The 50,158-nt window shown below is 62.7% G+C and carries 42 protein-coding genes and 1 tRNA gene (1 of these 43 only partly in view); 20 read left to right on the top strand and 23 right to left on the bottom strand.

Features of this window, described 5'->3' with window-relative positions; translation table 11 throughout:
- Positions 1 to 433 precede the first annotated feature (433 nt).
- Positions 434 to 509, top strand: a tRNA-Asn gene (locus B3P22_RS14135).
- Between the two features lie 648 nt (positions 510 to 1,157).
- Here the strand turns inward: B3P22_RS14135 and B3P22_RS14130 are convergent.
- The 10 genes from B3P22_RS14130 to mtnA all read right to left on the bottom strand — a co-directional run bounded on the left by B3P22_RS14130 (position 1,158) and on the right by mtnA (position 16,581).
- Positions 1,158 to 3,140 (bottom strand): nucleoside-diphosphate sugar epimerase/dehydratase, encoded by a 1,983-nt coding sequence (locus tag B3P22_RS14130; protein WP_296271403.1) that lies wholly within the window; start codon positions 3,138 to 3,140, stop codon positions 1,158 to 1,160.
- Between the two features lie 523 nt (positions 3,141 to 3,663).
- Positions 3,664 to 3,948 carry an integration host factor subunit beta gene (gene ihfB / locus B3P22_RS14125; protein WP_003243558.1) on the bottom strand — a complete coding sequence of 95 codons (285 nt, stop codon included), beginning with the start codon at positions 3,946 to 3,948 and terminating at the stop codon, positions 3,664 to 3,666.
- A gap of 287 nt (positions 3,949 to 4,235) precedes the next feature.
- Positions 4,236 to 5,918 (bottom strand): 30S ribosomal protein S1, encoded by a 1,683-nt coding sequence (gene rpsA, locus B3P22_RS14120; RefSeq protein WP_021445094.1) that lies wholly within the window; start codon positions 5,916 to 5,918, stop codon positions 4,236 to 4,238.
- Positions 5,919 to 6,067: 149 nt separating this feature from the next.
- The gene (gene cmk / locus B3P22_RS14115; RefSeq protein ID WP_296271401.1) at positions 6,068 to 6,733 is read right to left on the bottom strand and encodes a (d)CMP kinase; all 666 of its coding nucleotides are present in this window, start codon (positions 6,731 to 6,733) and stop codon (positions 6,068 to 6,070) included.
- On the bottom strand, positions 6,730 to 8,970 hold the full coding sequence (locus B3P22_RS14110) for a bifunctional prephenate dehydrogenase/3-phosphoshikimate 1-carboxyvinyltransferase (RefSeq protein WP_296271400.1): 2,241 nt from the start codon (positions 8,968 to 8,970) through the stop codon (positions 6,730 to 6,732). The genes cmk and B3P22_RS14110 overlap by 4 nt, the downstream gene beginning before the upstream one ends.
- Positions 8,967 to 10,076, bottom strand: coding sequence for a histidinol-phosphate transaminase (hisC, locus tag B3P22_RS14105; RefSeq protein ID WP_296271399.1), 1,110 nt, complete (start codon positions 10,074 to 10,076; stop codon positions 8,967 to 8,969). The genes B3P22_RS14110 and hisC overlap by 4 nt, the downstream gene beginning before the upstream one ends.
- A 97-nt stretch (positions 10,077 to 10,173) precedes the next feature.
- Complete coding sequence (gene pheA, locus B3P22_RS14100) at positions 10,174 to 11,268, bottom strand: prephenate dehydratase (RefSeq protein WP_161866250.1); 1,095 nt, start codon at positions 11,266 to 11,268, stop codon at positions 10,174 to 10,176.
- Position 11,269: 1 nt separating this feature from the next.
- The gene (gene serC / locus B3P22_RS14095) at positions 11,270 to 12,355 is read right to left on the bottom strand and encodes a 3-phosphoserine/phosphohydroxythreonine transaminase (protein ID WP_197859337.1); all 1,086 of its coding nucleotides are present in this window, start codon (positions 12,353 to 12,355) and stop codon (positions 11,270 to 11,272) included.
- Between the two features lie 156 nt (positions 12,356 to 12,511).
- The gene (gyrA, locus tag B3P22_RS14090) at positions 12,512 to 15,280 is read right to left on the bottom strand and encodes a DNA gyrase subunit A (protein ID WP_296271398.1); all 2,769 of its coding nucleotides are present in this window, start codon (positions 15,278 to 15,280) and stop codon (positions 12,512 to 12,514) included.
- A gap of 224 nt (positions 15,281 to 15,504) precedes the next feature.
- Positions 15,505 to 16,581, bottom strand: a complete 1,077-nt coding sequence (gene mtnA / locus B3P22_RS14085) for an S-methyl-5-thioribose-1-phosphate isomerase (RefSeq protein ID WP_296271397.1) — start codon at positions 16,579 to 16,581, stop codon at positions 15,505 to 15,507.
- Between the two features lie 160 nt (positions 16,582 to 16,741).
- Between mtnA and B3P22_RS14080 the strand changes: the two genes are divergently transcribed.
- The 6 genes from B3P22_RS14080 (at position 16,742) to B3P22_RS14055 (ending at position 21,601) form a co-directional block, all read left to right on the top strand.
- The gene (locus B3P22_RS14080; protein WP_296271396.1) at positions 16,742 to 18,061 is read left to right on the top strand and encodes a TRZ/ATZ family hydrolase; all 1,320 of its coding nucleotides are present in this window, start codon (positions 16,742 to 16,744) and stop codon (positions 18,059 to 18,061) included.
- Between the two features lie 168 nt (positions 18,062 to 18,229).
- Positions 18,230 to 18,928 carry a bifunctional 2-polyprenyl-6-hydroxyphenol methylase/3-demethylubiquinol 3-O-methyltransferase UbiG gene (gene ubiG / locus B3P22_RS14075; protein ID WP_296271395.1) on the top strand — a complete coding sequence of 233 codons (699 nt, stop codon included), beginning with the start codon at positions 18,230 to 18,232 and terminating at the stop codon, positions 18,926 to 18,928.
- Entirely contained in the window at positions 18,925 to 19,605 is a 681-nt protein-coding gene (gene mupP, locus B3P22_RS14070; RefSeq protein ID WP_296271394.1) for an N-acetylmuramic acid 6-phosphate phosphatase MupP, read from the top strand. The genes ubiG and mupP overlap by 4 nt, the downstream gene beginning before the upstream one ends.
- Before the next feature lie 86 nt (positions 19,606 to 19,691).
- On the top strand, positions 19,692 to 20,432 hold the full coding sequence (locus tag B3P22_RS14065) for a YciK family oxidoreductase (RefSeq protein WP_197859331.1): 741 nt from the start codon (positions 19,692 to 19,694) through the stop codon (positions 20,430 to 20,432).
- Complete coding sequence (locus B3P22_RS14060; RefSeq protein WP_296271393.1) at positions 20,407 to 20,637, top strand: hypothetical protein; 231 nt, start codon at positions 20,407 to 20,409, stop codon at positions 20,635 to 20,637. Before B3P22_RS14065 ends, B3P22_RS14060 begins: the two co-directional genes overlap by 26 nt.
- Before the next feature lie 37 nt (positions 20,638 to 20,674).
- A complete protein-coding gene (locus tag B3P22_RS14055) occupies positions 20,675 to 21,601 on the top strand; it encodes a GGDEF domain-containing protein (RefSeq protein ID WP_296271392.1) in 927 nt (308 codons plus the stop codon).
- A 72-nt stretch (positions 21,602 to 21,673) separates the two neighbouring features.
- On the opposite strand, the gene rluB is transcribed toward B3P22_RS14055, so the two are convergent.
- Complete coding sequence (gene rluB, locus B3P22_RS14050) at positions 21,674 to 22,828, bottom strand: 23S rRNA pseudouridine(2605) synthase RluB (RefSeq protein WP_296271391.1); 1,155 nt, start codon at positions 22,826 to 22,828, stop codon at positions 21,674 to 21,676.
- 198 nt (positions 22,829 to 23,026) lie between these two features.
- Here rluB and B3P22_RS14045 point away from each other — a divergent pair, with 198 nt between their 5' ends.
- Both B3P22_RS14045 and B3P22_RS14040 read left to right on the top strand, forming a co-directional pair.
- Positions 23,027 to 23,905, top strand: coding sequence for a DNA-3-methyladenine glycosylase family protein (locus B3P22_RS14045; protein WP_296271390.1), 879 nt, complete (start codon positions 23,027 to 23,029; stop codon positions 23,903 to 23,905).
- Positions 23,906 to 23,908: 3 nt separating this feature from the next.
- Positions 23,909 to 24,406 carry a methylated-DNA--[protein]-cysteine S-methyltransferase gene (locus tag B3P22_RS14040; RefSeq protein WP_296271389.1) on the top strand — a complete coding sequence of 166 codons (498 nt, stop codon included), beginning with the start codon at positions 23,909 to 23,911 and terminating at the stop codon, positions 24,404 to 24,406.
- 6 nt (positions 24,407 to 24,412) lie between these two features.
- Here the strand turns inward: B3P22_RS14040 and B3P22_RS14035 are convergent, their stop codons facing one another.
- The 5 genes from B3P22_RS14035 to aroC form a co-directional block, all read right to left on the bottom strand.
- Positions 24,413 to 24,970 (bottom strand): histidine phosphatase family protein, encoded by a 558-nt coding sequence (locus B3P22_RS14035; RefSeq protein ID WP_296271388.1) that lies wholly within the window; start codon positions 24,968 to 24,970, stop codon positions 24,413 to 24,415.
- On the bottom strand, positions 24,967 to 25,158 hold the full coding sequence (locus B3P22_RS14030) for a PLDc N-terminal domain-containing protein (RefSeq protein WP_197859325.1): 192 nt from the start codon (positions 25,156 to 25,158) through the stop codon (positions 24,967 to 24,969). Before B3P22_RS14030 ends, B3P22_RS14035 begins: the two co-directional genes overlap by 4 nt.
- Positions 25,159 to 25,260: 102 nt before the next feature.
- Complete coding sequence (locus B3P22_RS14025; protein WP_296271387.1) at positions 25,261 to 25,800, bottom strand: acireductone dioxygenase; 540 nt, start codon at positions 25,798 to 25,800, stop codon at positions 25,261 to 25,263.
- 16 nt (positions 25,801 to 25,816) lie between these two features.
- Positions 25,817 to 26,968: an MFS transporter gene (locus B3P22_RS14020; RefSeq protein ID WP_296271386.1), complete on the bottom strand. Its 1,152-nt coding sequence runs from the start codon at positions 26,966 to 26,968 to the stop codon at positions 25,817 to 25,819.
- Positions 26,969 to 26,981: 13 nt separating this feature from the next.
- Positions 26,982 to 28,073 carry a chorismate synthase gene (gene aroC, locus B3P22_RS14015; RefSeq protein WP_296271385.1) on the bottom strand — a complete coding sequence of 364 codons (1,092 nt, stop codon included), beginning with the start codon at positions 28,071 to 28,073 and terminating at the stop codon, positions 26,982 to 26,984.
- 124 nt (positions 28,074 to 28,197) lie between these two features.
- On the opposite strand from aroC, the gene B3P22_RS14010 reads away from it, so the two are divergent.
- Positions 28,198 to 29,190: an alpha/beta hydrolase gene (locus B3P22_RS14010; RefSeq protein WP_296271384.1), complete on the top strand. Its 993-nt coding sequence runs from the start codon at positions 28,198 to 28,200 to the stop codon at positions 29,188 to 29,190.
- Positions 29,191 to 29,226: 36 nt separating this feature from the next.
- On the top strand, positions 29,227 to 30,027 hold the full coding sequence (locus tag B3P22_RS14005; protein ID WP_296271383.1) for a hypothetical protein: 801 nt from the start codon (positions 29,227 to 29,229) through the stop codon (positions 30,025 to 30,027).
- 261 nt (positions 30,028 to 30,288) lie between these two features.
- Here B3P22_RS14005 and prmB read toward each other — a convergent pair whose 3' ends face one another.
- Both prmB and B3P22_RS13995 read right to left on the bottom strand, forming a co-directional pair.
- Positions 30,289 to 31,209, bottom strand: coding sequence for a 50S ribosomal protein L3 N(5)-glutamine methyltransferase (gene prmB / locus B3P22_RS14000; protein WP_296271382.1), 921 nt, complete (start codon positions 31,207 to 31,209; stop codon positions 30,289 to 30,291).
- A gap of 77 nt (positions 31,210 to 31,286) precedes the next feature.
- A complete protein-coding gene (locus tag B3P22_RS13995; RefSeq protein WP_296271381.1) occupies positions 31,287 to 31,514 on the bottom strand; it encodes a hypothetical protein in 228 nt (75 codons plus the stop codon).
- A gap of 56 nt (positions 31,515 to 31,570) precedes the next feature.
- On the opposite strand from B3P22_RS13995, the gene B3P22_RS13990 reads away from it, so the two are divergent.
- From B3P22_RS13990 to B3P22_RS13970, 5 genes are all read left to right on the top strand, one after another.
- Positions 31,571 to 32,167 carry a cysteine hydrolase family protein gene (locus B3P22_RS13990; RefSeq protein WP_296271380.1) on the top strand — a complete coding sequence of 199 codons (597 nt, stop codon included), beginning with the start codon at positions 31,571 to 31,573 and terminating at the stop codon, positions 32,165 to 32,167.
- A gap of 82 nt (positions 32,168 to 32,249) precedes the next feature.
- On the top strand, positions 32,250 to 32,570 hold the full coding sequence (locus tag B3P22_RS13985) for a hypothetical protein (protein ID WP_197858262.1): 321 nt from the start codon (positions 32,250 to 32,252) through the stop codon (positions 32,568 to 32,570).
- A 110-nt stretch (positions 32,571 to 32,680) separates the two neighbouring features.
- A complete protein-coding gene (locus tag B3P22_RS13980) occupies positions 32,681 to 33,238 on the top strand; it encodes a Smr/MutS family protein (RefSeq protein WP_024307779.1) in 558 nt (185 codons plus the stop codon).
- 86 nt (positions 33,239 to 33,324) lie between these two features.
- On the top strand, positions 33,325 to 33,870 hold the full coding sequence (folE, locus tag B3P22_RS13975) for a GTP cyclohydrolase I FolE (protein WP_197858260.1): 546 nt from the start codon (positions 33,325 to 33,327) through the stop codon (positions 33,868 to 33,870).
- Positions 33,871 to 34,051: 181 nt separating this feature from the next.
- Positions 34,052 to 34,420, top strand: a complete 369-nt coding sequence (locus B3P22_RS13970; RefSeq protein ID WP_296271379.1) for a glutathione S-transferase N-terminal domain-containing protein — start codon at positions 34,052 to 34,054, stop codon at positions 34,418 to 34,420.
- 454 nt (positions 34,421 to 34,874) lie between these two features.
- Here the strand turns inward: B3P22_RS13970 and ligA are convergent, their stop codons facing one another.
- The 4 genes from ligA to B3P22_RS13950 form a co-directional block, all read right to left on the bottom strand.
- Positions 34,875 to 37,235 (bottom strand): NAD-dependent DNA ligase LigA, encoded by a 2,361-nt coding sequence (gene ligA / locus B3P22_RS13965; protein WP_162205236.1) that lies wholly within the window; start codon positions 37,233 to 37,235, stop codon positions 34,875 to 34,877.
- A gap of 99 nt (positions 37,236 to 37,334) precedes the next feature.
- On the bottom strand, positions 37,335 to 38,159 hold the full coding sequence (zipA, locus tag B3P22_RS13960) for a cell division protein ZipA (protein ID WP_296271378.1): 825 nt from the start codon (positions 38,157 to 38,159) through the stop codon (positions 37,335 to 37,337).
- A 213-nt stretch (positions 38,160 to 38,372) separates the two neighbouring features.
- Positions 38,373 to 41,861, bottom strand: a complete 3,489-nt coding sequence (smc, locus tag B3P22_RS13955) for a chromosome segregation protein SMC (RefSeq protein WP_296271377.1) — start codon at positions 41,859 to 41,861, stop codon at positions 38,373 to 38,375.
- Between the two features lie 6 nt (positions 41,862 to 41,867).
- Positions 41,868 to 42,527, bottom strand: coding sequence for a GntR family transcriptional regulator (locus B3P22_RS13950; protein WP_296271376.1), 660 nt, complete (start codon positions 42,525 to 42,527; stop codon positions 41,868 to 41,870).
- A 414-nt stretch (positions 42,528 to 42,941) separates the two neighbouring features.
- Here B3P22_RS13950 and xdhA point away from each other — a divergent pair, with 414 nt between their 5' ends.
- The 4 genes from xdhA to guaD all read left to right on the top strand — a co-directional run bounded on the left by xdhA (position 42,942) and on the right by guaD (position 49,273).
- Entirely contained in the window at positions 42,942 to 44,381 is a 1,440-nt protein-coding gene (gene xdhA / locus B3P22_RS13945) for a xanthine dehydrogenase small subunit (RefSeq protein WP_296271375.1), read from the top strand.
- A gap of 62 nt (positions 44,382 to 44,443) precedes the next feature.
- Positions 44,444 to 46,840 (top strand): xanthine dehydrogenase molybdopterin binding subunit, encoded by a 2,397-nt coding sequence (xdhB, locus tag B3P22_RS13940; RefSeq protein ID WP_296271374.1) that lies wholly within the window; start codon positions 44,444 to 44,446, stop codon positions 46,838 to 46,840.
- A 209-nt stretch (positions 46,841 to 47,049) separates the two neighbouring features.
- Positions 47,050 to 47,895 (top strand): xanthine dehydrogenase accessory protein XdhC, encoded by an 846-nt coding sequence (gene xdhC / locus B3P22_RS13935; protein ID WP_197858252.1) that lies wholly within the window; start codon positions 47,050 to 47,052, stop codon positions 47,893 to 47,895.
- Positions 47,896 to 47,968: 73 nt separating this feature from the next.
- Positions 47,969 to 49,273, top strand: coding sequence for a guanine deaminase (gene guaD / locus B3P22_RS13930; protein WP_296271373.1), 1,305 nt, complete (start codon positions 47,969 to 47,971; stop codon positions 49,271 to 49,273).
- A 352-nt stretch (positions 49,274 to 49,625) separates the two neighbouring features.
- On the opposite strand, the gene B3P22_RS13925 is transcribed toward guaD, so the two are convergent.
- A protein-coding gene (locus B3P22_RS13925) for a GntR family transcriptional regulator (protein ID WP_275544738.1) crosses the window boundary here: on the bottom strand, positions 49,626 to 50,158 show its 3' portion. Its footprint extends 235 nt past the window's final position; the window shows 533 of its 768 coding nt (coding positions 236-768); its start codon lies beyond the right edge, outside the window; the stop codon is at positions 49,626 to 49,628.

Raw genomic sequence — 50,158 nt, 5'->3', positions numbered from 1 at the left:
GGTAGCCTACTCGGGCCTACACGTGGAGCAGGTAGGGCGCCTGAAAGAGGAGTTTGTCATCTACTCGTTCGGCACCGGCCGCAGCTGCGGCGCCGCGTTGAACCACGGCAACCTGGACAGCGTCACCGGCGCGATTCACGAGGTGCTGTAATCGTTGTAGGAGCGAATTTATTCGAGAATAAATTCGCTCCTACAGGTTTGCGCCGCCAGGCGGCCATCAGGATTTTTGCACTCCTGACTCAAAGGCCTCAGCCTGTGGCCAGCGTCTTTGCATGCTGCACCCTGTAGGAGCGGCTTCAGCCGCGATCCGCCACCGCCGTCGCGGCTAAAGCCCCTCCCACGCACCAACACCAAACCTGCCGATTCCTCGCCACCTGAAGTCTTCACAAAGTGTTGACTTCCCCTTTTTAATCAGTAACATACGCACTGTTGTTCCGCGATAGCTCAGTCGGTAGAGCAAATGACTGTTAATCATTGGGTCCCTGGTTCGAGTCCAGGTCGCGGAGCCAAATTCAAGAACCCAGCCTAACCGCTGGGTTTTTTATTGCCTGCAGGACTCTCACCAGGGACTGCGTCCCAGGTTATTCGCTTCGCTCACCCCTCCGGGGCCGCGCTAAAGCGCGTTCAGCTACGCTGTCGAGTCCAGGTCGCGGAGCCAAACTCAAGAACCCAGCCTAACCGCTGGGTTTTTTATTGCCTGCGGACTCTCACCAGGGACTACGTCCCAGGTTATTCGCTTCGCTCACCCCTCCGGGGCCGCGCTAAAGCGCGTTCAGCTACGCTGTCGAGTCTAGGTCGCGTAGCCAAATTCAAGAACCCAGCCTAACCGCTGGGTTTTTATTGCCTGCGGACCCTCAGCAGGACCGACTAGGTCACTCACTGTACATCCAGGAGCCGCCAGGTCACGCTGGAGTATTGCAACATCAGAAGCATCCAGGCTGACCGTAGCCACCCGCGCATCGGCCGACCCGGCATTTTCAGTTTTGGGTTTCAGCCGCGGTTACAGCCAGAGAGAAGGAAGCAAGGACAGCAGACAGCAGACAGCAGAGTAAAAGACGTGCGCTCAACATAAGGCACACCCCTTGTTTATAAAAAAAGCGAAAAAACATAGCCTCGCTCTTCAACTAGACGCTATATCCCAGCTGTCGGCCTCCAGCTCAATACTCACGATTTCTAAGATGAATCCAGTCCACGATCTCACCCTCAGGCACATAACCATGCACCGTTTCGCGCAACAGCACGCGCACACGCGTATAGTCATCCTCATCGACTGCTGCCAATAATTCCTGCAAACGTGCCTTGAGATCCTCCCAAGGCAACATATCCTCTTCCGCCCGCATGATCATCGGATGCTCGGTCGGTTTCACATCGTCGCCGATCAACAACTCTTCATAGAGTTTTTCACCCGGACGCAGTCCAGTAAAATCAATCGGAATATCGCCATGAGGATTCCGCTCATCTCGCACGCTCAGACCTGACAGGCGAATCATTTTTTCTGCCAAATCAGCAATCTTCACTGGCTCCCCCATATCCAGCACGAACACATCGCCGCCCTGCCCTAATGAACCCGCCTGAATGACGAGCTGCGCCGCTTCAGGAATGGTCATGAAGTAGCGGGTAATGTTCGGGTGCGTCACCGTGACCGGCCCACCCTGCTTGATCTGCTCTCTAAACAGCGGAATAACCGACCCAGAAGAACCCAGCACATTACCGAAACGCACCATGGTAAAGCGCGTCTTGTTGACTTGGTGAACACCATGCTCCTGACCAAAGAGCAAGGGTGCAGACTCACGGCTCAACGCCTGAAGCACCATTTCAGCCAACCGCTTTGTGCTACCCATGACATTTGTAGGCCGCACAGCCTTGTCGGTGGAGATAAGTACGAAGTTCGCTACGCCAGCTTTAATAGAAGCCTGCGCGGCATTGACGGTTCCCACTAGGTTATTCAGCACCCCTTCAGCTACGTTATGCTCGACCATGGGCACATGCTTGTAAGCCGCAGCGTGATACACAGTATTTACACGCCAAGTCTGCAGAATGTCGAACAGACGCTCGAAGTTCCGGATAGACCCAAGAATAGGCACCAGCCTGATAGGCAGCGACTCTCGCTCGATTCGCTGCTGCAATTCGCCATGAATACTGTAGAGATTGAACTCGCTGTGCTCGAAAAGCAGCAACGCATGAGCACCGCTCGCGAGAATCTGCCGACACAGTTCGGAACCGATGGAGCCGCCAGCTCCAGTCACCAAAACCACTTGGTTCTTGATGCAGCGCTGGAAGAGATCCTGGCGAGGCGGAACAGCATCACGACCTAGAAGATCAGCAATATCTACTTCTTGGATGTCCTCGACTTTTACCCGCCCACTTGCCAGATCGGTGAATCCCGGCACGCTTCGCACATGCAAAGCATAAGGCTCCAGCTTGTCGAGAATATCTCGCCTGCGCGCACGCGAGATAGAAGGCATAGCGAGCAAAATCTCATCAGCGCCCGTCTCGTCGATCATTTGTGGAATATGCTTTGGGGTATAAACGCGCAGTCCGGCGATCACACGATTGGCAACCCCGGCATCATCATCCACAAACGCCACGGGACGCATCGTGACACTCAAGCGCAAGGCGGCGAGCAGCTGATTACCCGCAGTACCGGCACCGTATATGGCTACTCGTGCTATTCCTTTACCAGAATCGACCTGCTGGCTCAGCGGATCCAGCCAATTGCCAATGAAGAACTGGCGCATCGCCAAACGCAAGCCGCCCAACAACAGAAGGCTAAGCCACCAATAATTGAAAACCATAGAGCGAGGCACTACCGCCGTCGGGCCGGTGTACCAGTAGACAGCAAGGGCCAATACCAGAGCCGATAAGGTAACCGCTTTGGCAATAGTCAGCAGCGCGTCGCTACCAACATAACGCATAACCGCCCGATACATCCCCATGCGAATGAAGATCGGCAACGCGATGAGTGGAGCAGTGATAAACAACCAACCATGGCCACCAAAGGGGCTAGCTGCAAAAAAGTCGCCCAACCTAACCGCGAACGACAGCCAAAGCGCAACCCAGATCAACAGCGTGTCAGCTGCCAATTGCAAAAAGCGCTTCTGCCGCCTGGGCAAAGCAATCAAAAACTCACGCACTAGCATCATCCTAAGGGATAACTGAAAAATAGAGCCAAATCGGTCAATAACGATACTGAAAGATACAGCTAATCAAGCTCCAATCCGATCAATCGATTACCTTGCCATTCTCCAGCTATGCAAACAGTCTGTGAAGGCGTTTTCCCTCATTAAATACTGAGCTCCACCCAAGGCTCCGGCGCAAGCCTTAACGCAATAAAAGGGCAATTAGAGCAGAACATGCTCATCAAGAAATGTGCTCACTCGCCTGGACAGACGCCGCTCATATATACCAGTTGCTGGTAACTCGCGGCGGGGCTCTTGAGACCAACGGTTATACAACGAACAGGGCTTTTTAAGTAACGACGAGAAGCGGCAATGTCACACCTGAGCGGCAGGTAAAGCGCCAGATGAGTGTAAGTAACCGGCGTGCGTGACTGACGCTATTTACTCACCGCCCTGTCGATTCGCACTTACTCACCAATCTCGCACTGAAGCTTATCTGGCACACCGAAACCATAACGCCTCCGGGCCGGCTTACCATCTGAGATCACTCATCCTCATTAACCCTGTCGCGCAGCTCCTTGCCCGGCTTGAAATGCGGCACGAACTTACCGTCCAGACGGACCGACTGACCGGTTTTCGGGTTACGCCCTACGCGCGGAGCACGGTAGTGCAGTGAAAAGCTGCCAAACCCACGAATCTCGATGCGATCCCCTGTCGCCAGGGCCTGGGACATTTGCTCCAGCATGGTCTTGATGGCCAGCTCGACATCCTTGGAGGACAGCTGACCTTGGTGAGTGACAATTCTTTCGATCAACTCCGACTTGGTCATGGTTTTCCCTTCTTTTTCAAGCGGCTAGAAGACTCGACGGTTTGGTTTTAGCACGCTGGTCAGCTTTTGAACAGTCTAAAAAACAAGGCGTTAGCGAGTTTCGGGGCTAGTTGTGCGAAGGGGCGCCTTATGCCTCCAAGCGAAGCCTCTCGAGCCAACTCATCGGCATCATTGGGCAACCGCCATTCTCCAAGGTGCGCGCCCTTAGAGGATGGTGGCTTGAAGGGATACAGAAACGAAAAAGGGCGGCCCGAGGGCCGCCCTTTTCTTCGATGAATTACCCGAACTTAGTTCTGGTTTTCCATCTGAGCACGGATCAGATCACCAATGGTGGTCGGGCCGGTGCTTTCAACGTCCTGCTTGTTACGCAGTTCCTTCATCGCGTCCTTCTCGTCCTCGACGTCTTTCGACTTGATGGACAGGCTGATAACGCGGGACTTGCGGTCGACGCTGATGATCTTGGCTTCTACTTCGTCGCCTTCCTTCAGGACGTTGCGCGCGTCTTCAACGCGGTCACGGCTGATTTCGGAGGCTTTCAGGGTAGCTTCGATTTCGTTGCCCAGGTCAATGATGGCACCTTTGGCGTCTACTTCTTTCACAACGCCACGGACGATGGTGCCCTTGTCGTTGATGGAGACGTAGTTGCTGAACGGATCGTCTTCCAGCTGCTTGATGCCCAGGGAGATGCGCTCGCGCTCCGGGTCGACCGACAGGATGACGGTTTCCAGCTCGTCGCCCTTCTTGAAGCGACGCACGGCTTCTTCGCCGGCTTCGTTCCAGGAGATGTCGGACAGGTGAACCAGGCCGTCGATGCCGCCGTCCAGACCAATGAAGATACCGAAATCGGTGATCGACTTGATGGTGCCGGAGATCTTGTCACCCTTGTTGAACTGACCGGAGAAGTCTTCCCAAGGGTTGGTCTTGCACTGCTTGATACCCAGGGAGATACGACGACGCTCTTCGTCGATGTCCAGAACCATGACTTCCACTTCGTCGCCGACGTTGACGACTTTCGACGGGTGGATGTTCTTGTTGGTCCAGTCCATTTCGGAAACGTGTACCAGACCTTCAACGCCTTCTTCCAGCTCAGCGAAGCAGCCGTAGTCGGTCAGGTTGGTGACGCGCGCCATGACGCGGGTGTTTTCCGGGTAACGAGCCTTGATGGCAACCCATGGGTCTTCGCCCAGCTGCTTCAGGCCCAGGGATACGCGGTTGCGCTCGCGGTCGTACTTCAGAACCTTGACGTCGATCTCGTCGCCAACGTTGACGATCTCGGACGGGTGCTTGATGCGCTTCCAAGCCATGTCGGTGATGTGCAGCAGGCCGTCTACGCCGCCCAGGTCAACGAACGCACCGTAGTCGGTGAGGTTCTTGACGATACCTTTGACTTGCTGGCCTTCCTGCAGGGATTCCAGCAGAGCTTCGCGCTCGGCGCTGTTCTCGGCTTCCAGAACGCTGCGACGGGAAACGACAACGTTGTTGCGCTTCTGGTCCAGTTTGATGACCTTGAATTCCAGCTCTTTGCCTTCCAGGTGAGTGGTATCACGCACCGGACGGACATCAACCAGGGAACCCGGCAGGAACGCGCGGATGCCGTTGACGTCAACGGTGAAGCCGCCTTTGACCTTACCGTTGATAACGCCCTTGACCACTTCTTCAGCGTTGAACGCAGCTTCCAGAACCAGCCAGGATTCAGCGCGCTTGGCTTTCTCGCGGGACAGCTTGGTTTCACCGAAGCCATCTTCAACCGCGTCCAGCGCAACGTGGACTTCGTCACCGACCTTGATGGTCAGCTCGCCTTGTTCGTTGAAGAACTGGTCGAGCGGGATGACGCCCTCGGACTTCAGACCGGCGTGGACGGTAACCCAGTCACCGTCGATGTCGACCACGATGCCGGTGATGATGGCGCCCGGCTGCATGTCGAGGGATTTCAGGCTTTCTTCAAATAGTTCTGCAAAGCTTTCGCTCATGTTGATTCCTGTTGATCAAGGGCGGGGATTCGCCCAAACCACATTCCAGACCATGTGGGTTCGTTCAAGTAAAAAGAAGCCTGCGGGACAGGGACTGGTCTCCCGCATGCCTCCTTGCGGACTCTTCGATTTAAAGCAACCGAAAGTCCTTACCCGGCGAGATCGCGATCGGCGACCTCACGCAGAATTCGTTCAAGCACTTGCTCGATGGAAAGTTCGGTGGAATCCAGCACGATCGCCTCGGCTGCCGGCTTCAACGGAGCCACCGCACGCTGGGTGTCGCGCTCGTCGCGCGCCCGTATCTCCTCGAGAAGACTCGCGAGGTTAACATCATCGCCCTTGGCCTTCAACTGCAGGTAGCGGCGACGGGCACGCTCCTCGGCGCTCGCCGTCAGGAAAACCTTCAACGGCGCGTCGACGAAAACCACCGTGCCCATGTCTCGGCCGTCAGCCACCAGGCCTGGCATTTCCTGAAACGCGCGTTGACGCTCCAGCAATGCCTCGCGTACCGCTGGCAGCGAAGCCACCATCGAAGCGCCCGCCCCCACCTGTTCATTGCGAATGGCATCGGTGACCTCTTCGCCCTCGAGAATGATGCGCTTGTCGATGAACTGCACATCCAGATGAGCGGCCAGCTGTTTGAGCGCTTCCTCGTTGGTCAGGTCGATGCCATGGTTGCCGGCCGCAAAGGCCAGCAGACGATAGAGCGCGCCGGAGTCGAGCAGATTCCAGCCCAGCTGCTTGGCAAGCAGCGCGCAAAGCGTGCCCTTACCTGACCCGCTCGGGCCGTCGACGGTGATTACCGGGGCGCTCATACCATGCCCTCTTCGGCGACATTGATGCCCACCTCAGCCGCCAGGGCGAGGAAGTTGGGGAATGACGTCGCGACGTTGGCGCAATCGTGGATGCGGATCGGCGCACTGGCGCGCAGCGAAGCGACGCTGAAGGACATGGCGATGCGGTGGTCGCCATGCGCCCAGACTTCTCCGCCCCCCATGGCACCGCCTTCGATGATGATGCCGTCCGGGGTCGGCTCGGCCTTGACGCCCAGCGCAATCAGGCCGTCGGCCATGACCTGGATGCGGTCAGACTCCTTGACCCGCAGCTCTTCGGCGCCGCGCAGCACGGTGCGACCCTCGGCGCAGGCTGCTGCCACGAACAGCACCGGGAATTCGTCGATGGCCAGCGGCACCAGGTCTTCTGGAATATCGATACCCTTGAGCTTGGCCGCACGCACGCGAATGTCGGCCACCGGCTCACCGCCCACTTCGCGCTGGTTTTCCAGCGTGATGTCGCCGCCCATCAGTTTGAGGATATCGATCACGCCGGTACGGGTCGGGTTGATGCCGACGTGCTCCAGCACCAGCTCGGAACCTTCGGCGATGCTCGCCGCGACCAGGAAGAAGGCCGCCGAGGAGATATCAGCCGGCACCTCGATGCGCGTGGCGCTGAGCTTGTGCCCGGATTCAACGCTCGCGGTGCTGCCTTCCACGCTCACCGGGTAGCCGAAACCGCGCAGCATGCGCTCGGTGTGATCGCGGGTCGGCGCCGGCTCGGTGACCGAGGTACGGCCCGCAGCGTACAGGCCGGCCAGCAGCAGGCAGGATTTGACCTGGGCACTGGCCATCGGCATTTCGTAATCCATGCCGGTTAGGCGTTGACCGCCCTTGATGGTCAGCGGCGGGCGACCTTCCGGGCCGGTCTCGATCACCGCTCCCATTTCCCGCAACGGCCTGGCCACACGGTTCATCGGACGCTTGGACAGCGAGGCATCGCCGGTCAGCGTGGTGTCGAACGGCTGCGCCGCCAGCAAACCGGAAAGCAGACGCATGGAGGTACCGGAGTTGCCCATGTACAGCGGGCCGGCCGGCGCCTTGAGACCATTGAGGCCAACGCCATGAATGGTCACCCGACCGTGATGCGGGCCCTCGATCACCACACCCATGTCGCGGAACGCCTGCAGCGTAGCCAGGGCATCTTCGCCTTCGAGAAAACCTTCCACCTCGGTGGTGCCTTCAGCCAGCGAACCCAGCATGATCGAACGGTGAGAGATGGATTTGTCACCAGGTACGCGGATACGTCCGGACAGGCTGCTACCAGGTTTTGCCAGGAAAATCAGATCGGTCGAGTGCATAGCGTCCACATAGGCCCTGCGGGCCAGAATTTTGCTGAAATGTTCGCGGGCAACGCGGGCACGCGTGAACACGCCCAGCAGTTGATGCCCATCCCCGGCGACGACCGCGTCGCGCAAGGCGTCGAGGTCGTCGCGAAACGTGTCCAGTGTGCGCAGCACCGCCTCGCGGTTGGCGAGGAAGATATCGTGCCACATCACCGGATCACTGCCGGCGATCCGCGTGAAGTCGCGGAAACCACCAGCGGCATAGCGGAAAATTTCCAGGTTCTCGCTGCGCTTGGCCAGCGAGTCGACCAGGGTAAAGGCCAGCAGGTGCGGCAGATGGCTGGTGGCGGCGAGCACCTGGTCGTGATGCTCCACGTCCATCGACTCGACGTCCGCGCCCAACTCACGCCACAAGCCTTCGACCAGTGCCAGCGCCGCTTCGTCGCTTTGCTCACAGGGCGTCAGGATCACCTTGTGACGGCGGAACAGCTCGGCATTGGCGGCTTCCACGCCGCTCTGCTCGGACCCGGCAATGGGATGCCCAGGCACCAGACGCACGGCCTTGCCGGGAAACGCTAGGCGCGCAGCGCGCACGACATTGCCCTTGGCGCTGCCCACGTCGGTCAGCACGGCATTGCCCAGATCGAGCCTGGCCAGTTCAGCGAGCACCTTTTCCATGGCCAGGATAGGCACAGCCAGCTGAATGACCTCCGCCCCCTGACAGGCGGTGGCCAGGTCGCTCTCGCAGCGATCGACGACCCCCAACTGCACGGCCAGGCGACGCGACTCGGCGTCCAGATCGACACCCACCACCTCACGACACAGGCCACGCTCACGCAGCCCCTTGGCGAAGGAACCACCGATCAGGCCAAGGCCGACCACCACCAGGCGGCCGATCTTAGGGGCGTTCGATTGCACTGCAGTGACAGTCACGCCGCCAGCACCTTGGCCAAGGCCTCGAGAAAGCGCGCGTTCTCTTTCGGCAGGCCGATGGAGACGCGCAGGAAGTTGGGCATGCGGTAACCGGCCATCGGCCGTACGATCACACCTTCACGCAACAACGCCTGGTTGATCGCAGCGGTATCGCGGCCGAAGTCGACAGCGATGAAGTTACCCTTCGATGCAATCCAGCTCAGCCCCAGCGCGCGCAAGCCTTCTTCCAGCTGCTGCATGCCGGCATCGTTGAGGCGACGGCTCTCGGCAAGATAGTCGGCATCGGCCAACGCCGCGCAGGCTGCGGCCAGAGCGAGACTGTTGACGTTGAAGGGCTGACGAACGCGGTTGAGCACATCGGCGATCGCCGGCGAGCTGATGGCGTAACCCACACGCAACGAAGCCAGGCCATAGGCCTTGGAGAAAGTGCGCGAAACCAGCAGGTTGGGATAGCGCGCCAGATAATCCAGGCCGTCCGGCAGGTCATCACCTTCGGCGTATTCGATATAAGCCTCGTCCAGCACCACCAGCACGGACTCCGGCACCTTGGCCAGGAAAGTTTCCAGCGCCTGCGGGCCGAACCAGGTACCGGTCGGATTATTGGGGTTGGCGATGAAAACCACGCGCGTGTTGTCATCGATGGCCGCGAGCATCGCCTGCAGGTCGTGACCGTAGTCCCTGGCCGGCACGATCTTGCCCTGAGCACCGACTGCCTGGGTGGCAATGGGGTACACCGCGAAGGCGTAATCGCTGAACACGGCATTGAGGCCGGGCGCCAGATAGGCGCGGGCGACCAGCTCGAGGATGTCGTTGGAACCGTTACCCAGGGTGACCTGCGCGGCGTCGACACCATAGCGCGCCGCCAGCGCGGTCTTTAGGGTGAAACCGTTGCCGTCCGGATAGCGGGTCAGCTCGTCCAGCTCGGCACGGATCGCCGCCAGCACCTTGTCGCTGGGGCCGAGCGGGTTCTCGTTGCTGGCCAGTTTGACGATGCCTGCCGGATCGAGTCCCAGCTCGCGGGCCAGTTCATCGACTGGCTTGCCGGGTACGTAGGGAGACAGCTTTTGCACGCCTGGCTGGGCCAGGGTCAGGAAATCGCAACTCATTACAAAACCTCATTGTCTCGACCGAGCGCCACAGGCTTCATAGGAGCGAACTCAGTCACGAACATCGCGACTAAAGCCGCTCCTAAGGGACGCGGAGTTACAGCACCGCCTTCGGATATGACCCCAGCACCTTGAGCGCCACGGCTTCCTGGGCGAGCTTCTCCAGCACGTCCTTGATCAACGGATCACGGTGATGGCCGATGAAGTCGATGAAGAACACGTATGTCCACTTGCCGCTGCGCGACGGGCGGGTTTCGATGCGAGTCAGGTCGATGCCGTTGTTATGAAACGGCACCAACAGCTCATGCAGCGCGCCCGGCTTGTTGCGCATGGAGACGATGATCGAGGTCTTGTCGTCGCCGGTCGGCGGCACTTCCTGACTGCCGATAATAAGGAATCGCGTGGAGTTGTCCGGGCGATCTTCGATCTTCTCGGCCAGCTTGGTCAGGCCGTACAGATTGGCGGCCATATCGCCGGCGATGGCCGCGCTGTTCCATTCGCTCTTGACCCGCTTGGCGGCGTCGGCGTTGCTGGAGACCGCCACGCGCTCGACGTTCGGGTAGTGCGCGTCCAGCCACTTGCGGCACTGCGCTAGCGACTGGGCATGAGAATAGATCCGAGTGATCTTGTCGGTCTTGGTGGTCTCGCCTACCAGCAGGTGATGGTGGATGCGCAGCTCCACCTCACCGCAGATCACCATGTCATGCTCGAGGAAGCTATCCAATGTGTGGTTGATCGCGCCTTCGGTGGAGTTCTCCACCGGCACCACGCCGAAGTTCACCGCACCGGCGGCCACTTCACGGAACACCTCGTCGATGGCCGCCATCGGCACGCTGATCACGGCATGGCCGAAGTGTTTCATCGCCGCGGCCTGACTGAAGGTGCCCTCGGGGCCGAGGTAGGCGACCTTCAGCGGGTTCTCCAGGGCCAGGCAGGAGGACATGATTTCGCGGAACAGCCGCGCCATCTCCTCGTTACCCAGCGGGCCCTGGTTGCGCTCCATGATGCGCTTGAGCACCTGAGCCTCGCGCTCAGGGCGGTAGAAGACCGGCGACTCGCCTTCCTTCAGTTCCTTCATTTTCACCCGCGCCACTTCTTCGGCGCAGCGCGCGCGGTCGCTGATCAGCTCGAGAATGCGCTCATCGAGATTATCGATGCGCACACGCAGCGCCTGCAGTTCCTGCTCCGACATGTCAGCCATGCTCCTTCTCGAACTCGGCCATGTAGGCCACCAGCGCCTCGACCGCATCCAGACCGACGGCGTTGTAGATCGAGGCACGCATGCCGCCTACCGAGCGATGGCCCTTGAGGTTGAGCAGACCGCGCTCATCGGCGCCGGCGAGGAAGGCCTTGTCCAGCTTCTCGTCAGCCAGGCGGAACGGTACGTTCATCCAGGAACGCGCGTTATGGGCGATGGGGTTGCTGTAGAAATCGCTGCCATCAATGGTCTTGTACAACAGATCCTTCTTGGCGCGGTTGATGCGCTCCATGGCCTCTACGCCGCCCTGCTCCTTCAGCCACTGGAAGACCAGGCCGGACAGGTACCAGGAATAGGTCGCCGGGGTGTTGTACATCGAGCCGTTGTCGGCGGAGATCTTGTAGTCGAGCATGGTCGGGCAGCTGGAACGGGCGCGACCGAGCAGGTCTTCACGCACGATGACCACCACCAGGCCGCTCGGGCCGATGTTCTTCTGCGCGCCAGCGTAGATCAGACCGAACTGCGACACATCGAGCGAGCGCGAGAGAATGTCCGAGGACATGTCCACCACCAGCGGGGTATCGCCGACCTGAGGCACCCAGTCGAACTGCAGACCGCCGATGGTCTCGTTGCTGCAGTAGTGCACGTAAGCGGCGTCTTTCGACAGCTGCCAGTCGTTCTGCCCGGGAATGGCGAAATAGTCGTGCGCCTTGGCGCTGGCGGCGACGTTGATCGCGCCGTAGCGACGGGCTTCCTCGATGGCCTTCTTCGACCAGATGCCGGTCTCGACGTAATCCGCCACGCCGTCTTCCGGCAGCAGGTTCAGCGGTATTTCGGCGAACTGCTGGCTGGCACCGCCCTGCAGGAACAGCACCTTGTAGTCGTTGGGCACAGCGAGCAAATCGCGCAGGTCCTGCTCGGCCTGGCTGGCAATGGCCACGTACTCGTCGCTGCGATGGCTCATCTCCATCACCGACAGGCCCTTGCCTTGCCAGTCGAGCATCTCGGCCTGGGCGCGTTGCAGTACAGCGGTCGGCAGCGCGGCCGGGCCGGCGCAGAAGTTAAAAGCTCGCTTGCTCACGTCTGTCTCTCTCAGATTCACAGAACGCCACCACCAGGCGATGGCATGTCACACTGCTTGCCGATGGGTATCGCTGCGCTCAACCCATCCCAGTTTCCGTGGGAGGCGCTTTAGCGGCGACAGTCGCGGCTAAAGCCCCTCCCACGGAGCCCAACTTTATTCCTCGCTGCCTTCCTCGGCATCGGCGACCGGTGCGTCGGCGCTTTCGGCGACTTCAGCACCCTCTTCACCTTCGACCAGTTCGTCCTCGTCCACCGGCGTCGGCTCCTGCACGCGCTCCAGACCGACCAGGGTCTCGTCCTTGGCCAGCTTGATCAGGGTCACGCCCTGGGTGTTACGGCCGGAACTGGAGACCTCGTCGACGCGGGTACGCACCAGGGTACCCTGGTCGGAAATCAGCATGATTTCCTCGCCGTTCTGCACCTGGATGGCGCCGACCAGCTTGCCGTTACGCTCGCTGGTGACCATGGCGATTACGCCCTGGCCGCCACGACCGCGCCGCGGGAACTTGCCCAGGCCGGTGCGTTTGCCGAAGCCGCGCTCGGAAGCCGTGAGAATCTGTGCGCCAGACTCAGGGATCAGCATCGAGATCAGTTCCTGATCCTTGCCCAGGCGCATGCCGCGCACACCGCGGGCAGTACGACCCATGGTGCGCACCTTGCTCTCGGCGAAGCGCAGCACCTTGCCGGCATCGGAGAACAGCATGACTTCCTTGGCGCCATCGGTAATAGCGGCGGCGATCAGGGTGTCGCCCTCTTCCAGCTTCAGCGCGATCAGGCCGGCGCTGCGCGGACGGCTGAACTGCACCAGCGGGGTCTTCTTCACCGTACCGAAGGCGGTAGCCATGAAGATGAACGCGCCGGTCGGCTCGGCGACCAGTTCAGGGGTTTCGCCCTCGACTTCTTCGACTTCCTCGGCCTCGACCACCTCGGTGGCTTCGCCTTCGATCACCACGCCTTCGTCGTCCAGGTCCTCGTCGGCGCCAGCGCTCTGCTGCAGGGCCTCGAGGTCGATCTGCAGCATCGCGGTGATGCGCTCACCCTCGTCCAGCGGCAGCAGGTTGACCAGCGGACGACCGCGCGCAGTACGCGAGGCCTCAGGAATCTCGAAGGTACGCAGCCAGTACACCTTGCCCTTGCTGGAGAACAGCAGCAGGGTCGCGTGACTGTTGGCGACCAGCAGGTGCTCGACGTAGTCCTCGTCCTTCACACCGGTGGCGGACTTGCCCTTGCCGCCGCGACGCTGCGCCTCGTAGGCGGCCAGCGGCTGGCTCTTGGCATAGCCACCGTGGGAGATGGTGACGACACGCTCCTCCTCGGTGATCAGGTCGGCAATGGTCAGATCCAGACGCGAAGCGATGATCTCGGTGCGACGCTTGTCGCCGAACTCGGCCTTGACCTTCTCCAGCTCTTCGCGGATGACTTCCATCAGGCGCTCGGAGCTGGTCAGGATACGGATCAGTTCGCCGATCAGGGCGAGGATTTCCTGGTACTCGGACAGCAGCTTCTCGTGCTCAAGGCCAGTCAGGCGGTGCAGGCGCAGCTCGAGGATGGCCTGGGCCTGCTCAGGCGACAGGTAATACTTGCCATCACGCAGGCCGTATTGCTCATCCAGCCCTTCCGGACGGCAGGAATCGGCGCCAGCGCGCTCGACCATGGCCTCTACGGCGCTGGACTCCCACGCCGCAGCGAGCAAGCGCTCCTTGGCCTCGGCCGGGGTCGGCGAGCTCTTGATCATTTCGATGACCGGGTCGATGTTCGACAGGGCAACGGCCTGACCTTCGAGGATGTGGCCGCGCTCGCGCGCCTTGCGCAGCTCGTAGACGGTACGCCGGGTCACCACCTCGCGGCGGTGACGGATGAACACCTCGAGCATGTCCTTGAGGTTCATGGTCTTCGGCTGACCGTCGACCAGCGCCACGACGTTGATGCCGAACACGCTCTGCATCTGGGTCTGGGCGTACAGGTTGTTCAGCACCACGTCCGGCACTTCGCCACGACGCAGCTCGATCACCACGCGCATGCCGTCCTTGTCGGACTCGTCACGCAGCTCGGTGATGCCTTCGATCTTCTTCTCTTTGACCAGCTCGGCGATTTTCTCGATCAGACGCGCCTTGTTCAGCTGGTACGGCAGCTCGGTGACCACCAGCTGCTGGCGACCACCGACCTTGTCGATGTCCTCGACCTCGACGCGGGCGCGGATGTAGATGCGCCCGCGGCCGGTGCGGTAGGCCTCGATGATGCCGGCGCGGCCATTGATAATCCCCGCAGTGGGGAAATCGGGGCCGGGGATGTATTGCATCAGCTCATCGACGGTCAGCTCGGCGTTATCCATCAGCGCCAGGCAACCATCGATCACCTCTGTGAGGTTGTGCGGCGGGATGTTGGTGGCCATGCCCACGGCGATACCGCTGGAGCCGTTGACCAGCAGGTTCGGCACCTTGGTCGGCATGACGGCCGGAATCTGCTCGGTGCCATCGTAGTTGGGCACCCAGTCGACGGTTTCCTTCTCCAGGTCGGCCAGCAGCTCGTGGGCCAGCTTGGTCATGCGCACTTCGGTGTATCGCATGGCCGCGGCGTTGTCGCCGTCCACCGAGCCAAAGTTGCCCTGACCGTCGACCAGCAGGTAGCGCAGGGAGAAGTCCTGCGCCATGCGCACGATGGTGTCGTAGACCGCGGTGTCGCCGTGCGGGTGGTATTTACCGATCACGTCACCGACCACACGGGCGGATTTCTTGTAGGGCTTGTTCCAGTCGTTGCCCAGCTCGCTCATGGCGTAGAGCACACGACGGTGGACCGGCTTCAAGCCATCGCGCGCATCCGGCAGCGCACGCCCGACGATCACGCTCATTGCGTAGTCGAGGTAGGACTGTTTCAGCTCGTCTTCGATATTGACCGGGAGGATTTCTTTGGCCAGTTCGCCCATGAGAAGCCTGGTTCCTTTTTCTGGTGAAACTCCGCGTCATTCTTCCGGAACGCCATGGAGCACGTCGCGATAGCGTCAGGCCATCAGCGACTCACGACAAATCAACGAGTTATGTCACGATTCGATGCAGTGAAGGTGGCTGCGGTCAGCCCCCTTGAAAACTGCCGGAGATTACCACAAAGCGTGCCACACACCTACCCCGCGAAGGCGTACGCGCGGCGGCGTCAATGCAGGCGCTTGCGGCACATCAACTGCGCCATCTTGGTATTGTCGGGGCGCTCGACCACACCCTTCTCGGTCACGATATAGTCGACCAGATCAGCCGGCGTCACGTCGAACACCGGGTTCGCCGCATGCACCTCGGCCGCCACACGCTGGCCTGCCACCTCCAGCAGTTCGCAACCGTCACGCTCTTCGAGCAGAACGTCTTCGCCGCTTTCCTTACTCATGTCGATGGTCGAACTCGGCGCCACCACCATCAGGCGCACGCCGTGGTGCATGGCATTGACCGCCAGTTGGTAGGTGCCGATCTTGCTGACGACATCACCGTTGGCAGTGATTCGCTCGGCCCCGACGACGACCCAGGTGATGCCCTTGGTCTTCATCAAGTGAGCGGCGGCCGCATCGACATTGAGACTGACCGGCACGCCATCGCCAGCAAGCTCCCAGGCGGTCAGCCGTGAGCCCAGCAGCCAGGGGCGGGTCTCATCGACATGGACATGCTCGATCAACCCTTCCAGATGCGCTGCACGAATCACCCCCAGCGCAGTACCAAAGCCACCCGTGGCCAGCGCACCGGCATTGCCGTGGGTCAGCAACACCTGCGAGTTACCCTGGTGCCGGCGGATCAGCTCCATACCCAGCTGCGCCATGGTCAGATTCGCCTCACGATCGCTGACATGAATACCGACCGCCTCGGCTTCCAGCAGCGCGAGGGCATCGTCGCCTTCCTTGAGTCGCGCCAGACGCTCACGCATGCGTTGCAACGCCCAGGACAGATTCGCCGCCGCCGGACGCGAGCGCTCCAGACAGGCAAAATCTTCCTCCAGTGCCTTACGCCAGTCTCCACCAGCCTGCAGCCGAACGCGGGCGCCCAGCACCAGGCCATAGGCTCCGGCGATACCGATGGCCGGCGCACCGCGCACCACCATGTCGCCAATCGCGTCGACCACCTGAGCAGCTGTATCGCAGCGCAGCCAGACCTGCCGATGCGGCAACAGGCGCTGATCGAGCAGATACAGCGCGCCATCACGCCACTCGATCGCCTGAACCTTCTCCACCGCCAGCAATTGCTCGCGCATCGCGCACTCCACCTGATAACCGTCAAAAAAGCCGCGGATTATACTCAGACAGGCAGATACCAGCCGAACAATCCGGCACATCCCCACGACTTCAAGCTACGCGCGTTCATCTATACACTGGCGACCTTCCCAGACCCACCCAGTCACACGGACCCAGCCTATGCCCCAAGCCCCACTCGACCTGTTGCTGCTGCCCACCTGGCTGGTGCCCGTGGAGCCGGCCGGGGTCGTGCTGCGCGACCATGGCCTGGGCATCCGCGATGGGCAGATCGCGCTGATTGCGCCACGCGACGAGGCGCTGCGCCATCCGTCAACGGAGGTGCGGGAACTCCCCCAATACCTGCTCGCCCCGGGGCTGATCAACACCCACGGCCATGCGGCGATGACACTATTACGCGGCATTGCCGACGACCTGCCGCTGATGACCTGGCTGCACGAACACATCTGGCCCGCCGAAGGTCGGTGGGTCGACGAGGACTTCGTCCGCGACGGCACCGATCTGGCCATCGCCGAGCAGATCAAGGGCGGCATCAGCTGCTTCTCCGACATGTACTTCTACCCGCAGGTGGCCGCCGAGTGCGTGCACAACGCCGGCGTGCGGGCACAGATCACCGTTCCCGTGCTGGATTTCCCGGTGCCCGGCGCCCTCAACGCCGCCGAGGCGCTGCGCAAGGGCCTGCAACTGTTCGATGACCTCAAGCAGCACCCGCGCATCCGCATCGCCTTCGGCCCGCACGCGCCGTATACGGTGAGTGACGACAAGCTCGAGCAGATTCGCGTGCTGGCTGACGAGCTGGATGCCGGCATTCATATGCACGTGCACGAAACCGCCCAGGAAGTGGCCGAAGCCGTCGCCAAGCACGGCGAACGCCCATTGGCGCGCCTCGCTCGCCTCGGCCTGCTCGGCCCGCGCTTCCAGGCGGTGCACATGACGCAGATCGATGACGAGGATCTGGCGTTGCTGGTGGAGCACAACTGCAGCATCGTGCATTGCCCCGAGTCCAACCTGAAACTGGCCAGCGGCTTCTGCCCGGTCGAGCGCCTGTGGCAGGCCGGCGTCAACGTCGCCATCGGCACTGACGGCGCGGCCAGCAACAACGACCTCGACCTGCCCGGTGAAACCCGCACCGCCGCCCTACTGGCCAAGGCCGTCGCTGGCTCTGCCACCGCCCTCAATGCCCACAGCGCCCTGCGCATGGCGACCCTCAATGGTGCCCGTGCACTGGGCCTGGACACCCAGACCGGCTCGCTGGAGCTGGGCAAACTGGCAGACATCGTCGCCTTCGACCTTTCCGGCCTGGCCCAGCAACCGATCTACGACCCGGTCTCGCAGCTCATCTACGCCAGCGGCCGCGACTGCGTGAAGCATCTTTGGGTCGGCGGCAAACAACTGCTGGAGGATGGCCGCCTGACGCGCATGGACGAAGGCGAACTGATCGCCAAGGCCAGGGAATGGGGAGCCAGGATTGCCAAAAGGTAGCCCGGATGAAATCCGGGAAGAATGCAGCCGCCCCGGATTGCATCCGGCTACGCTCACGGAACGACTGCGACAAACTGACATACATTGAACGAATCCACGCCGCCCAATGCCCGTTCCCAAACTGGCAACATAGCGGCAATACGCTTTCCAGCTTTGAAAGAGATGCTTATGAGCAACGTCGACCGCGCCGAAATCGCCAAATTCGAGGCCCTGGCACACCGCTGGTGGGACCGCGAAAGCGAGTTCAAACCTCTGCACGACATCAACCCGCTGCGGGTCAACTGGATCGACGAGCGCATCAGCCTGGCCGGCAAGCGTGTGCTGGACGTCGGCTGCGGCGGCGGCATCCTCAGCGAGGCCATGGCCCAGCGCGGCGCCACCGTCAGCGGTATCGACATGGGTGAGGCACCGCTTTCGGTCGCCAGGCTGCATCAGCTGGAGTCGGGCGTCGAAGTCGACTACCGGCAGATCACCGCCGAAGCCCTGGCCGAGGAAATGCCGGGCCAGTTCGACGTGGTCACCTGCCTGGAGATGCTCGAGCACGTGCCCGATCCGTCTTCGGTCATCCGCGCCTGCCACAAGCTGGTCAAGCCAGGCGGCCAGGTGTTCTTCTCCACCATCAACCGCAACCCCAAGGCCTACCTGTTCGCGGTGATCGGTGCCGAGTACATCCTGCGCCTGCTGCCGCGCGGCACCCATGACTTCAAGAAATTCATTCGCCCGTCCGAACTGGGCGCCTGGAGCCGCGCAGCCGGCCTCGAGGTCAAGGACATCATCGGCCTGACCTACAACCCGCTGACCAAGCACTACAAATTGGAAGCCGACGTCGACGTCAACTACATGATCCAGACGCTGCGCAAGGAGTGAACCGCATGCGTTTGAAAGCAGTTCTTTTCGACATGGACGGCACCCTGCTCGACTCGGCGCCGGACTTCATCGCCATCACCCAGGCCATGCGCGCCGCTCGCGGCCTGCCACCGCTGGCCGAAAAAGCCATTCGTGACCAGGTATCCGGCGGCGCGCGCGCCATGGTCGCCCGCGCCTTCGACGAGGCCCCGGACTCGGCCGCCTTCGAAGCCCTGCGCCAGGAGTTTCTCGAGCGCTATCAGGAACATTGCGCGGTGCTCACCCGCCCGTTCGACGGCATCGAGGCCCTGCTCGGCGATATCGAGCAGGCGCGCCTGCTGTGGGGCGTGGCCACCAACAAGCCGGTACGCTACGCCGAGCCGATCATGCAGCGCCTGAATCTGGCCGAGCGCTCGGCGGTACTGGTCTGCCCGGATCATGTCGAACAAAGCAAACCCGCGCCGGACATGCTGCTGCTCGCCTGCCAGCAGTTGGGCGTCAAACCCGAGGAAGTGCTGTTCATCGGCGACGACGAACGCGACATCGAATCGGGACGCGCCGCTGGCTGCCGCACCGTAGCGGTCACCTATGGCTATATTCACCCTGAAGACAACCCGCGCAATTGGGGCGCCGACGTCGTCGTCGATCACCCATCGGAGCTGCGTGCGGTGCTCGACCGCGCGCTCTGCGGCTGCTGATCACGTAGGGCGGGTGAAACCCGCCATTCTCCCATTTGGCGGGTTGCACCCGCCCTACTCTCAATAGCTCTGCGAAGGATCCCCACATGTTCGACTACACCGCCCGCCCCGACCTGCTCAAGGATCGCGTCATCCTGATCACCGGTGCCGGCCGCGGTATCGGCGCAGCCGCCGCCAAGAGCTTTGCCGCTCATGGCGCTACCGTGTTGCTGCTGGGCAAGACCGAAGCCAATCTGAGCCAGGTATACGACGAGATCGAGGCCGCCGGTCACCCGCAGCCGGTGGTGATTCCCTTCAACCTGGAAACCGCACTGCCGCACCAGTACGACGAACTGGCAGTGATGATCGAGAACGAGTTCGGCCGTCTCGACGGCCTGCTGCACAATGCCTCGATCCTCGGCCCGCGTACGCCACTGGAGCAGCTCTCCGGCGACAACTTCATGCGCGTGATGCACGTCAACGTCAATGCCATGTTCATGCTCAGCAGCACCCTGTTGCCGCTGCTCAAACTGTCGCAGGATGCTTCCGTCGCCTTCACCTCCAGCAGCGTCGGTCGCAAGGGCCGCGCCTACTGGGGCGCCTATGCGGTTTCCAAGTTCGCCACGGAGGGCCTGATGCAGGTAATGGCCGACGAGCTGGACGGCATCGCCACCGTGCGCGCCAACAGCATCAACCCGGGCGCGACCCGCACCGCCATGCGCGCACAGGCATATCCTGGGGAGAACCCGGCAACCCGTCCGCAGCCCGAAGAGATCATGCCGCTTTACCTCTATCTGATGGGCCCGGACAGCAAGGGCGTTAATGGCCAGGCGTTCGACGCTCAATAACCACCGGGCCGTGGCCCGCGTCAGAACAGCAGGCCACGGCACGACAGAAATCCGCCGCAACCCTTGCCAAGCGGCAGCACATTGCCAGCACTGCCGCCAGACAACCGGCAAGAGATTGCCGATCAGCTTGCTGAAAAACACCCAACTCATTGAATTAAAAGGGATTAAATCAATTAAGAAACAGTTGGCATGGAATTCGCTCTAACCCTCTTGTCGCACCATCGCGCCAGAGGTTCAGCTCCATGGTTCCCCCCAGCCACTCCAACACCATCGATTTCGACGCGGCCAAGCTGCAGCGTCTCGGCTTTACTGCCAGCCGCAACCTGCCGCTCAAGCCCGCCAGCCTGGTGGAGCTGCGCCATCATCTGAGCCTGCAGCTGCAGACCAGCCTGGATGTGGAGCGCATCCTCAACCTGTTCTCTCGCGAAGTGCAGCGCCTGGTGCCGCTCGACGCACTGGCTTTCCAGCATCCCTCCCACGACCTGCGCCTGGAGCTGGGTGAGCGTGCGCCGCATTCGGCGGGCTATCGTCTGAGCCATGAGGGGCAATACCTGGGCGAACTGATCTTTCGCCGCAAGCAGCGCTTCGCCGAGGACGAGCTGATTCAACTGGAGTCGCTGCTGGCCAGCCTGCTGTTCCCGCTGCGCAACGCCCTGCTCTACCGCACCGCGCTGCAAAGCGCATTGCGCGACCCGCTGACCGACACCGGCAACCGCATCGCCATGGACCAGGTGCTGCAGCGCGAGGTGGACCTGGCCCGGCGCAATCTGCAGCCGCTGTCTCTGCTGATGCTCGACATCGACCACTTCAAGAGCATCAACGACAGCCACGGCCATGCGCTCGGTGACGAAGTGCTGAAGGCGGTCGCCCAGACCCTGAAGAACCAGCTGCGCAATATCGATATGGTTTTTCGCTTCGGCGGTGAAGAGTTTCTGGTGATCCTCTCCGGCACCAGCCGTGAGGGAGCGGCGCTGGTGGGCGAGCGCCTGCGCTTTGCGGTGCTGGAACTGCAATGCCTGGATGCCGGCCGCCCGATCGACGTCTCCATCAGCCTCGGTTGCGCCAGCCTGTTGCCGGGCGAGTCCGCCGAAAGCCTGCTGCGCCGAGCTGATAACGCCCTTTATGTGGCCAAGCGCGAAGGTCGTAATCGCCTGTCCATGGCCGGCTGAAAGCAGCGAGGCCAGGGATGAACTCCGCGCTTGAATGAAAAAAGGGACTCTGCGGAGTCCCTTCTTCGTTTATCAGCGTTTGCGACCAAAGCCTGGGCGCTGGCCATCACTCGATGGCGGGCGCTTGCCCGGCGCCGCAGGACGCGGCTTGCGCGCCGGACGCTCGGACAGCTCCACGGCCGGACGTGGCTGACGCTTCTTCACATCACTCGGACGCTCGGCAACCGGCGTACCACGGCCACCCTCACGACGCTCAGCGCTTTCCTTGCGGCCGCGCGGCGCGCGCTGCTCGGCATCTTCACGGCGCGGCGCACGGCTCGGGCGGGCGCCCTCGGCACCCGCTTCGTCCTTCGCCGGACGCAGCACGCGCTTGCCACGCACTTCGACCGGCTTGGCTGACTTGCGCTGCAGACGGTCGAGCTTGTCGCGGGTCTTTTCCTTCATCGCCGGCAACGCCTGCGGTGTCAGGCCGACCTCGGCGCTGAGGATGTCCACTTCGCGCTGGTCCATCTCGCGCCAGCGGCCCATGGTCAGTTCGGAGGTGAGGAATACCGGGCCGAAACGCACGCGCTTCAGGCGGCTGACCACCAGCCCCTGGGACTCCCACAAACGACGCACCTCACGGTTACGCCCTTCCATCACCACGCAGTGATACCAGTGGTTGAAGCCTTCGCCACCGGGCGCTTCCTTGATATCGGTGAACTTCGCCGGACCGTCTTCGAGCATGACGCCAGTCTTGAGGCTTTCCAGCATGCCCTCGGTGACCTCGCCACGCACACGCACCGCGTATTCGCGGTCCATCTGATAGGACGGGTGCATCAGGCGGTTGGCCAGTTCACCATCGGTGGTGAACAGCAGCAGGCCGGTGGTATTGATATCGAGACGACCGATGTTGATCCAGCGACCTTCTTTCGGACGCGGCAGTCGGTCGAACACAGTGGGACGGCCCTCCGGGTCGTCACGAGTGCAGATCTCGCCGTCAGGCTTGTTGTAGATCAGCACGCGGCGAACCGAACCGGTGATCTCTTCACGCTTGAGCAGGCGGCCATCAAGGGCGATGGCGTCGTTGGCGTCGACGCGCTGACCCAAGGTCGCAGCGGCGCCATTGACCTTGACCCGACCTTCGGCGATCCAGGTCTCTATCTCGCGACGCGAGGCCAGCCCGAGGCGGGCCAGAACTTTCTGCAGTTTCTCGCCTGCAGGACGCGGTTGTTCGTGCTCAGTCATCTTGGGCACCTCCCGGTGTAGTAGTTGATGATCGAAGGGGCGCGCATCATACGCGCTGCAAAGCTCTTAGGGTAGGTGATGTTGTCCTGCTGTCCACTCTGAACGCCATCGCCAGACGGTCGGCGAGGCGATCGCTACTCCGGTTTGAAAGTCATCTTCACGCTGACAAGTCGCCAAGGCCGAGCTAGGGTGCCAGCCATGAACATCATCACGCTGCTTCTACCCTATCTACCACCGTGGGACTGGCAACAGTTCCATGGCCACTTCGCCCTGCGCGCGATCCCAGGCCTTGAGTCGCTGAGCACAGGCAGCTACAGCCGCGGTTTCAGCATCGACGGCACCTCAGGCTGGCTTCAGGTGGCGCCGCTGCCGGGGCAGAACGCGCTGGAGCTGCGCTGCCGCATCGCATCGCCCGCGCATCTCGACCAGCTGGAGCAGCGCGTGCGGCGCATGTTCGATCTCGATAGCGAGCCGGAAGCGATTGCCCGCCACCTGAGCACTGACGAGCTGCTCGCACCGCTGCTGCTGCGCAACCCTGGCCTGCGATTGCCAGTGGCGTTCGATCCTTTCGAGCAGGCGGTGCGCGCCATCGTCGGCCAGCAGGTTACGGTCAAGGCGGCAGTCACCATAGTCGGGCGCCTTGTGCAGCGTGTCGGCACGCCAATCGAGACGCCACAGGCGCTGGGCATCAGCCGCCTGTTTCCGACGCCGCAGGCGCTGGCCGAAGCGGATCTGACCGGCATCGGCATGCCCGGAAAGCGCGTGCAGTGTCTGCAGCATTTCGCTGCACGCATTGCCGACGGCAGTCTGCAACTGAGCCTGCGCGACGGCAGCGCGGCTTTGATCGAGCAACTATGCGCCCTGCCCGGTATCGGCCCGTGGACGGCTGAGTACATCGCCCTGCGCGCCTTCGGTGAGGCCGATGCCTTTCCCGCCAGCGATCTTGGCCTGCTCAAGGCGCCAGTGTGGGGAACCGGGGGCATCGACGCCCGTCGCCTGAAAATCCGCGCCGAAGCCTGGCGCCCGTGGCGGGCCTACGCCGCTGCGCATCTCTGGCATTGCTATTCGGGAGGCTGAGCCATGCATTACCGTCATCACGACAGCCCCATCGGGCCATTGTTTATCGCAGGCGACGAAAATGGCCTGCAGTTGCTATTGATGGAACTGGACAGCCGACCCTGGCGCATCGAGGAAAGTTGGCAACCCGCCGGCCGCGAACTGGACGCCGTATGCCGCCAGCTCGATGAATACTTCGCCGGCAAGCGCCGCCAGTTCGACCTGCGTCTGGCGCCCAGGGGCACCGCGTTTCAACAGGCTGTGTGGCAGGCGTTGCAGGCCATTCCCTATGGCCGCACCTGCAGCTACTCCGACCTCGCCGGCGTGATCGGCCGACCACAAGCCGTGCGTGCGGTGGGAACGGCCAACGGCGCCAATCCGATCTCCATCATCGTGCCCTGCCACCGTGTGATTGGCCGCAATGGCAGCCTCACCGGTTATGCCGGCGGCCTGCCGCGCAAGCAGCAGTTGCTGGAGCTAGAGGGCGTGTTGCAGCCTGTGCAGGCGCAACTGGCTTGGTAGCCGTTTCTATGGCGCGGGGATACGCGCCAGCGGTTCAGCGCGCAAGCGCAGTGGCAAAGCAAGGATCAGCCCTTCACCCGAAGCAGGGAAGATGCCGGTCAAGGCGGTGATGTTTACCTGGTGGGAAATCAACACCAAGGGGGCACCAGCTGGCAATTCGTTGATCAGGCGAATCAGCTCGGCAGTCTGCTCGGCGCCATCCTCGGGTTGCCCGAAGAACGAATCCAGCGCAGCGAAGGGTTGCACCGGGCCGCGCTGCATGCCGCTGGCGGTATCCAACGCACGGCACCAGCGGCTGCTGAGCAACCGTGGTCGCTCGATGCCCTGACGCGCGAGCAGCTCGCCCCAGCGCCGTGCCTCGGCGCGCCCTTGCGCATTGAGGTTGCGCTGGGTTGCGCATTGCCCGAGACGAAAATTGGCCGGATCGCCGGTACCCGGCGCCGTGGCATGGCGCATGAGTATCAGCGCGCGGCCCTCACGCAGAGCCTGCCAGGCATCGGCAGTTTCTGCCGCTGCGCCCCAGAGCGGCAGCAGCACCAGAGCCAGCAGCCAGAGGCGACTCACAGTCTGACGTTGCCGCGCGGTCCCATCAGCGCCCAGATGATCAGGCCGAGCACCGGCAACAGCACGATCAGCAGAATCCACAGAATCTTGATGCCCGTTTCGGCATTGCTCTTGATCACGTTGATGATGGCCCAGATATCCAGGGCCAGGATGACCAGGCCAATCAGCCCATTGAACATAGAACCCATGACGACACTCCTGTCTGAAAGGTTGCCTTCATAGGATAGTCGGCGCCCAGCCGGGGTTCCCGCAGGGTTTGCCCCATATCAGGCGCGGCATGGGGCTAAGCGTCAGTCCCCCAGGCGTGGAAAGCGCCTGGCGATATCGTCCCCGGTGCGCTCCGGCGTCTCGTCATTCTCGCCCAGGCGCACCACCAGCGCATGCGGCTCCTCGCCGATGTCAAACCAGTGGCGAGTGCCGGCCGGCAGGGTCAGTAGGTCGCCACGCTCGCCCTGCAGCACGTAGACGTAGCCTTCCAGGTGCACGCTGAGCTGGGCGAAACCGCCGAGAAACAACCAGGCGCAGGCCGAGGCCTGTACCTGCTCATCCAGATGGCGTGCACGCAGCTCCAGCTTCTGCGGATGGTTGCGCTGCACGTTGAACAGCTCCTGCTGCACATGACCTTCCTCGCCCATCAACGCCTGCAGCCAGAGGCCGTAAGCCGTATCGAACTCCGCCTGCTCGCAGCCGGGGCGCAACGCGGCCGGCAGCTCCACCTGGCGATAGTCGATGCCTGCCGCCGCCATGGTGCTGGCGATGTCATCGGCGTGGTTCAGAACCTTGTTCGGCAGTTCCGGTGAGGTATGCAGGTGGACGGCGAGGCTGCTCATGAAGGGTTCACTCGATTCAGGGCCGCTCGGGCGGCAGACGGGTGGCAATGACGTAGGCTGCGAGCAAGGCTACCAGACTGGCGATGGCGAAAGTCCAGGCCGGGCCCAGGCTCTTCCAGCTGTAACCGGCATACAGCGCGCCAAGCGCACCGCCGATGCCGGCCAGGCTGACGTAGAGTGCCTGGGCCTGTCCCTGCTGGCGGTCGGCGAAACTGCGTTGTACGAAGTGGATACACCCGGCATGGAAGGCGCCGAAGGTGGCAGCGTGCATGCACTGCGCCAGCAGCAACACCGGCAGGTACTGGGGCAGACTGCCCAGCAGCAGCCAACGTACGGCGGTGATCAGAAAGCTGGCCAGCAACACCGCGCGCAGCGAGTATCGCTGCAGCAGCCGCGCCATAACCAGGAACAGCAGGATCTCCGCCACCACCCCCAGCGCCCAGAACAGGCCGATGGCGCCGCGGCTGTAGCCAACGCCCTCCAGGTGCAGGGTCAGAAAGGTGTAGTACGGACCGTTGCTCAACTGCATCAGCCCAACGCAGATGTAGAACGCGAGAATGCCGGGGCGCCGCAACTGGCGCAGAAAACCCTCAGGCTCCAGTGTGCTCGGGCGCAGCACAGGCTCTGCGTTGGGCACCCAGACACTGCTGATGACGATACCGGCCATGATTACCAGCAGCGCCGCCGGATAGGCATCCAGGCTCAGCCACTCGAACAGCAGGCCGAGGCCGACCACAGCGACGATAAAACCGATGCTGCCCCACAGGCGAATCTGGCTGTAGCGCGCCGCCTGCTCGCGCAGATGGGCCAGGGTGATGACCTCGAACTGCGGCAACACCGCATGCCAGAAAAAGGCATGGGTGGCCATGATTAGCGCCAGCCAGGCATAGCTCTGCCCGAGAAAGATGCCAGCGAAGCAGACCAGGGTGCACAACGCGCCGAGGCGCACGATCAGCAGGCGCTGGCCGGTGTGGTCACCCAACCAGCCCCACAGATTCGGCGCCAGGCAGCGCATCAGCATGGGAATGGCGATCAGTTCGCCGATCCGCGCCGGGGAAAAGCCCAGGTGATCGAAGTACAGCGCCAGAAACGGCGCCGTACCCCCAAGCAGGGCGAAATAGAAGAAATAGAAACCGGAAAGCCGCCAGTACGGCAGGGCCGTGCTCATGCCACAGTCCGGATCACAGCTGCGGCAGCACCGGCGTGGTGACGTTCACGTCGGCGTTCTGCGCGCGGTGACGCAGCAGGTGATCCATCAGCACGATGGCCATCATCGCTTCGGCGATCGGCGTGGCGCGGATGCCGACACACGGGTCGTGACGGCCCTTGGTGATCACGTCCACCGGGTTGCCGTCGACGTCGATGGAACGCCCCGGCGTGGTGATGCTGGAGGTCGGCTTGAGCGCCAGGTGGGCGATGATCGGCTGGCCGCTGGAGATGCCACCGAGGATGCCACCGGCGTTGTTGGAAACGAAACCCTCCGGGGTCAGTTCATCACGGTGCTCGGTGCCACGCTGGGCGACGCAGGCGAAGCCGGCGCCGATCTCCACGCCCTTGACCGCGTTGATGCTCATCAGCGCATGGGCCAGCTCGGCGTCGAGGCGGTCAAAAATCGGCTCGCCAAGGCCCGGCATCACCCCTTCGGCGACTACGGTGATCTTCGCGCCGACCGAATCCTGGTCACGACGCAATTGATCCATATAGGCCTCCAGCTCCGGCACCTTGTCCGGATCGGGGCTGAAGAAGGCGTTCTCCTCCACCGAATCCCAGGTCTTGAACGGAATCTCGATGGGGCCGAGCTGGCTCATATAGCCACGGATGACGATGCCCTGGCTGGCCAGGAATTTCTTGGCGATGGCCCCGGCCGCCACGCGCATGGCGGTTTCGCGCGCTGAGCTGCGGCCACCGCCACGGTAGTCGCGGATCCCGTATTTGTGGTGGTAGGTGTAGTCGGCGTGGGCCGGGCGGAACAGATCCTTGATCGCCGAGTAGTCCTTGGACTTCTGGTCGGTATTGCGGATCAGCAGGCCGATGGAGCAGCCGGTGGTCTTGCCCTCGAACACGCCGGAGAGGATTTCCACCTCGTCGGCTTCCTGGCGCTGCGTGGTGTGGCGGCTGGTGCCCGGTTTGCGGCGGTCGAGGTCGCGCTGCAGGTCTTCCAGGGAGATCTCGACACCGGGCGGGCAGCCGTCGACGATGGCGACCAGCGCCGGGCCATGGCTTTCGCCAGCGGTGGTGACGGTGAACAGCTTGCCGTAGGTATTGCCGGACATGGGAAGACGCTCCGCGAGATTCAGCACAGGCCTGCCACTGCGCAGGCCCGATTCACAAGGTGGGCGAGTATACCTGCCACCTACTTGCAGTTCACCCCGAACCTTGCTCGTTCGGATGCGTCCAATGCCAGTCTGCCACTACCCTACCCTCATCATGCTGCGAGCTCTGCTCTTGTCCCTCACCCTGATCATTGGCCTGGCCCAGGCCAGCACCACCCGCCAACAGCCCATCAGCCTCGACACCGACCAGGGCACCCTCTACGGCAGCCTGCTCGTGCCGCAAAGCGACAAGCCGGTGCCGGTGGCGCTTCTGATCGCCGGCTCCGGCCCCACGGATCGCAATGGCAACAATCCCGAGGGCGGTCATAACGATGCACTGAAGAAGCTGGCCCAGGTCTTGGCGCGCAATGGCATCGCCAGCCTGCGCTACGACAAGCGCGGCGTGGCCGCCAGCCGTGCCGCCACGCCAAATGAAAAGGACCTCAGCGTCGAGCGCTACGTGGCCGATGCCGAAGGCTGGGCCAGGCTGCTCAGGGACGATCCACGTTTCGAGCGGCTGATTCTCATCGGTCACAGCGAGGGCGCGCTGGTCGCCAGCCTGGCCGCGCCTGCCGGCCAGGCCGACGCACTGGTTTCGATTGCCGGCCCCGCCTACCCCATCGGCCAGGTGCTGGACATGCAACTGGCCATGCGCCTGCCACAGCCGTTACTGGACGAGAGCCGGCACATTCTCGCCAACCTGATCCGCGGCAAGCTGCAGCCCGAGGTGCCGGAGGAGTTGCAGGTGGTCTACCGCCCCAGCGTGCAGCCTTACCTGATCAGCCTGCTGCGCCAGGACCCGGCGGAGAACTTCGCCGCACTGCAGATTCCCGCGCTGATCGTGCAGGGCACCCACGATGCCCAGGTCAGCCCGGACAACGCCGAGGTGCTCAAGCAGGCCAAGCCCGACGCCGAGCTGGCGCTGATTCCCGGCATGAACCATGTCATGCGCATCACAGCCGCGGCCTGGAACGAACAGGTAGCGTCCTATGACGATCCACAGCTACCCTTGGCCCGTGCGCTGGGCGAGCGGATCGTCGCCTTTATTCGCTCCAGTGCTGAGGAAAACGGCCGATAACGCATCGAAGGCCGCCGAACAGTACACAGGACGCCCATGAGCGAAAATCCAGCCCCACAGGCGCAAGCCGCCGACGCCGAAGCAGTTGCAGGCGAAACGCCTGCTGCGCCGCATCCCTGGTCTGATCTGCCAGCCGAGCAGTTCAGCCTGCTGCGTCTGGCGCCGCTGCCCGTCGACCGCGAAACCGGGCCCAGGCCGCTGCGCTTCGTCCAGCTCGGCCGGGTAGAACGGCACGCCAAGGACACCAGCCTGTTGCGCCTGACCATCCAGGTGCCCGGCCAGCGCCTGCATCGTCAGACCAACCTGTTGGAAGTCTGGGCCGACCATCAGAACAAGGAGGTGCGCTTCGGCCCGGACAAGGGCCTGAGCGTAGAGCCGGCCAATCGCGGCCTGGGGCGCTTCCTGATGGCCCAGGGCATCGCCTGGGCACGCAAGCATTACGCACACTACCAGGTGGAAGGTGGCGCCCTGCCGACCAAGGACAACTTCAACGAGGCGGCTCGCGCTCGCCGAGACCACGCGCTGAAGGCGCAGGGTTTCACCATCGAGTACAGCGACCCGTTGCAGCTCAAACCTTTCTACAGCGCACCGCGGGTCAGCTCGCTGCACGGTGACTGGCACGCCGAAAAGGTGCAGATCGTCGAACTGCTCGACGCCGCCGCGATGCTGCAGCAGGCCGACCAGACACTGCAGGAGCAGGACGTAAAACTGCGCAAGCTGGAAGACCGAGTCGATCGCCTGAAGCGCGAAGACAGCGGCCTGCGCTTCACCATCACCTGCCTGGTGGCGTTCAGCCTGTTTCAGGCGGGGCTGCTGATCTGGATCGCCACGCGCTGATTCATCGCGGCTGAAGCCGCTCCTACAGCCCGTAGGGTGGATCGCGCTCTATCGATCCACCGTTGTGGTGGATGTGAAAAGCGACATCTACCCTACGCAACTACGCGCCCCCTGTAGGAGCGAATTCATTCGCGATCATGACGATTTATATGCCTGACGCCTTTCGCGGATAAATCCGCTCCTACAGGCCGTGCAGCCACATCCATCCGCTGCCGGGCCTGATTTTTTGTGGAGCGGCTTCAGCCGCGAAAAAAAATCCGATCAGCCCTTCACACGCGAACGAAAAAGCTCCTGATGCTCGCGGCACTGCTTGGCCGCCAGCAGGTACACGCCGTGCCCGCCGCGCTGGAAGTCCAGCCAGGTGAAGTCCACTTCCGGGTACAGCGCCTCGACATGCACCTGGCTGTTGCCCACTTCGACGATCAGTACGCCGCGTTCGGTCAGGTGATCCGCCGCTTCGGCCAGCATGCGCCGTACCAGATCCAGGCCATCCGCGCCACAGGCCAGCCCCATCGCCGGTTCGTGCTGATACTCGGCCGGCATGTCGGCGAAATCCTCGGCGTCGACATAAGGTGGGTTGGACACGATCAGATCGAAACGCTGCCCAGGCAATTCGGCGAAACCATCGCCCTGCACGCAATAGACGCGCTCCTCCAGGCCATGGCGCTCGATGTTGAGGTTGGCCACCTCCAGCGCATCGAACGACAGGTCGCCCAGCACCACTTCTGCTTCGGGGAATTCGTAGGCGCAGGCGATGCCGATGCAGCCGGAGCCAGTGCACAGGTCGAGAATGCGCGCAGGCTCGGCAGGCAGCCACGGAGAGAAGTGGCAATCGATCAACTCGGCGATTGGCGAGCGCGGTACCAGCACGCGCTCATCGACCACAAAGGGCAAGCCGCAGAACCAGGCTTCGCCCAGCAGGTAGGCAGTAGGAACGCGCTCTTCAATGCGGCGCTTGAGCAGTGCCTGCAGGTGGGCATGCTCGTCGTCTTCCAGGCGGCAATCGAGGTAGGCGTCGGAGATTTCCCAGGGCAGGTGCAGCGCACCGAGCACCAGTTGGCGCGCCTCGTCCCAGGCGTTGTCGGTGCCGTGGCCGAAGAACAGTTGCTCGGCCTGAAAACGGCTGACAGCCCAGCGGATGTAATCACGCAAGGTGCGTAAACGGGCAGTGAGAGCGGTCACGGGCGGCCTCCGAATGAAAAGTGCGGAAGTTTAGCCCAGGGCGGTAGCCAGCGCATGAACGATGGGTTAACGAGTGCTCACGAACCTTTTTGCTTCTTGCGCGCCACGTCCTCGTCGGGGCGGCGCAACTCGCGCAGCACGGCGACCGAAACGGCGATGGAGAACAAAAGCCAGAAATGCGGGGACAACTGCGACAAAAGCGACATGGCGACTCCTTTTGCGTACGACCCCAACTCCTTCAGGGCAGTTCCGATTCTGCTCCGGCGCGATGCACCGAGCAAGCATTGGCGCAGATAGAGGTTCACAGACCGCTCTGGCAAGCGGACAATGGCACATCATCACCATCAGCCAGGAGCCCGAGATGTCCCATCCGCAAACCATGTTCCAGCTCACCGGTCGTGGCCACGCACCGGCCAGCCTGAGCAATGCGACCTTGCTGATCATCGATGCCCAGGAAGAGTACCGCAGCGGCGTACTGGCACTTCCCGGCCTGGACCCTGCACTGGCAGAGATCGCCAGCCTGCTGGCCGCCGCCCGCGCAGCCGGCACCCACATTGTCCACGTCAAGCACCTCGGCATTCCCGGAGGCCTGCTCGACCCCAGCGGCTCACGCGGTCGTCATCTGCCGGAGGCAGCGCCACTGGCCGGCGAAATCGTCGTGGAAAAACGCCTGCCCAACGCCTTCGCCGGTACCGAACTGCATGATCGCCTGCAGGCCCTCGGCCATCTCGACCTGATCGTCTGCGGCTTCATGACCCACTCCAGCGTCAGCACCACGGTACGCGCCGCCAAGGACTATGGTTATCGCTGTACCCTGGTCGACGCCGCCTGCGCCACCCGTGATCTACCTGCCCCGGACGGCAGCGTGATTGACGCCGCCGAGGTCCACCGCATCGAGATGATCGCCCTCGGTGACAACTTCGCCACCCTCGTGCCGCAAGCCAAGTCGCTGATCTGACTTTCCAGTCGAAGACCGACAGCGCTGCGGAACCCCAGCGAAACCGGCCGGTCATACCGCCGATAAGCCAAAGGAAATCGGAATGAAGCTGTCCGACGACTTCGATGCACGCCGCCTGCGTCCGCGCCAGCCTAAACACTGGCGCCTGCGTATCGGTGCCGGCCTGGGTGCCCTGCTCGCCGCCTTCGGCATCCTTCTGTCGATGGCCGGCGTAGCATCGCTGGCAGGCCGTGCTCCGGTGCTGGGTACGCTCAACGACTCCACGGGCGAAGCCATCGTCCTGCTGCTGCTCGGCCTGTTCCTGCTGTGGGCCGGCATCGCCTTCTGGCGCCGCTGCCGCCGACGTCTACGGCGACCCAGCGACCTGAGCCTGTCACCCTCGCTGAAGAAAAAACGCGACTGACCGACCGCAGGCAACAGAGAAATTGGCCCCAATCGGCGTTTAACGTCGCGCAACGATGGCCCGCCGGGATGACAGGCCATAAAATACGCGTCTGTTTCGCGGAGCCACCGATGCAAGACGACGACTTTTCCCTGTTCCAGGCCGAGCTGCGCGGCGTCAAGCCGCTCAAGCACGACCGCGCCGACACCGGCAAACCCAAACCCGATCGCAAGCAGTTCAATACCTTGCGCCAGGCGGCGACTGTCAGCCAGGGCGAAATCAAGGTGGATGGCCTGTCCGACCAGTTCGTCATCGACGTCGGCGCCGAGGACGCCCTGTACTGGGCTGCCAACGGCATGCAGGAAGGCCAGATGCGCAAGCTCAAGCTTGGCCAGATTCCGTTCGACGGTAGCCTCGATCTGCACGGCATGAGCGTCGAGAAAGCGCGCGACACGCTCTGGGAGTTTCTCGCCGAAGCCACCAAGCTGGAGATTCGCTGCGTGCGCGTCACCCACGGCAAGGCGGTACGCATGGACGGGCGCAAGCCGATGATCAAGAGCCACGTCAACACCTGGTTACGCCAGCACCCGCAGGTGCTGGGTTTCAGCTCCTGCCTGGCCAAGCACGGCGGCACCGGCGCGGTGTACATCATCCTCAAGCGCACCATGATGGATGGTCGCGACGAGTGACGAAACGCGCATAGACGCCTGACACTCTTGTCAGGCTCATAATGGCGCCCTACCCTGCGCCCATTCGACACCCAACAGGATTTTCCATGTCCCTGGAACAACACTACACCGCCATCCTCGGCCAGCTCGGCGAAGACGCCTCCCGCGAAGGTCTGCTGGACACGCCCAAGCGTGCCGCCAAGGCCATGCAGTACCTTTGCCGCGGCTACCAGCAGACATTGGAAGAAGTCACCAATGGCGCGCTGTTCAGCTCCGACAACAGCGAAATGGTGCTGGTCAAGAACATCGAGCTGTACTCGCTGTGCGAGCATCACCTGCTGCCATTCATCGGCAAAGCTCACGTGGCCTACCTTCCCAACGGCAAGGTACTTGGCCTGTCCAAGGTCGCGCGCATCGTCGACATGTATGCACGCCGCCTGCAGATCCAGGAAAACCTCAGCCGGCAGATCGCCGAAGCGGTCGAACAGGTCACAGGTGCGCTCGGCGTAGCTGTGGTCATCGAAGCACAGCATATGTGCATGATGATGCGCGGCGTGGAAAAGCAGAATTCCTCCATGGTCACCTCGGTGATGCTCGGCGAATTTCGCAGCAACCCGGCGACCCGCGGCGAATTCCTCAATCTGGTTCGCTGATTCCCGCTCAAGACGACGGCCGCTCACTTCGGTGAATGGTCGTCATCACATTGCCGTGAGAGTCGCCCTGCGACGCCTTCCTGACACCCTTTTCTCTCGGCGCTAAGCGTCGGACAGTCAGGACACAAGATCTTCAACGTTTGGCGTACCGCTCGCGGCGTGCCGTTCAGGAGTTAGAAAGATGTTGCTCAAAGCCCTTCGTATCGGCCTGGGCCAGCTGGTCGTGTTCGGCGACTGGATCAGCCGCCCGCGCAAGCTCAAGCGCAGCCCCGAGGCGCAAGCTGAAGTCGAGCGCGCCACGGCCGGCCTGGCGCTGTACCAGTTCCAGGCCTGCCCGTTTTGCGTCAAGGTGCGGCGTACCCTGCACCGCCTCAACCTGCCGGTGCAACTGCGCGATGCCAAGAACGATGCCGAGCATCGCCAGGCCCTGGAGCGCCAAGGCGGGCGCATCAAAGTGCCGTGCCTGCGCATCGAAGAAAACGGACAGAGCACCTGGCTGTACGAGTCCAAGGCGATCATCGCCTATCTGGATCAGCGCTTCGCTGGCTAAGCGAATACATGCCCGCCTGTAGGCGCGAATTCAATCGTGATGGATCAGTACAGAATCGCGAATAAATTCGCTCCTACAGTAAGCCGAACTCAATCTGGCGGTGATTGAGCGGCTCGCACGGCGCACGTCCGGCCATATGCTGACAGCTTCGCGGCTGAAGCCGCTCCTACATGAGCGGTGCGTCTGCAGCGTTATCTGTAGGAGCGAATTTATTCGCGATGGATCAATCCAGAATCGCGAATAAATTCGCTCCTACAGTAAGCAGAACTCAATCCGGCGGTGACTGAGCGGCTCGCACGGCGCACATCCGGGCCATATGCTGACAGCTTCGCGGCTGAAGCCGCTCCTACATAAACGGCGCGCCTTCGCCGTTCTCTGTAGGAGCGAATTTATTCGCGATGGCGCGTCCTCGCACCCTCTCCAGGAGCGAGCTCTGCTCGCAAACAGCAGCGCGCTAGGCCTCGATGCCCAACGCCCTAAGCTTGTCAAGGAACTGCGCTTCGTCCAGCACCTTAACCCCCAGCTCGCTGGCCTTGGCCAGCTTCGAGCCGGCACCGGGGCCAGCCACCACACAATGGGTCTTGGCCGAGACCGAGCCGGCCACCTTGGCACCCAGGCTTTCCAGTTTTTCCTTGGCCACGTCGCGGCTCATCACTTCCAGCGTGCCGGTCAGCACCCAGGTCTGACCGGCCAGCGGCAGACCCTCGGCAACCTTCTTCTCGCTTTCCCAGTGCATGCCGAACTCACGCAGTTGCTGTTCGACAGCGCGTGCGAGTTGGGCATGGCTTGCATTGTCGAAGAACTCGCGTACGGCCTTGGCCTGCCTCTCCGGTAGCGCCTGACGCATATCCAGCCAGTCGCCGCCAAGCACGCCTTCCAGACTGCCGAAACGCTCCGCCAGCTTCTGCGCGGCACCGGGTCCGACGGTTGGGATGTTCAGCTTGTCGAGCATACCGCCAAGCGTGGCGACGGCCGAGAATTCGGCGCTCAATTCACCCTCTTCCTGCAACTCAAGACCGCATTCGCCCAGCAGGGCGCTGATCACCTGCTGGTTGTGTTCATCCTCGAAGAAGCTATGGATCTCGTGCGCAACTTCCAGACCGATGTCCGGCAGATAGGTCAGCACCTGCGGCAGTGCCTGGCGCACGCGCTGCAGCGAGGCTAGCGAACGCGCCAGTACCTTGGCGGTTTCCTCGCCTACATCAGGGATGCCAAGGGCATAGATGAAGCGCGCCAAGGTCGGTCGCTTGCTGGCCTCGATGGCCGCCAGCAGCTTGTTGCTGGAGACCTCGGCAAAGCCTTCCAGACCGATGATCTGATCGAAGGTCAGCTTGTACAGGTCGGCCGGCGAGCCGATCAGCTTCTCGTCCACCAATTGCTCGATGGTCTTGTCGCCGAGGCCGTCGATATCCATGGCGCGGCGCGAGACGAAGTGGATGATGGCCTGCTTGAGCTGAGCCTGACAGCTCAGGCGACCGACGCAGCGGTATACCGAACCTTCGCTGAGCGACTCCTTACCCTTACTGCGCTTGATCAGTTGCGTGCGTTCCACTGCTGAACCGCACACCGGGCATTGCTCGGGAATGTGCACCGGACGCGCGTTTTCCGGGCGACGCTCGGGTACCACGGCCATCACCTGTGGAATCACGTCGCCAGCGCGTCGAATGATCACCGTATCGCCGATCATCACGCCCAGGCGCGCCACCTCGTCCATGTTGTGCAGGGTGGCATTGGCCACCATCACGCCCGCCACCTTGACCGGATTCAAACGTGCCACCGGCGTCACCGCACCGGTACGGCCAACCTGAAATTCCACATCGAGCAACTCGGTGAGTTCTTCCTGCGCGGGAAACTTGTGGGCGATGGCCCAGTGCGGCGTACGCGCGCGGAAGCCCAGCTGTTGCTGGTCCTCGATATTGTTGACCTTGAACACCACGCCATCGATGTCATACGCCAGACTCATGCGCCGCTCACCAATATCGCGGTAGTAGTCCAGGCAGGCCTCGACGCCTTTGGCCAGCTTCAGTTCGCGACTGACAGGCACGCCCCAGGCCTTAAGTTGCTTCAGCATGGCCACCTGGGTGCCCGGCAGCTCACCGCTGACCTGGCCGACGCCATAGCAGCAGAACTCCAGTGGGCGGCTGGCAGTGATCTTCGGATCGAGCTGACGCAGGCTGCCGGCAGCGGCGTTGCGCGGGTTGGCGAAGGTCTTGCCGCCAATCTCGGCCTGCCGCGCATTGAGTACCTCGAAGCCGGACTTGGGCATGAACACCTCACCACGCACTTCCAGCACCTGCGGCCAGCCCTCGCCCTGCAACTTGAGCGGCACGTTGCGGATGGTGCGCACGTTGCTGGTGATGTCCTCGCCGGTGCTGCCGTCGCCGCGCGTGGCGCCGCGCACCAGTTGGCCGTTCTCGTAGCGCAGGCTGACGGCCAGGCCGTCGAGTTTGGGTTCGCAGCTGTAATCGATCTCGGCGCCACCGCCGAACAGATCACCGCCCTGCACGCCAAGGCCGGTCTGCACACTGCGGTCGAAGGCACGCAGGTCGTCTTCCTCAAAGGCGTTGCCCAGACTGAGCATCGGTACTTCGTGACGCACCTCGCCGAAGGCGCTGAGGGCTTCACCGCCGACGCGCTGGGTCGGCGACTCGGGCGTTACCAGTTCCGGATGCTCGGCCTCCAGCGCCTGCAGCTCGCGGAACAGGCGGTCGTACTCGGCATCGGGCACGCTCGGCTCGTCCAGCACGTAGTAACGGTAGTTGTGCGCGTCCAGTTCGTGGCGCAGTTCGGAAATACGTTGGGCGGCGTCGGTCATCACATAAGCCTCAAGCGACAAGCTCCAAGCGGCAAGAACAAAAAAGCCTCAAGCCAAGCGCGTGGCTTGCAGCTTGAGGCTTGCAGCTTGCCGCTGCTGTTAGCGTTTCTGGGTCAGCTGCCGGCGCTCGAACTCGACGATGCGCTGGCGGTAGTGTTCGATGGTCTGCGCGGTCATCACGCTGCGCTGGTCGTCCTTCAGTTCGCCGCCCAGTTCGTGGGCCAGCTTGCGTGCAGCAGCGACCATGACGTCGAAGGCCTGCTTGGGATGACGCGGGCCAGGCAGGCTGAGGAAGAAGCTCACCGCGCGGGTGCTGAAACCTTCGATATCGTCCAGATCGAAGGTGCCAGGCTTGAGCGCGTTGGCCATGGAAAACAGCACCTCGCCGTTGCCGGCCATGCTCTCGTGGCGGTGGAAGATGTCCATCTCGCCGAAACGCAGACCGCTTTCCAGAATGTTCTGCAGCAGCGCCGGGCCTTTGAAGCCGAAGTCGTCACGGGCGACCACGTTGATCACCAGCACTTCTTCCACCGGCGCGGCATCGACAGCTGGCTTGGCAGGCTTCTTCGGCTCTCTCGGCTCGACCTCATCGACCGGGTTGAGCAAGGTCGGTACCGGCTCGTCGACTGCCAGGTTGAGGTCACCCTGCTGCGGCTCGTTGCGCGAGCGGCGCGGCAGGTCCTTGGCACTCATCGACGGCAGGTCTTCTTCATCAAGCTGCGGTTCGTGGTCGCGATTGACCACACGCGGCGGGCTGAGCAGGTCCGGATCACTGTCATCGTCCGGCATGTTGGCGAAGCTGCGATCGAGCTTGAATCTGAGTTTGCCCTTGCCTCCGCGCATACGGCGCCAGCCGTCGAAAAGAATGCCAGCGATAACGATGATGCCAATAACGATCAGCCACTCGCGCAGACCGAATTCCATGAAATACCTGACCCTTAACAATTCTGGTGAAAAAAAGATCCAATCAATCGGATCACAACTCGACTATAAAACGCGGCGCCAACTTCATGTTCTATCTGACGTTTGCCGCGTGTAACAAAAGTGGGCAATAAGCTAGCACGACGAAAGGCAACTTTACACAGGGAGCAACATAAGGTTGTGCCTATATTCAGTTAATCCCACGGCGCTCTGCCATCACGCCTCCACCATCGCCAGCGCCTCCTCGACATCCACTGCCACCAGACGCGAGCAGCCCGGCTCGTGCATGGTGACCCCCATCAATTGATCGGCCATTTCCATGGCGATCTTGTTGTGGGTGATATAGATGAACTGCACCGTTGCCGACATTTCCTTGACCAGTCGCGCATAGCGCCCGACGTTGGCATCGTCCAGCGGTGCATCCACTTCGTCCAACATGCAGAAAGGCGCCGGATTGAGCTGGAAGATGGAAAACACCAGCGCCAAGGCGGTCAACGCCTTCTCTCCACCGGAGAGCAAATGAATGGTGCTGTTCTTCTTGCCCGGTGGCCGCGCCATGATGGTTACACCGGTATCGAGTAAATCTTCGCCGGTGAGTTCCAAATAAGCGCTGCCGCCACCGAAAACTTTTGGAAAGAGTGCCTGCAAACCGCCATTGATCTGATCGAAGGTGTCCTTGAAACGGTTGCGCGTTTCCTTGTCGATCTTGCGGATGACGTTCTCCAGGGTTTCCAGCGCTTCGACCAGGTCAGCGTCCTGCGCATCCAGGTAGCGCTTGCGCTCGGACTGCTGCTGGTACTCGTCGATGGCGGCCAGGTTGATCGGCCCGAGACGGGCGATACGCGCGGCCACGCGCTCCAGCTCCTCTTCCCAGGCGCTCTCGCTGGCTTCGGCCGGCAAGGTGGCGATCACCCCGTGCAGGTCGTAGTTGTCCTCGGCGAGCTGGTCGGCCAGGGCCTTGCGCCGCACATTGAGCGACTGCCAGTCCATGCGCTGCTGCTCCAGCTGGCTGCGCAGCAATTGCGCCTGCTGCTCGGCCTGGGTGCGGCGTTTCTCGGCGTCACGCAATTCGCGGTCGGCATCTTCCAGCGCCAGGCGCGCCTGACGCAGCTCGTCGTCCACCGCCATGCGCCGTTCTAGCAACTCTTCGAGCTTGATGCGCAGCTCTTCCAGCGGCGCCTCGCCCTCTTCCAGATTCAGCGACAGTTGCTCGCGTCTTTCGTGCAGACGCTCGGCCTGCATCTCCAGGCGCTCCAGCGCCTGGCGAGTGGAGTCGTGCTGCGCCTTGAGCGAGCCGACCCGCACCGCCAACTGGTGCGCATGATCCTTGTGCTGGCGGGCTTCCTGGCGCACACGATCGAGGCGCTCGCGCAGGCTGTCGCGGCTGGCCAGCAGGCTTTCGCGCTGCTCGTTATCCAGGGCCATGGCGTCCAGCGCGTCCTGCAGTTGCAGGCGCGATTCACCCAGTTGTTCCTGCTCGATCTCGCGCTGCTCGGCCGCTTCCTGCAGCTCGTCCTGCAGACCACGACGGCGCAGGCCCAACTGCTCGGCCTTGGCCTGGCTGGCGGACAGCTGCGCCTTCAGCTCGGCCAGCTGCCGCGCGAGCACCTGTCCCTGACGGCGCTGCTGCTCGCGCTGCTCTTCCTGAAGACGCTGTTGGTCGCGCAGCGCCAGCAGGCGTTCATCCAGTTGCGCCAGGGCCGCTTCGCGCTCCTCGCGCTCAAGTTGCAGGCGCTCCAGCTCCTGGCCACGAGCCAACACGCCGCTGTCGGCTTCGGCAGCACGACGCACGCGCAGAAAATGCCGGCCGACCCAGTAGCCATCGCGGCTGATCAGGCTTTCGCCTTCGGCCAGTTGCGCGCGGGCCGCCAGTGCCTGCTCCAGCGACTCCATCGGGCGCACGCCGGCCAGCCAGGGCGACAGGTCGTGGCTCGACTCGATCTTGTCCAGCAGGCTGCCGGCGCGTCGGGCGCCGCCACTGGCGGGGCTGGCCAAACGCAGCTCGCCCTGCTCCAGCGCAGAGAAATCCAGGCCGGCGAAATCATCCAGCAGCACAGCTTGCAGGTCAGCCCCGAGCACGGTCTCGACCGCCAGCTCCCAGCCGGACTCGACGCGCAGGCCTTCGGCCAGGCGTGGACGCTGCAGCAGGTTCTGCTCGCGCAGCCAGTCGCCTGCGCCCTGCCCCGGATCGAGGGCAGCCTGTTGCAGCGCCTCCAGCGACGCCAGGCGGCCGCTCAGGCGTTGCAGCTCACCTTGCGCCTGCTGCTGGGCCTGGCCGGCTTGCTGCAGGTCCTCGCGCAGTTGCTGCAGGCGCTCGGCCTGCTGTTCTTCAGCCAGCTGCAGCGCTTCGTGTTCCAGCTCGCCGGCGGCAAGCTGTTCGTTCAGTTCGAGAATGGCGGCGTCTTCCGGGTCGGCCGCCAGTTGCTGCAATTCTTCATTCAGACGGCGCTGGCGTTCAGCCAGGCGCTCCAGGCTCTGCTCCAGCTGGGCGATGCGCGACTGCTGCACTTCGGCCTGACGACGCGGTTCGGCGCTGCGCTGGTTGAAGCCGTCCCACTGCTCCTGCCAGCCGTGCGTGCCGGTTTCGGCCTCTTCCAGGCTGGCGGCGGATTCCTCGGCTGCCGCTGCGGTCATTTCCTGCTCGGGCAGGAGCATTTCCAGTTCCTCGCCCAGAGTGGCCAGCAGCGTGCGGTCGTGGCCGAGGTGCGATTCGGTTTCCAGGCGCGCCTTTTCTGCCTCGCGCAGGTCGTCCTGTAACTGGCGCAAGCGCTGCTGGCCATGCTGGATGCTCTGCTCGACGCGGGCGATATCGCCACCGACCGAATAGAAGCGCCCCTGCACCAGGTTGAAACGCTCTGAGAGCTCGTGATGACCGTCGCGCAGGCGCTCGATGGCAGCATCGGCGCTGCGCTGCTCGGCCACCAGGGCCTCGAAAGCGACTTCCTGGTCGCCGATCACCTGCTCGCGACTGCCGACCTGCTGGTTCAGGGTCTGCCAGCGCAGGGCGAGCAGCTGGGCCTTGAGCTGACGCTCCTCGGCCTTGTATTCCTGATATTTCTCCGCCGCCTGGGCCTGCCGGTGCAGACGTTCGAGCTGGCGCTCCAGCTCCTCGCGCAGGTCGGTCAGGCGCGCCAGGTTTTCCTGGGTGCGGCGGATGCGGTTCTCGGTCTCGCGGCGGCGCTCCTTGTACTTGGAGATGCCGGCGGCTTCCTCGATGAAGTTGCGCAGCTCCTCGGGCTTGGCCTCGATCAGCTTGCTGATCATGCCCTGCTCGATGATCGAGTAGCTGCGCGGCCCCAGGCCGGTGCCGAGGAAGATGTCGGTGATATCGCGGCGCCGACACTTGGTGCCATTGAGGAAATAGGTGTTCTGCCCGTCGCGGGTCACCCGGCGGCGGATGGAAATCTCGGCAAAGGCGGCGTACTCGCCCACCAGCGAGTTGTCGCTGTTGTCGAAGATCAGCTCGATGGAGGCCTGGGTCACCGGCTTACGCGTGTTGGAGCCGTTGAAGATGACGTCGGTCATCGACTCGCCACGCAGGTTCTTCGCCGAGCTTTCGCCCATCACCCAGCGCACGGCATCGATGATGTTCGACTTGCCGCAACCGTTGGGGCCGACCACCGCCGCCATGTTGCTGGGAAAGCTCACCGTCGTCGGGTCGACGAAGGACTTGAAGCCCGCCAGCTTGATGCTCTTCAGGCGCATCTGGGCTTAACGCTCGGCCAGGGTCGCCAGCACCAGCTGGCAATTGTGCTCGCCATAGGCCTGCAGCACCTCGCGGGCACGCACGGGGTCGCGCGCGATAATTGCCTGCAGCAGGCTGGCGAAGGTGTTCATGAACTGGCCCATCTCACCTTTGCGCCGTTCCAGCGCCAGGTGGTAGGTGCGGCTGATGGCCGGCAGCAGATTCTCCAGGGTTTCCTGCAGGTAAGGATTGTCAGCGAAAGGAAAAGCCGCACGCATCACATCGAAGCTGTTATCGACGAAGGCACCGATATCGCCGCGCTCGAGGCTGTCCTGCAGGCGGCGCTGGATGTCGATGAAGGGCGTCAGGTCGGTTTCCGTCTGCCAGCGCTCGATCACCGCGCGGGCCAGCATGATGTACAACTCGATGCTCAGTGCATAAAGGCTGGTGACGTGGTGCGCAGTCAGTTCGCTGACCTGGGCGCCGCGGCGCGGCAGGATCACGATCAGGTGGCGGCGCTCGAGAATCAGCAGCGCTTCGCGCACCGAACCACGGCTGACGTTCAGCGCCTGGGTGACTTTCTGCTCCTGAATGCGTTCGCGCTCCTTGAGCTCACCGCGAATGATGCGTTCGGCCAGGTAGCGGGCGATTTGCTCGGCGAGGCTGTCCGGGGCCTTGAACGTCATGACATTCCTTATTTGCGTCGATCCAGGGGCAGGCAGTCGAGTCTGGGAGCCCCGCCACGGCTGGGTGGAGGCTGAAAAAACAAGCGCGAAGTGTAACACAGGGCGCTACCGGGCCAAGCGTCCTCCCGTACGCGCTGCGATGTGCACGGCGGCCAAAAGGGAGCACGTGCCGTCAATGTACGATCCCTCGCCAGTCAACGGGCGCAAAGGCGTAAATCCGGGGGCATACTCAAGGCTGTTCGGCTGATTACCAAGCAGCATTAAAACAGCTGACTTTCAAGTCAAATATTTGTTGACCCAAAAGTCAGAAAACCTTAGATTGCCTCCATGGCCAAACACGTCCGGGCCTTGCAACGCGTGCTCAGTACCCGGCGAGCCACCGATTCATAACAATAAAGTGCCTGGAGGTCGTCCTTGATCCAGTTTTTACTCAACCGGGAGCTGCGCACAGAGCATGCCCTGGACCCCAACGTCACCGTGCTCAACTACCTGCGTGAGTACGTCGGCAAAACCGGAACCAAGGAAGGCTGCGCCTCCGGCGACTGCGGTGCCTGCACCGTGGTGGTGGGCGAGCTCGACGGCGACCGCGTACGCTATCGCACCCTCAATTCCTGCCTGACCTTCGTCTCCAGCCTGCACGGCAAGCAGCTGATCACCGTCGAAGACCTCAAGCACCAGGGCAAGCTGCACAGCGTGCAGCAGGCGATGGTCGACTGCCACGGCTCGCAATGTGGCTTCTGCACCCCTGGCTTCATCATGTCGCTGTTTGCCCTGCAGAAGAACTCCACGGGCTATGACAAAGGCCAAACCATGGAGGCTCTGGCTGGCAACCTGTGCCGCTGCACCGGCTACCGCCCGATCATCGACGCCGCCGAGCAGGCCTGCTGCCAGAAACAGCCGGACCAGTTCGATGCCTTCGAAAGCGATACCGTGGCCCGCCTCAAGACCATCGCTCCGCGCGAGACGGCCGAGCTCAATAGCGGCGACAAGCGCTGCCTGGTGCCACTGACCGTAGCTGACCTAGCCGATCTCTACACCGCCAATCCGGAGGCGCGTCTGCTGGCTGGCGGCACCGACCTGGCCCTGGAGGTCACCCAGTTCCATCGCGAGCTGCCGGTGATGATCTACGTCGGCCATATCGAGGACATGAAGCGCATCGAAGTGACCGACAGCGCCATCGAGATCGGTGCTGCCGCGGCGCTGTCCGACTGCTACGAAGCGCTGTCACGCGAATACCCGGACTTCGGCGAGCTGCTGCACCGCTTCGCCTCGCTGCAGATCCGCAACCAGGGCACCCTGGGCGGCAACATCGGAAACGCCTCGCCCATCGGCGACGCCCCGCCGCTGCTGATCGCCCTCGGCGCGCAGATCGCCCTGCGCCAGGGCAACACCCGACGCATCCTGCCGCTGCAGGACTACTTCCTCGACTACAAGGTGACCGCGCGCCAGGAAGCCGAATTTATCGAGAAGATCATCGTGCCGCGCAAGCAGGCCAACCAGGCGTTCCGTGCCTACAAGGTGTCCAAGCGCCTGGACGACGACATCTCCGCCGTCTGCGCGGCCTTCAACCTGACCATCGTCGACGGCTTGGTGACAGACGCGCGCATCGCCTTCGGCGGTATGGCCGCCATCCCCAAACGCGCCAGCGCCTGCGAAGCGGCCCTGGTCGGCTCGGCCTGGTATCCCGGCGTGATCGAACGCGCCTGCGAAGCGCTGGGCGAGGACTTCACCCCGCTGTCGGATTTCCGCGCCAGCAAGGAATACCGCCTGCTCACTGCCCAGAACCTGCTGCGCAAGTTCTTTCTGGAGCAGCAGTCGCCCGAGATCGAAACCCGGGTTACCGCTTACGCGTAAGCGTGCAGTGAATTGATCCGCTGTCGGCCCGCCCGGCGGCATGCGAAGTTTTGGAGGCGAAGATGTCCAGTCATATCGAACACAAATCCCAGGAAGAGCTGGCCGCCCTGTTCCGCGCCGGCATGGCCAGCGGCGTCGGCCGCAGCGTCAAGCACGAGAGCGCGGACAAGCACGTATCCGGCGAAGCGGTCTATGTCGACGACCGCCTGGAGTTTCCCAACCAGCTGCACGTCTATGCGCGCCAGTCGGATCGCGCCCATGCGCGCATCCTGCGCATCGACACCCGCCCCTGCTACGAGTTTCCGGGCGTGGCCATCGCCATCACCAAGGATGACGTGCCGGGCCAGCTGGATATCGGCCCGGTGGTCGCCGGTGATCCGCTGCTGGCCGACGGCAAGGTGGAGTACGTTGGTCAGGTGGTGCTGGCGGTGGCCGCCGACAGTCTGGAAACCGCGCGCAAGGCGGCCATGGCCGCCATCGTCGAGTACGAAGACCTGGAGGCGGTGCTCGATGTGGTCGAGGCGTACCGCAAGAAGCATTTCGTGCTCGCCAGCCACACCCACCGCATCGGCGACTCGGCCAGCAAGTTGGCCAACGCCCCGCGTCGCCTGCAGGGCACCCTGCATATCGGTGGCCAGGAACACTTCTACCTGGAAACCCAGATTTCCTCGGTGATGCCCACAGAAGATGGCGGCATGTTGGTCTACACCTCGACGCAAAACCCCACCGAGGTGCAGAAGCTGGTGGCCGAAGTGCTCGGCGTGCCGATGAACAAGATCGTCATCGACATGCGCCGCATGGGCGGTGGCTTCGGCGGCAAGGAAACCCAGGCCGCCGGCCCGGCCTGCCTGTGCGCGGTGATCGCCCACCTCACCGGCCGACCGACCAAGATGCGCCTGCCGCGCATGGAAGACATGAGCATGACCGGCAAGCGTCACCCCTTCTACGTCGAGTACGACGTCGGCTTCGATGACGACGGCCTGCTGCACGGCATCGAGATGGACCTGGCCGGCAACTGCGGCTACTCGCCGGACCTGTCCGGCTCCATCGTCGACCGCGCCATGTTCCACTCGGACAACGCCTACTTCCTCGGCAACGCCACCATCAACGGTCATCGCTGCAAGACCAACACCGCGTCGAACACCGCCTACCGCGGCTTCGGCGGCCCACAGGGCATGGTCGCCATCGAGGAAGTGATGGACGCCGTCGCGCGCAGCCTGGGCAAGGACCCGCTGGAAGTGCGCAAGCTCAACTACTACGGCAAGACCGAGCGCAACGTCACCCACTACCACCAGACTGTCGAGCACAACGTCATCCACGAGATGACCGCCGAGCTGGAACAAAGCTGCGAGTACGCCAGGCGCCGCCGCGAAATCATCGAGTTCAACAACAAAAGCCCGGTATTGAAGAAAGGCCTGGCGATGACCCCGGTGAAGTTCGGCATCAGCTTCACCGCCACCTTCCTCAACCAGGCCGGCGCGCTGATCCATATCTACACCGACGGTTCGATCCACCTGAACCACGGCGGCACCGAGATGGGCCAGGGCCTCAACACCAAGGTGGCCCAGGTCGTCGCCGAAGTGTTCCAGGTCGATATCGAGCGCATCCAGATCACTGCCACCAATACCGACAAGGTGCCCAATACCTCGCCGACCGCCGCCTCCAGCGGCGCCGACCTCAATGGTATGGCGGCGAAGAACGCAGCCGAAACCATCAAGCAGCGCCTGGTGGACTTCCTGGTGCGTGAATACAAGGTCACTCCGGAAGACGTCGAATTCCGCAACGGGCAGGTGCGTGTGCGCGAGCACTTTCTGTCCTTTGAGGAAATGATCCAGAAGGCCTACTTCGGTCAGGTCTCGCTGTCCTCGACCGGTTTCTATCGCACCCCAAAGATCTACTACGATCGCGACAAGGCGGCTGGCCGTCCTTTCTACTACTACGCCTACGGCGTGGCCTGCGTGGAAGTGCTGGTCGACACCCTGACCGGCGAATACCGCATGCTGCGTGGCGACATCCTGCATGACGTCGGTGACTCGCTGAACCCGGCCATCGACATCGGCCAGGTGGAAGGCGCATTCGTCCAAGGCATGGGCTGGCTGACCATGGAAGAGCTGGTGTGGAACGCCAAGGGCAAGCTGATGACCAACGGCCCGGCCAGCTACAAGATCCCGGCCATTGCCGACATGCCCATCGACCTGCGCGTGAAGCTGGTGGAGAACCGCAAGAACCCGGAAGACACCGTGTTCCACTCCAAGGCCGTGGGCGAGCCGCCATTCATGCTCGGCATCGCCGCCTGGTGCGCTCTCAAGGACGCCGTGGCCAGCCTGGCGGACTACAAGGTGCAGCCGCAGATCGACGCCCCGGCCACGCCTGAGCGCGTGCTTTGGGGCGTGGAGCAGATGCGCAAGTTGAAAGCACAGAGCAAGGCAGCCAAAGCTGCCGAGGTCGAACCGGCCTGATTCGTAGCCCGGATGAAATCCGGGGGGACCCTGCCCCGGATTGCATCCGGGCTACGACCCGAAGCAAAGAGGTGTACAACAATGACAAAACACACCGAACCGAATAACCGCCCCGCTCGCCCGGCGCCGGAGCCGATTCTCGATCCGTCGCCGAGCAACTGGCGCCTGCCGCGCCCGGGACAGACCACGCCTTCCTGGAGGCTGAGCAAATGAGCTGGATCAGCGCCCTCGCCGAGCTGCAGCAAAAAGGTGAAGCCTGCGTTCTGGTGACCATCATCGAAGAACGCGGCTCGACGCCGCGTAATGCCGGCTCGAAGATGGTGGTCACCGCCGAACGCATCTTCGAAACCATCGGTGGCGGCCATCTGGAATACAAGGCCATGGAGATGGCGCGAGAGATGCTCGCCAGCCGCAGCCAGGACACGCGCCTGGAGCGTTTCTCCCTCGGCGCCAGCCTCGGCCAGTGCTGTGGCGGCGCCACCGTGCTGCTGTTCGAGCCCATGGGCCAGCCGCAGGCACAGATCGCCGTGTTCGGTGCCGGCCATGTCGGCCGCGCGCTGGTGCCACTGCTCGCCAGCCTGCCGTGCAAGGTGCGCTGGATCGACTCGCGGGAGAACGAATTTCCCGAGCACATCCCCGCCGGCGTGGAGAAGATCGTGGGTGACGAAGTGGTCGACGAGGTGGAGAACATGCCGCCCGGCAGCTACTACATCGTCATGACCCACAATCACCAGCTCGACCTGGAGCTGACCGCGGCGATCCTCAAACGCGGCGACTTCGCCTACTACGGCCTGATCGGCTCGAAGACCAAGCGCGTCAAGTTCGAGCATCGCCTGCGCGAACGCGGCTTCGCGGACACCCTGATGGCGCGTATGCGCTGCCCCATGGGCCTACCCGAGGTGAAAGGCAAGCTGCCAGTGGAAATCGCCGTGTCCATCGCCGGCGAGGTAATTGCCACCTATAACGCCCTGTTTGGTGAAAAAAGAGCCGGTCAGGACGTGAAGAAAGGCGAATCCAGCGTGGCCAAGCTGCTACCGGCCTCTCGCCGATCCTGATTCTTGGTGCGCTATGCGCACCACACCCATTTTTATGATGCGCCCAGCGCATCCCACGCACGAGATTCGAACAATGAGCAACACCCGCAAAGCCTACCGCGCCGCCATCCTGCACAGCCTCGCCGACCCGGCCGTGGTCGGTGTCGAGCAGTCCTATGAATATTTCGAGGACGGCATCCTGCTGATCGAAAACGGCAAAGTCGCCCAGGTCGGCGCGGCTGCCGAGCTGCTGCCGAAGCTGGCCGGCATCGAGATCCAGCACTACTGCGACGCACTGATCACCCCCGGCTTTATCGACACCCACATCCACTACCCGCAGACCGGCATGATCGCCTCCTACGGCGAGCAACTGCTGGACTGGCTCAACACCTACACCTTCCCTACCGAGCGGCAGTTCGAAGACAAGGCGCATGCCAGCGACGTGGCGGCGATCTTCCTCAAGGAACTGCTGCGCAACGGCACCACCACCGCCCTGGTGTTCGGCAGCGTGCACCCGCAGTCGGTGGATGCTTTCTTCGAGCAGGCCGACAAGCTCAACCTGCGCATGATCGCCGGCAAGGTGTTAATGGATCGCAACGCCCCGGACTACCTGACCGACACCGCCGAGTCCGGCTACGCCGAGAGCAAGGCCCTGATCGAGCGCTGGCACGGCAAGGGCCGCCTGCACTATGCCGTCACCCCGCGCTTCGCCCCGACCAGTACGCCGGAGCAACTGGAGCTGACCGGCAAGCTGCTGGGCGAGTACCCGGACCTGTACATGCACACCCACCTGTCCGAGAACCGCAAGGAAATCGAATGGGTCAAGGAACTGTTCCCCGAGCGCAAGGGCTACCTCGACGTCTACGACCACCACAGGCTGATCGGCCCGCGCGCGGTGTTCGCCCATGGCGTGCACCTGTGCGACGACGAGTGCAAGCGCCTGGCGGAAACCGGCTCGGCGGTGGCCTTCTGCCCGACGTCCAACCTATTCCTCGGCAGTGGCCTGTTCGATCTGAACAAGCTGGAAGCTCATGGCGTGCGCGTCGGCCTGGGTACCGACGTCGGCGCCGGTACCAGCTTCAGTCAGTTGCAGTCGCTGAACGAGGCGTACAAGGTGATGCAGCTGCAGGGCAAGAAGCTCGACCCGTTCAAGTCGCTGTACCTGGCCACCCTGGGCGGCGCCAATGCGCTGTATCTGGACGACAAGCTGGGCAACTTCCTGCCCGGCAAGGACGCCGACTTCCTGGTGCTGGACTACAACGCCACGCCGCTGATCAGCTACCGCATGCAGCAGGCCAGGAGCCTGGAAGAACGCCTGTTCGCCCTGACCATGCTCGGCGACGACCGCGCCGTGAAAGAGACCTTCGCGGCCGGCGTCTCGGTACACCAGCGCAGCTGAGACCGATGATCTGCGCGCCCTTGTAGGAGCGGATTTATCCGCGATCAGGCTGTAAGCCATGCTCGACAGCATCGCGAATAAATTCGCTCCTACAGATTTGAGCGGGACTTTCACCAAGAGGCACGATCGCGTAGAAGCCGGCTTGCCGGCGATCAACTCAGCACGGATCACCGAGGCGAGGGCCTTACCGCTCTCGTAGGAGCGGATTTATCCGCGATCAGGCTGCAAGCCATGCTCGACAGCATCGCGAATGAATTCGCTCCTACAAATGCGCCTCGCCTCAGCTACATCGTCTCCACAACGAAAAAACCCCGATGCGCGAACATCGGGGCTTTCATTTCAGAGTGGCGAATCAGCGATTGGCAGCGTTGCGGCCGGGCTTCTTCTTCGTCTGCAACAGATGCGAGAACACCGCGTGCAGGTCGTCCGAGGCGCTTTCCTCGTCCAGGTTCAGCTTGCTGTCGATATGGTCCATGTGATGCATCATCAGGTGCACAGCACGCTCGGTATCGCGCGCCTCGATGGCGTCGATCAGCTGATTGTGTTCGTCGTAGGAGCAATGCGAACGGCTGCCGCTTTCGTACTGGGCAATGATCAGCGAAGTCTGCGACACCAGGCTGCGCTGGAAGCTGACCAGCGGCGCATTACGTGCGGCTTCGGCCAGTTTCAGGTGGAACTCGCCGGACAGACGGATACCCGCACCACGATCTCCACGGGAGAAGCTGTCCTGTTCGTCCTTGACCATCTGCCGTAGCTCAGCGAGCTGTTCAGCGGTGGCGTGCTCGACGGCCAGCTCGGTGATGGCACGCTCGACCAGACGACGTGCATAGAAAATCTGCCGGGCCTCTTCAACGCTAGGGCTGGCCACCACCGCACCGCGATTCG

This window comes from Pseudomonas sp. UBA6323 (genome assembly GCF_002439135.1).
In the GTDB taxonomy this organism is placed as follows: Bacteria; Pseudomonadota; Gammaproteobacteria; order Pseudomonadales; family Pseudomonadaceae; genus Aquipseudomonas.
Note: the sequence above shows the minus strand (reverse complement) of the source record. Positions and strands in the feature narration are given on the sequence as shown.

Excerpts from the sequence above, each read along its gene's own strand:
- B3P22_RS14130 (WP_296271403.1), bottom strand. The coding sequence starts at position 3,140 with ATGCTAGTGCGTGAGTTTTTGATTGCTTTGCCCAGGCGGCAGAAGCGC.
- ihfB (WP_003243558.1), bottom strand. The coding sequence starts at position 3,948 with ATGACCAAGTCGGAGTTGATCGAAAGAATTGTCACTCACCAAGGTCAG.
- rpsA (WP_021445094.1), bottom strand. The coding sequence starts at position 5,918 with ATGAGCGAAAGCTTTGCAGAACTATTTGAAGAAAGCCTGAAATCCCTC.
- cmk (WP_296271401.1), bottom strand. The coding sequence starts at position 6,733 with ATGAGCGCCCCGGTAATCACCGTCGACGGCCCGAGCGGGTCAGGTAAG.
- hisC (WP_296271399.1), bottom strand. The coding sequence starts at position 10,076 with ATGAGTTGCGATTTCCTGACCCTGGCCCAGCCAGGCGTGCAAAAGCTG.
- pheA (WP_161866250.1), bottom strand. The coding sequence starts at position 11,268 with ATGTCGGAGCAGGAACTGCAGGCGCTGCGTGTGCGCATCGATAATCTC.
- gyrA (WP_296271398.1), bottom strand. The coding sequence starts at position 15,280 with ATGGGCGAACTGGCCAAAGAAATCCTCCCGGTCAATATCGAAGACGAG.
- mtnA (WP_296271397.1), bottom strand. The coding sequence starts at position 16,581 with ATGCGCGAGCAATTGCTGGCGGTGGAGAAGGTTCAGGCGATCGAGTGG.
- B3P22_RS14080 (WP_296271396.1), top strand. The coding sequence starts at position 16,742 with ATGCCCCAAGCCCCACTCGACCTGTTGCTGCTGCCCACCTGGCTGGTG.
- ubiG (WP_296271395.1), top strand. The coding sequence starts at position 18,230 with ATGAGCAACGTCGACCGCGCCGAAATCGCCAAATTCGAGGCCCTGGCA.
- B3P22_RS14065 (WP_197859331.1), top strand. The coding sequence starts at position 19,692 with ATGTTCGACTACACCGCCCGCCCCGACCTGCTCAAGGATCGCGTCATC.
- B3P22_RS14060 (WP_296271393.1), top strand. The coding sequence starts at position 20,407 with ATGGCCAGGCGTTCGACGCTCAATAACCACCGGGCCGTGGCCCGCGTC.
- B3P22_RS14055 (WP_296271392.1), top strand. The coding sequence starts at position 20,675 with ATGGTTCCCCCCAGCCACTCCAACACCATCGATTTCGACGCGGCCAAG.
- rluB (WP_296271391.1), bottom strand. The coding sequence starts at position 22,828 with ATGACTGAGCACGAACAACCGCGTCCTGCAGGCGAGAAACTGCAGAAA.
- B3P22_RS14045 (WP_296271390.1), top strand. The coding sequence starts at position 23,027 with ATGAACATCATCACGCTGCTTCTACCCTATCTACCACCGTGGGACTGG.
- B3P22_RS14040 (WP_296271389.1), top strand. The coding sequence starts at position 23,909 with ATGCATTACCGTCATCACGACAGCCCCATCGGGCCATTGTTTATCGCA.
- B3P22_RS14030 (WP_197859325.1), bottom strand. The coding sequence starts at position 25,158 with ATGGGTTCTATGTTCAATGGGCTGATTGGCCTGGTCATCCTGGCCCTG.
- B3P22_RS14025 (WP_296271387.1), bottom strand. The coding sequence starts at position 25,800 with ATGAGCAGCCTCGCCGTCCACCTGCATACCTCACCGGAACTGCCGAAC.
- B3P22_RS14020 (WP_296271386.1), bottom strand. The coding sequence starts at position 26,968 with ATGAGCACGGCCCTGCCGTACTGGCGGCTTTCCGGTTTCTATTTCTTC.
- aroC (WP_296271385.1), bottom strand. The coding sequence starts at position 28,073 with ATGTCCGGCAATACCTACGGCAAGCTGTTCACCGTCACCACCGCTGGC.
- B3P22_RS14010 (WP_296271384.1), top strand. The coding sequence starts at position 28,198 with ATGCCAGTCTGCCACTACCCTACCCTCATCATGCTGCGAGCTCTGCTC.
- B3P22_RS14005 (WP_296271383.1), top strand. The coding sequence starts at position 29,227 with ATGAGCGAAAATCCAGCCCCACAGGCGCAAGCCGCCGACGCCGAAGCA.
- B3P22_RS13990 (WP_296271380.1), top strand. The coding sequence starts at position 31,571 with ATGTCCCATCCGCAAACCATGTTCCAGCTCACCGGTCGTGGCCACGCA.
- B3P22_RS13985 (WP_197858262.1), top strand. The coding sequence starts at position 32,250 with ATGAAGCTGTCCGACGACTTCGATGCACGCCGCCTGCGTCCGCGCCAG.
- B3P22_RS13980 (WP_024307779.1), top strand. The coding sequence starts at position 32,681 with ATGCAAGACGACGACTTTTCCCTGTTCCAGGCCGAGCTGCGCGGCGTC.
- folE (WP_197858260.1), top strand. The coding sequence starts at position 33,325 with ATGTCCCTGGAACAACACTACACCGCCATCCTCGGCCAGCTCGGCGAA.
- B3P22_RS13970 (WP_296271379.1), top strand. The coding sequence starts at position 34,052 with ATGTTGCTCAAAGCCCTTCGTATCGGCCTGGGCCAGCTGGTCGTGTTC.
- ligA (WP_162205236.1), bottom strand. The coding sequence starts at position 37,235 with ATGACCGACGCCGCCCAACGTATTTCCGAACTGCGCCACGAACTGGAC.
- zipA (WP_296271378.1), bottom strand. The coding sequence starts at position 38,159 with ATGGAATTCGGTCTGCGCGAGTGGCTGATCGTTATTGGCATCATCGTT.
- smc (WP_296271377.1), bottom strand. The coding sequence starts at position 41,861 with ATGCGCCTGAAGAGCATCAAGCTGGCGGGCTTCAAGTCCTTCGTCGAC.
- B3P22_RS13950 (WP_296271376.1), bottom strand. The coding sequence starts at position 42,527 with ATGACGTTCAAGGCCCCGGACAGCCTCGCCGAGCAAATCGCCCGCTAC.
- xdhB (WP_296271374.1), top strand. The coding sequence starts at position 44,444 with ATGTCCAGTCATATCGAACACAAATCCCAGGAAGAGCTGGCCGCCCTG.
- xdhC (WP_197858252.1), top strand. The coding sequence starts at position 47,050 with ATGAGCTGGATCAGCGCCCTCGCCGAGCTGCAGCAAAAAGGTGAAGCC.
- guaD (WP_296271373.1), top strand. The coding sequence starts at position 47,969 with ATGAGCAACACCCGCAAAGCCTACCGCGCCGCCATCCTGCACAGCCTC.